Genomic DNA, 57,671 nt, shown 5'->3' on the forward strand with positions numbered 1-57,671 from the left:
GGGTATCAACTTCTGGCGTTGATTTTTGGCACGCTGTTGAGTTCTCAAGGAACGGACGCTTCCTTTGTACTCACCCGCAGTAACACTTACTGGGGATTTCCTCCGGGCTTTCGTTCTTCGTTTTTTCTTTCTTCGATTCAGACTCTATCAGAGTCTTTCTCGCTCCGCCCTCCGGGCTTTCGCTTTCGCGTTTTCCCTTTCGGCGGTTCCAACCTTACCAGACTCTTTTCCGTGCCGTTTCCGGATCGGATTCGAATTCGGTGGCCGTTGGAGGGCCTTTCCCTTTCGGGCGGAGCAGACTTTATCAGGTTTCCCGAGGTCTGATTGCCACCCGCTCGCAGACCCGCCAGGGCACACGTGTGTGCCCGCGTTTCGTACGAGGTGGAGCCGTAAACGTACTGGAGCGGGGCCCGTGATGCAAATCCGGTTGCCCCGCTCCAGTGACGTCGCTATGCGACGGGTCAGACCTCGACCACGACCGGCAGGATCATCGGGCGGCGGCGGTAGCCGTCCGAGACCCACTTGCCCATCGTGCGGCGGATGAGCTGCTGGATCTGGTGCGGCTCGGCGACGCCGTCGGCCGCCGCGCGGGCGATGGCCTCCTCGATCTTCGTCGCGACCTGGGTGAAGGCCCCGTCCTCGATGCCGGAGCCGCGGGCCTGGATGTTCGGGCCGGTGACGACCTTGCCCGTGGTGCTGTCCACGACCACGTAGACCGAGATGATGCCCTCTTCGCCGAGGATGCGGCGGTCCTTGAGGGAGGTCTCGGTGACGTCGCCGACCGACAGGCCGTCCACGTACACGTAGCCGGCCTGGACCTTGCCGGAGATGCGCGCCTTGCCGTCGACGAGGTCGACGACGACGCCGTCCTCGGCGATCACGATGCGGTCCTTCGGGACGCCCGTCATCGCGCCGAGCTCCGCGTTGGCACGCAGGTGGCGCCACTCGCCGTGGACCGGCATCAGGTTCCGCGGCTTGCAGATGTTGTAGAAGTACAGCAGCTCGCCGGCGGAGGCGTGGCCGGAGACGTGGACCTTGGCGTTGCCCTTGTGCACCACGTTGGCGCCCCAGCGGGTCAGGCCGTTGATCACGCGGTAGACCGCGTTCTCGTTGCCCGGGATCAGGGACGACGCCAGGATCACCGTGTCGCCGGGGACGATCCGGATCTGGTGGTCGCGGTTGGCCATGCGGGACAGGGCCGCCATCGGCTCGCCCTGGGAGCCCGTGCAGACCAGCACGACCTCGTGGTCCGGCAGGTCGTCGAGGGTCTTCACGTCGACGACGAGGCCGGCGGGGACCCGCAGGTAGCCCAGGTCACGGGCGATGCCCATGTTGCGGACCATCGAGCGGCCCACGAAGGCGACCCGGCGGCCGTACTCGTGCGCGGCGTCGAGGATCTGCTGGATGCGGTGGACGTGGCTCGCGAACGAGGCCACGATGATCCGCTTCTGGGCGCCCGCGAAGACGCCGCGGATGACGCCCGAGATGTCGCGCTCCGGCGGGACGAAGCCCGGGACCTCGGCGTTCGTGGAGTCCGAGAGGAGGAGGTCGATGCCCTCCTCGCTCAGACGCGCGAAGGCGTGCAGGTCGGTGAGGCGGTTGTCCATCGGGAGCTGGTCCATCTTGAAGTCGCCGGTGGCGACGACCAGGCCCGCGGGGGTGCGGATGGCGACGGCCAGCGCGTCCGGGATGGAGTGGTTGACCGCGATGAACTCGCAGTCGAAGACCCCGAGGGCCTCGCGGTCGCCTTCCTTCACCTCGAGGGTGTAGGGGCGGATGCGGTGCTCCTGGAGCTTCGCCTCGATGAGGGCCAGCGTCAGCTTCGAGCCGATCAGCGGGATGTCCGGCTTCTCCCGCAGGAGGTACGGGACGGCGCCGATGTGGTCCTCGTGGCCGTGCGTGAGGACGATGCCCTCGACGTCGTCGAGGCGGTCCCGGATCGACGAGAAGTCCGGCAGGATCAGGTCGATGCCCGGCTGCTCCTCCTCGGGGAAGAGGACGCCGCAGTCGACGATCAGCAGGCGGCCGTCGAACTCGAAGACGGTCATGTTGCGGCCGATCTCGCCCAGGCCGCCCAGCGGGGTGACGCGCAGGCCGCCCTGGGGGAGCTTCGGCGGCGGGCCGAGCTCAGGGTGCGGATGGCTCAAAAGTCTCTCCTTCACCACACGCGCCACGTACCTCGTTCGGCACGTGGCGCGCATGTCATTCGTTCGTGCACTTGCGTGGGTGTAACCGGTCTTGCTTGTTCAGTTGTCTTGTTCAGTTGTGAAGTCCGTTGTCAGAGCTGTACCCCGCCGGCCGCAAGATCGATCTTGAGCTGGGCGGTCTCCTCGGCGGTCAGCTCGACGAGCGGGAGCCGCAGCGGGCCCGCGGGCAGGCCCTGGAGGTTCAGGGCGCCCTTGGTGGTGATCACGCCCTGGGTGCGGAACATGCCGGTGAAGACCGGCAGCAGCTTCTGGTGGATCTCGGTGGCCTTCTGGACGTCGCCGTTCAGGTGGGCGTCGAGCATCGCGCGCAGCTCGGGGGCGACCACGTGGCCGACGACGGAGACGAAGCCGACCGCGCCGACGGACAGCAGCGGCAGGTTCAGCATGTCGTCGCCGGAGTACCAGGCGAGGCCGCTCTGGGCGATGGCCCAGCTGGCGCGGCCGAGGTCGCCCTTGGCGTCCTTGTTGGCGACGATGCGGGGGTGCTCGGCCAGGCGCACCAGGGTCTCGGTGTTGATCGGGACGCCGCTGCGGCCCGGGATGTCGTAGAGCATCACCGGGAGCTCGGTGGCGTCGGCGATGGCCGTGAAGTGCCGGTAGAGGCCCTCCTGCGGCGGCTTGTTGTAGTACGGGGTCACCGCGAGCAGGCCGTGCGCGCCGGTGCGCTCGGCCTGGCGGGCGAGCTCGAGGGTGTGGCGGGTGTCGTTCGTGCCGATGCCGGCGACGACGTGGGCACGGTCGCCGACTGCTTCGAGGACGGCTCGTACGAGGTCGTTTTTCTCCGCGTCGGTGGTGGTCGGGGACTCGCCGGTGGTCCCGTTGACGATCAGGCCGTCGTTGCCTGCGTCCACCAGGTGGACGGCGAGCTGCTGCGCGCCGTCGAGGTCGAGAGCGCCATCCGCCGTGAACGGCGTGATCATGGCGGTGAGGACCCGCCCGAAGGGGGTCTGCGGAGTCGAGATCGGAGCCATGGGTAACACGCTACTCGCTGCCACGCTCGCGGTGTCCCCTCGGGGGACGTCAATGGGTCGCGCCTCCCGTCGGCGGCCGGGAGGTGCGTGGAGCCCGGCACTGCCTGCTCGGGGGTTCAAGCAGTGCCGGGTCCGTTTGATCAGCCTAGATGAACTTTCCGAAACGCCGCAATACGGACACTTCGGACTGAGTGGGGCACATCCGTGCGGCAGGGGCTGATCTGCCTGTTCGGGGCCTTCCGGACCTACGGGGCGACGCGTCCGTTCGCGTTGAAGGCGGCGTACGTGAGCGGCATCAGCCGGGCCCAGTGCTGCTCCATCTTCTCGCCGACCATCTCGATCTCCCGCTGCGGGAAGGACGGCACCGTGGCGAGCTCGTGCTGCGTGCGCAGGCCCAGGAAGTGCATGAGCGAGCGGGCGTTGCAGGTGGCGTACATCGAGGAGAACAGCCCGACGGGCAGGACCGAACGGGCCACCTCGCGGGCCACGCCCGCCTCCAGCATCTCCCGGTAGGCCTCGTACGCCTGACGGTACGAGTCCTCCATCACCCGGCCCGTCAGCTCCAGCTGGGCCTCGGTGCCCTCGACGAAGACGTACTTGCCCGGGCGGCCCTCCTGGACGAGCTTGCGCTCGGCGTCCGGGACGTAGAAGACCGGCTCCAGCTCCCGGTAGCGGCCCGACTCCTCGTTGTAGGACCAGCCGACGCGGTGCCGCATGAACTCGCGGAACACGAAGATCGGGGCGCTGATGAAGAAGGTCATCGAGTTGTGCTCGAAGGGACTGCCGTGGCGGTCCCGCATCAGGTAGTTGATGAGGCCCTTGGAGCGCTCCGGGTCCTTCTGGAGCTCGTCGAGCGACTGCTCGCCGGCCGTCGAGACGCGGGCGGCCCACAGCACGTCCGAGTCGGCGGCGGAGTGCTTGACCAGCTCCACCGTCACATCGCTGCGGAAGCTGGGTTTCAGGGCTGGGGCGGCGGTCTCGCTCACCGGGGATCCTTCCGGACGACTCACAGGGGGGCGCGCCCACTCTACGGCGCCCGCGAGGGCTGTCCGTGCACGCACCCGGGAGGGCCGCGATCGCCCGTACGGCTGACGCACCGCCATGAAATCTGCCGGATGTCCCGAATTCCGGGCACCAATCGGTCGGTTCGCACGTCTTACCCGTAGAGCCCGTATCCCGCCCTGACCGTGAGGAGAGTCGCCCCATGCTCCGCCGGCGCGAACCCGTCCCGTTCGCCTTCGTCGCCGAGGCCGACCGTTTCCGCAGCAACGTCGCTCCGCCGCCGCGCGAGAGCCTGAGCAAGACGCAGCTGGCCGCCCGCAGCCTGGTCGGGCTGACCGTGGTGGCGGGGCTCGCCGGCTCCCTGCTCTTCGGTGTTCCCGCACTCCAACCGCACCGCGCGCCCGCCACGTCGCAGCAGTCGGAGGCCGTCCAGGGGCGGTAGCCTCACGGGCACAGCCCTAGAACGTGCATATGAGTGAGGTCCAGCCGTGCCCCTGCCCTTCCTGACGGCCGACGGCGCGTTCGACGCGCAAGACGACGACGCTCCCCTCGACCACGACGACCGGGACCGCTGGCGCCGGCCGTACCGCCCCGGTCCCTGGCGGGTGGCCGGCTCGGCCCTGCTGCTCCTGCTGTCCGCGTTCATGCTGCTCGCCACGATGATCATCGCGTTCACGGGCGCCTGGGCGGGGGCGGCCGTCTGCCTGGTCGCGGCCCTGGGCGTGATCGGGACCGCGCTGCGGATCCTGATGGCGGGCGTCTGGGTGAGCCGTACGGGGCTGCGCCGGGTCGGGCTGCTGCGGACGCGCTCGATCGCGTGGAGCGAGGTCGGCGAGGTGCGCACCGTACAGCAGCCGGTGCGCTGGCTCGGCCTGCCGCGGACGGTGCAGGGCCAGGCCCTCACCGCAGCCGGGCGGGACGGCGCCGAGCTGCCGGTGCTGCTGACCGACCACAACGCCGACTTCCTGTCCCGGGCCGAGGCCTTCGACCGGGCGGTCGACATGGTCGCGGCCTGGGCGGACGAGCACCGGGCCGTGCCCGTCTGAGCTCTACGGCGCAAGACGGGAAGCCCGTACGGGGGATCAGACCCGTACGGGCACTAGCGGTCGTGCAGGGCGATGGCCCTCTGCATGGCCTTGCGCGCCCGCGGGGTGTCGCGGGCGTCGTGGTAGGCGACGGCGAGGCGGAACCAGTTGCGCCAGTCCCCCGGTGCATCCTCCGTCTCGGCCTTGCGGCGCGCGAAGACCTCGTCGGCGGAGTCCCGCAGGATCCGCCCGTGCTCATCCCGCTCCAGCTCGTCCACGGGCAGTCCGCCCTCGGCCTCCAGTACGGCGGCGAGTTCGTTGGCCCGCGTGACGAAGCGGGTGTTCTTCCACAGGAACCAGATGCCGATGACCGGCAGGACGAGCACGGCCGTGCCGAAGGTGACGGTCAGCCAGGTGCCCTGCTGGATCAGCAGGACGCCGCGGCTGCCGACGAGGACGAAGTACACGACCAGGACAGCGGCCGTGAGGAAGTAAGTGATCTTCGCGCGCATGGTGTACTGCCCGATGTCAGCCGAGGTCGAGGAAGTGTTCCAGGCCGAAGGTGAGGCCCGGGGTGGACACCACGCGGCGCGCGCCGAGCAGAATGCCCGGCATGAAGCTGCTGTGGTGCAGGGAGTCGTGGCGGATGGTCAGGGTTTCGCCCTCGCCGCCGAGCAGGACCTCCTGGTGGGCCAGCAGGCCGCGCAGGCGGATGGCGTGCACCGGGACGCCGTCGACGCTCGCGCCGCGGGCACCGTCCAGGGCGGTGGCGGTGGCGTCGGGCTGCGGGGCGCAGCCGGCCTCGGCGCGGGCGGCCGCGATGAGCTGGGCCGTACGGGTCGCCGTGCCGGAGGGGGCGTCGACCTTGTTGGGGTGGTGCAGCTCGACGACCTCGACGGACTCGAAGTAGCGGGCGGCCTGGGCGGCGAACTTCATGGTGAGGACGGCGCCGATGGAGAAGTTCGGGGCGATGAGCACGCCCGTCTCGGGCGAGCCGGCGAGCCAGCCGTTCAGCTGGGCCAGGCGCTCCTCGGTCCAGCCGGTGGTGCCGACGACGGCGTGGATGCCGTGGCGGATGCAGAAGTCGAGGTTGCCCATGACCGAGGCGGGGGTGGTCAGCTCGACGGCGACCTGGGCGCCGGTCTCGGCGAGCGTCTCCAGCTTGTCCCCGCGGCTGAGTGCGGCGACCAGTTCCATGTCCTCGGCGGCCTCGACGGCCCGGACCGCCTCGGACCCGATGCGCCCCTGGGCGCCGAGTACCGCGACCCGCAGCTTGCTGCTCATGCGTGCTTCCTTCGCTTCCACTGGTCGTGGCGGCCAGGCCGCCGTTCCTGCGCCGGGGGCGCCGGCCGGCCGTCCCGGGCGGGGCGGCGGCCGGCGTCCCCGCCGCGCATGCCTCAGGCCACCGCTTCGTCGAGGCGGGCGGCCTGCTTCTCCTTCAGCGGGCCGATCACCGCGAGCGACGGCCGCTGGGCCAGTACATCCTGTGCGACCGAGCGGACGTCGTCCGGGGTCACGGCCCCGATCCGGGCCAGCATCTCGTCGACCGACATCTGGTCGCCCCAGCACAGCTCGCTCTTGCCGATGCGGTTCATGATGGCGCCGGTGTCCTCCAGGCCGAGGACGGTGGAGCCGGACAGCTGGCCGATGGCCCGCTTGATCTCCTCGTCCGTGAGCCCGTCCGTGACGACCTTGTCGAGCTCGTCGCGGCAGATCTGCAGGACGTCGTGGATCTGGCTGGGGCGGCAGCCCGCGTACACGCCGAAGAGTCCGGTGTCGGCGAAGCCCGAGGTGTACGAGTACACGCTGTAGGCCAGGCCGCGCTTCTCGCGGACCTCCTGGAAGAGCCGGGAGGACATGCCGCCGCCGAGGGCCGTGTTCAGCACGCCGAGCGCCCAGCGGCGCTCGTCGGTGCGGGCGAGGCCCGGCATGCCGAGGACGACGTGGGACTGCTCGGTCTTGCGGTTGACCAGGTCGACCCGGCCCGAGGTGCGGATCCGCTTGGTGCCGCTGCGCGGGCCGATGGGCTCGGCGTCGGTGCGGCCGAGGGCGCCGGCCTTCTCGAAGGCGGCGCGGACCTGGCGGACGACCTTGTTGTGGTCGACGTTGCCGGCGGCGGCGACCACGAGGTGGCGGGGGTCGTAGTGCTTCTTGTAGAAGCGGCGGATCCGGTCGGCGCCGAGGGCGTTGATCGTGTCGACAGTGCCGAGCACGGGGCGGCCCAGGGGGGTGTCGCCGTACATGGTGTGCGCGAACAGGTCGTGCACGCAGTCGCCCGGGTCGTCCTCGGTCATCGCGATCTCTTCGAGGATGACGCCGCGCTCGGCGTCGACGTCCTCCTCGCGGATCAGCGAGCCGGTGAGCATGTCGCAGACGATGTCGATCGCCAGCGGCAGGTCGGTGTCGAGGACCCGCGCGTAGTAGCAGGTGTACTCCTTCGCCGTGAAGGCGTTCATCTCGCCGCCGACCGCGTCGATCGCCGAGGAGATGTCGAGGGCGCTGCGCTTGCCGGTGCCCTTGAAGAGGAGGTGCTCGAGGTAGTGCGTGGCGCCGTTGAGCGAGGGGGTCTCGTCGCGGGAGCCGACGTGCGCCCAGATGCCGAAGGTGGCGGAGCGGACGGAGGGCAGCGTCTCGGTGACGATGCGCAGTCCGCCGGGCAGGACGGTGCGCCGGACGGTGCCGATGCCGTTCTCGCCCTTGAGGAGGGTTTGGGTACGGGCGACGGCCCGCCCCTCCGAAGAGGGGCGGGCCGTCACACGGGAACTACGCGACGTCACTTGTCGGAGTCGTCCTTGTCGGCGTCGGCGTCGGCGTCCTCGCCCTCGACCACGGGGATCAGGGAGAGCTTGCCGCGCTGGTCGATCTCGGCGATCTCGACCTGGACCTTGGTGCCGACCGCGAGCACGTCCTCGACGTTCTCCACGCGCTTGCCGCCGGCGAGCTTGCGGATCTGCGAGATGTGCAGCAGGCCGTCCTTGCCCGGGAGCAGGGAGACGAAGGCACCGAAGGTGGTGGTCTTGACGACCGTGCCCAGGTAGCGCTCGCCGACCTCCGGCATGGTCGGGTTGGCGATGCCGTTGATCGTGGCGCGGGCGGCCTCGGCGGCCGGGCCGTCGGCGGCACCGATGTAGATGGTGCCGTCGTCCTCGATCGTGATCTCGGCGCCGGTGTCCTCCTGGATCTGGTTGATCATCTTGCCCTTGGGGCCGATGACCTCGCCGATCTTGTCCACGGGGATCTTGACGGTGATGATCCGCGGGGCGTTGGGGGACATCTCGTCCGGGGTGTCGATCGCTTCCATCATCACGTCGAGGATGTGGAGGCGGGCGTCGCGGGCCTGCTTGAGGGCCGCGGCCAGGACGGAGGCCGGGATGCCGTCCAGCTTGGTGTCGAGCTGGAGGGCGGTGACGAACTCCTTGGTGCCGGCGACCTTGAAGTCCATGTCGCCGAAGGCGTCCTCCGCACCGAGGATGTCGGTGAGGGCGACGTAGTGGGTCTTGCCGTCGATCTCCTGGGAGATCAGGCCCATGGCGATACCGGCGACGGGGGCCTTCAGCGGCACACCGGCGTTCAGCAGCGACATGGTGGAGGCGCAGACCGAGCCCATGGACGTCGAACCGTTGGAGCCGAGGGCCTCGGACACCTGGCGGATCGCGTAGGGGAACTCCTCGCGGGTCGGGAGGACCGGCACGATCGCGCGCTCGGCGAGCGCGCCGTGGCCGATCTCGCGGCGCTTCGGCGAACCGACGCGGCCGGTCTCGCCGACGGAGTACGGCGGGAAGTTGTAGTTGTGCATGTAGCGCTTGCGGGTCACCGGGGAGAGGGTGTCCAGCTGCTGCTCCATGCGGAGCATGTTGAGGGTGGTGACGCCCAGGATCTGGGTCTCGCCACGCTCGAACAGCGCCGAGCCGTGCACGCGCGGGATGGCCTCGACCTCGGCGGCGAGGGTACGGATGTCCGTGATCCCGCGGCCGTCGATGCGGACCTTGTCCTTGATCACGCGCTCGCGCACCAGGGCCTTGGTCAGGCTGCGGTAGGCGGCGGAGATCTCCTTCTCGCGGCCCTCGAAGGCCGGCAGGAGCTTCTCGGCGGCGAGCTCCTTGACGCGGTCCAGCTCGGCCTCGCGCTCCTGCTTGCCCGCGATGGTCAGCGCCTGGGAGAGCTCGCCGCGCACGGCCTGCTCCAGGGCGGCGAAGACGTCGTCCTCGTAGTCGAGGAAGACCGGGAACTCGCCCTCGGGCTTGGCGGCCTTGGCGGCGAGGTCCGACTGGGCCTTGCAGAGGACCTTGATGAAGGGCTTCGCGGCCTCGAGACCGGCGGCGACGACCTCCTCGGTCGGCGCCTCGGCGCCACCCTTGACCAGGGCGATGGTCTGCTCGGTGGCTTCGGCCTCGACCATCATGATCGCGACGTCGCCGTCCTCCAGGGTGCGGCCGGCGACGACCATGTCGAAGACGGCGTCCTCGAGCTCGGAGTGCGTCGGGAACGCGACCCACTGGCCCTTGATCAGCGCGACGCGGACGCCGCCGATGGGGCCGGAGAAGGGCAGGCCGGCCAGCTGCGTGGACGCGGACGCGGCGTTGATCGCGATGACGTCGTACAGGTGGTCCGGGTTCAGCGCCATGACGGTGGCGACGACCTGGATCTCGTTGCGCAGGCCCTTCTTGAAGGACGGGCGCAGCGGGCGGTCGATCAGGCGGCAGGTGAGGACCGCGTCCTCGGAGGGGCGGCCCTCACGGCGGAAGAAGGAGCCGGGGATCTTGCCCGCGGCGTACTGCCGCTCCTCGACGTCCACCGTCAGGGGGAAGAAGTCGAGCTGGTCCTTGGGCTTCTTCGACGCGGTGGTGGCGGAAAGCACCATCGTGTCGTCGTCCAGGTAGGCAACGGCGGAGCCGGCGGCCTGGCGGGCCAGGCGGCCCGTCTCGAAGCGGATGGTGCGGGTGCCGAAGGAGCCGTTGTCAATGACGGCCTCGGCGTAGTGGGTCTCGTTCTCCACTAGCGTTTCTCCATTTTCGTCGTCTCCGTCCGCGGCCCGTGTGGCGGCGGACGGTGCGGAGAAGCGCTCCTTGCGTGTGGGCCGGTCTTCGATCGAAGTACCCGGTTCTCGGCCCGTGGGGCTTTCCGGGTACCACTACCGAGGACCGGCGGCGTAGGAGTGCGCTCCTCCTTCTTCAGTTGTGCACCGGTGCGTCGCGCGGTTGTGTCCAGACTACAAAGCGTCCGGTACGTCCCGCACGCGTACAGCGGCGCGTACAGCAAAGGGAGCGGCCCCCCGCGAGGTGGGAACCGCTCCCTTCACAGCGTCTTACTTGGCGCCGGCCGCACCACGGCGGATGCCGAGGCGGTCGACCAGCGTACGGAAGCGCTGGATGTCCTTCTTGGCCAGGTACTGCAGCAGGCGGCGGCGCTGGCCGACCAGGATCAGCAGACCACGGCGGGAGTGGTGGTCGTGCTTGTGGGACTTCAGGTGCTCGGTGAGGTCCGAGATCCGCTTCGAGAGCATCGCGACCTGGACCTCGGGGGAGCCGGTGTCGCCCTCCTTGGTACCAAACTCAGCGATGATCTGCTTCTTCGTAGCGGCGTCGAGCGGCACGCGTACTCCTCTTGGGTGTCATGGCCACCGAGTGCCCCAGGTCGTATTCGCTGGGGATCTTCCGTAACTCGGGAGGCGGGTCCGCTGGGCGCAGCCTCCAGAGGTCTCGCCTCCGGGGGTGCGTACACAAACGGCCGTCACACAGCGTACCAGGCGCCGTGCGGGCACGTCTCAGCTGGTGAGCGAGCGGGCCCGGGCGTACACGTCCAGCACGGCCAGGGCCAACGGGACCAGGGCGAGCAGCACGGCCGCCTCGGTGAGGTCGAGCAGCCGCCCCCAGAAGGGTGACAGACCCTTGCGGGGTATGACCAGCGCAATTCCGGCGAGGAGGGCGGCGCCGGCGGCGACGGCGGCGGACAGCCAGATCGTACGGAGGTCCAGGCCGCCGCGGTCGTGGTAGCGGGTGAGCTCCAGGACCAGGTCGGCCGGCGGGTGCAGGGCCAGGCCCAGGACGAGCAGGGCGACGGCGGCGAGGCCTGCGGCCAGGGTGCACACGACCTGGGAGGTGTAGCGGAAGAGGCGGGCGCGCAGCAGCATGGCCAGGCCGGTGGCCAGGGCCAGGAGGCGGCCCCAGGTGTTGTCGGAGAAGCCGAGGACGGCGGCGGAGGCGACGACGACCGCGGCGCAGCCGCCGACGAGGCCGAGCAGCATCTCGTGGCCGCGGCGGGCCTGGGCGGCGATGGCGTCGGCGTCGAGCGGGGTGCCCGCCTCGACGGGGTCGGGGCCGGCGGCGGGGTCGCCGTACGGCTCGGTCTCGTAGCGGTCCGGGGTCTCGTAGACCTCGACGGCGCTCTGCGGGGCGGAGTAGCCGATGGGCAGCCGGGCGAAGCGGGCGGACAGGCCGGGCAGGAAGGCGACGAGGCCGATGGCGGCGGGGGCGCAGACGGCGGCGGTGGCGGTGGCGGAGGCCTCGGTGACGATGGCGACGAAGGTGGCCAGGGTCCCGGTGGCGCCGACGAAGGTGGCCGCGACGAAGGGGGCGTCCCCGTTCGGGGTGAGGGCGACCAGGGCGACGGAGGCGACCAGGACGCAGGCGCAGCCGAGCAGGAACTGCAGCCGGCCCGGGCCCTGGCCGGCGGCCGGGGCGAGGATGCCGGAGCCGGCGATCAGCAGCTGCGGGAGGGCGCCGAGGCCGAGGGCGACGGCAGAGCCGCGGTCGCGGTAGACCCGGGCGCGCACGCCGGCGGCGGCGGTCAGCAGCACGCCGATCGCGCCGGCGATGATGCCGGGCAGGCCGTGCATGTCGTGGCGGACCGGGTCGGCGTACCAGATGACGAAGCCGAGCAGGACGAAGAGCAGGGCGGCGCCGGCGAGGCCCGCGCCGCGCAGCATGTCGTCGCTCCACAGGTGCCGGTCGCGGACGACGGCGGAGGCGACGGCGTCGGAGACGTCGTCGAAGACGGCGGGCGGCAGGGAGTCGGCGAACGGGCGCAGGCTGAGCACCTCGCCGTCGAGGACCTGCTGGGCGGCGAGGGTGCGGGCGCCGTCGAGGACGGTGCCGTCGCGGCGTACGAGGTGGAAGCCGGTCGGGGCGCCGACGGGCTGGGTCTGGCCGGTCAGGCGCAGGATTTCCGGGTAGACGTCGGCGACGGCTATGTCCTCGGGGAGGGCGACGTCGATGCGGCTGTCGGGAGCCACGACGGTGACCCTGCAGAAGCCCGTCGTTGCGGCCGTACTCACCTGTGTGACCCCCTGGTTGGCGAAGCGGGAGCGACCCGCTGCCGTCTCGGATTCGCGGATGCGCATACTGCGCGGGCCACCCTACCGGGAGTATGAGTGACTGTCGGCAAGTAGGATCACCGTCGCGCGGGGGAGAGCCCCTTCGCGCCCGGGACTTGAGGGCGCCGGCAGTTGCGTCCCGTCCGTTTTCGAGGGATTGATGCTCCGGTGAGTCAGATCGTCGTCAAACGCCCGCCGCGGTCCCTGCCGCCCGAAGTTCCCTCGGACGAGCTGAGGCTGGAGGCTCCGCCGGAGCTTCCGCGCGGGCAGCAGGAGAGCACGCTGATGCAGCTCCTGCCGATGCTCGGCATGGGTTCGTCGGTCGTCTTCTTCTTCATGCCGGGTGCGGCGCCGTTCATGCGCATCATGGGCGTGCTGATGCTGGTGTCCACGGTGTCCATGATCATTGCCCAGTTGGTGCGCCACCGGCGCGGTACGCAGGGGCAAATGGCCGATGTGCGCCGGGACTACCTGAAATACCTCGCACAGACCCGCCGTCAGGTGCGGCGGACCGCGCGGGCGCAGCGCGACGCGCAACTGTATCTGCACCCGGCGCCCGAGCAGTTGTGGTCGGTGGTGGCCGAGGGCTCGCGGCTGTGGGAGCGGCGCGTGGGCGACGAGGACTTCGGCCAGGCCCGGCTGGGGCTGGGCGCGCAGCGGCTGGCCACTCCCCTGGTGGCGCCGGACACGGCTCCTGTGGACGAGCTGGAGCCGCTGACGGCGGGCGCGATGCAGCGCTTCCTGAAGGTGCACTCCTCGCTGGACGGGCTGCCGGTGGCGGTGTCGCTGCGGGCGTTCTACCACGTGGCGGTGTCCGGGGAGCCGGAGGCGGCGCGCGGGGTGGCGCGGGCGATGGTGGCCCAGCTGGCGACGCTGCACTCCCCCGACGACATGGTGGTGGCCGTCGTGGCGGCGCCGGGTGCGGTGGCCTCGTGGGACTGGGTGAAGTGGCTGCCGCACACCCAGGTGCCCGGGCAGGTCGACGGGGCCGGCAGCAAGCGGCTGTTCGGCGACGACCTGACCGAGGTGGAGGCGCTGCTCGCGCCGCGTCTGGAGGGGCGGCCGCGCTTCAGCCGGGACGTTTCTCCGGTGCTGGACCAGCCGCACCTGGTCATCGTGCTGGACGCCAACTCGCGCGGCGGACTGGTGCCGCCGGACTCGGTGTTCGCGGCGGCCGAGGGGCTGCAGGGCGTGACCATCGTCGAGGTGGTCGCGGGTGAGCTGGACGAGCCGCGCGGCGGGCTGTCGGTGGTGGCGCGGCCGGGCCGGCTGCGCCTGGAGTCGGGCGGCGGGATCGCGTACGAGGGCGTGCCCGACAGCCTGTCGCTGCCGGCGGCCGAGGCCCTCGCGCGGCAGCTGGCGCCGCTGCGCACGGGCGGCGGGGACGACGACGAACCGCTGCTCGCCAACCTGGACTTCACCGATCTGCTGAACCTGGGCGACGCGGCCTCCATCGACGTGGCCCGGACCTGGCGGCCGCGCTCGGCCGGCGAGCGGCTGCGCGTGCCGATCGGTGTCGGGGAGAACGGCGCGCCGGTCATGCTGGACCTGAAGGAGGCCGCGCAGGAGGGCATGGGCCCGCACGGCCTGTGCGTCGGCGCGACCGGTTCGGGCAAGTCGGAGCTGCTGCGCACGCTGGTCCTGGGCCTGGCGGTCACGCACACCTCGGAGACGCTGAACTTCGTCCTCGCGGACTTCAAGGGCGGTGCGACGTTCACCGGCATGGGGCAGATGCCGCACGTCGCCGCCGTCATCACCAACCTGGCGGACGACCTGACGCTCGTGGACCGCATGGGCGACTCGATCCGCGGCGAGCTGCAGCGCCGCCAGGAGCTGCTGCGCGCGGCGGGCAACTACGCCAACATCCACGACTACGAGAAGGCGCGCGCGGCGGGTGCCCCGCTGGAGCCGCTGGCCTCGCTGGTGCTGGTCATCGACGAGTTCAGCGAGCTGCTGACCGCCAAGCCCGACTTCATCGACATGTTCATCCAGATCGGCCGCATCGGCCGTTCGCTGGGCGTGCACCTGCTGCTGGCCTCGCAGCGCCTGGAGGAGGGCAAGCTGCGCGGCCTCGACACGTACCTGTCGTACCGCATCGGCCTGCGCACCTTCTCGGCGGCGGAGTCGCGCACCGCGATCGGCGTGCCGGACGCCTACCACCTGCCGTCGGTGCCGGGTTCGGGCTACCTGAAGTTCGGTACCGACGAGATGACGCGGTTCAAGGCGGCGTACGTTTCCGGGGTGTACCGCTCGGGCGGGCCGGACCTGTCGGTGGGCCAGTTCCCGGTGGAGCGGCGCCCCGCGCTGTTCACGGCGGCCCCGGTGCCGGTGGTGTACGCGGCGCCGGACCCGGCGTACCTGGCGGCGCAGACGAAGCGCGAGGACGACGCGCTGGCGGACACGGTGCTGGACGTGATCGTGGGCCGGCTCGAGGGGCAGGGCGTGCCGGCGCACCAGGTGTGGCTGCCGCCGCTGGACCAGGCCCCGCCGCTGGACCAGCTGCTGCCGGCGCTGGCGGCGTCGGCGGAGCGCGGGCTGCATGCGGAGGGCTACACGCGGCCGGGCGGGCTGGTCGTGCCGCTGGGCCTGATCGACAAGCCGTTCGAGCAGCGGCGCGAGGTGCTGTACCGGGACTTCTCCGGTGCGGCGGGCCACATGATGGTGGTGGGCGGCCCGCAGTCGGGCAAGTCCACGCTGATGCGGACCCTGATCTCCGCGTTCGCGCTGACGCACACCCCGCGGGAGGTGCAGTTCTACGGGCTGGACTTCGGCGGTGGCGGTATGTCGGCGGTGGCGGAGCTGCCGCACGTGGGCGGGATCGCCTCGCGTCTGGACCCGGAGCGGGTGCGGCGCACCGTCGCGGAGGTGGGGGGCATCCTCAACCGCCGCGAGGAGTTCTTCCGCGCGAACGGCATCGACTCCATCGCCACGTACCGGCGCAAGCGCGCGGCCGGCGAGCTGCCGGGCGAGCCGTGGGGCGACGTGTTCCTGGTCATCGACGGCTGGGGCGGCTTCAAGGGCGAGTACGAGGGCCTGGAGTCGGTGGTCACCGAGATCGCGTCGCGCGGTCTGGGCTACGGCATCCACGTGGTGATCACGGCGGCGCGCTACATGGAGGTGCGGGCCGCGCTGAAGGACCAGATGCTGAACCGGCTGGAGCTGCGGCTCGGCGACGTCATGGACTCCGAGTTCGACCGCAAGGTCGCGGCGAACGTGCCGACCGGGATGCCGGGCCGCGGCCAGGTGCCGGAGAAGCTGCACTTCCTGGGTGCGCTCCCGCGGATCGACGGCTCGCACGAGGCGGAGGACCTGTCCGAGGGCACGGCCGCGTTCGTGTCGATGGTGAAGCAGAACTGGGCGGGGGCCGCGGCTCCGGGCGTCCGGCTGCTGCCGCGGCTGCTGCACGCGGACCAGCTGCCCGGCGGCGGGGAGTTCCCCGGCCGCGGGATCGCGATCGGCATCGACGAGACCGACCTGGAGCCGGTGTTCGTCGACTTCGAGACCGACCCGTTCTTCCTGGTCTTCGGCGAGAGCGAGTCGGGCAAGACCAACCTGCTGCGGCTCATCGCCCAGCAGATCGCGCAGCGCTACACCCCCGACCAGGCCCGGCTGGTGGTCGGCGACTACCGGCGCAGCCTGCTGGGGGCGCTGCCGGAGGAGCACCTGCTGGAGTACGCGCCGATGGCGAGCTCGCTGCAGACGCACATGGAGGCGCTGGGCGGGGTGTTCTCCCGGCGCCAGCCGCCGACCGACGTCACCCCGCAGCAGCTGCGCGACCGCAGCTGGTGGACGGGCCCGGACGTGTACATCATCATCGACGACTACGACCTGGTGGCCACGAGCCAGGGCAACCCGCTGGCCCCGCTGGTGGAGTACCTGCCGTTCGCCCGGGACACCGGTGTCCGCTTCATCATCGCCCGCAACTCGGCGGGTGCCTCGCGGTCGCTGTACGAGCCGTTCATGCAGCGGATCAAGGAGCTGGGCGCGCAGGGCGTGGTGCTGTCGGGCGACCCGTCCGAGGGCGACCTCGTCGGCAACGTCCGCCCGCGTCCGATGCCGCCGGGCCGCGGCTACTTCTCCTCCCGCAAGCGCGGGAACTCCCTGGTCCAGCTGGGCCGCATGCCGGGCGCCTGAGCCGCCGGCCGGCCGCGCGCCGGATGCGGATGCGGATGCGGATGCGTGAGCAGGATGCCGGGGCTCCCGCCGTGCGGGGCCCCGGCATCCTGACGGTCAGCGACGACCCCGCCCCGGCCCAGGGCGTCCGCCGCGACACACGGGCCACGGCCGACAGCGGGCGCACCGTGGTCGCCTGCTCCTCCGGGGACCTGTACGTCGGCATGAGCCTTGACGACTCCTGCCGGAACCTGCTCCTGGGCCAGTGGGGCGAGGCGTACGAGAAGGCGCCCAAGGCACTCTTCGACTCCTTCCACCAGGCCGTGGTCAAGGAGCGCGGCTGCCGGCCCAAGGGGGAATGACCGGAGGTTTCCGGTACCGGCTCGGCCGCTGATCAGGAGGATGATCCGGGGAAAGGCTCCCCCGGGCCGGGGCGCAGCACCGATAATCGGCAGCGAAGACCGCGGAGCACCACCGCACCGCCGAGGGAAAGGCCGCACATGGGCACCCAGCAGGAGAAGGACGAGCTGTACGCGCTCGACATCAGCGGCGTGGAGTGGGAGGGCCCGCCCGGGACCAGCCCGGACGAGGAGCGCGTCGAGATCGCCCGGCTGCCCGAGGGCGCGGTGGCCATGCGGTCCTCGCTCGACCGGGACACCGTGCTGCGCTACACCGCCGCCGAGTGGGAGGCGTTCGTGCTCGGGGCCCGCGACGGCGAGTTCGACCTGGACCGCGGCCCGCACTGAGAGACCCGTACGCGGGCCGGGCGCACGGTTTGCGTACGCGCGGAAGGGGCGCGCCCGCGGTGGGCGCGCCCCTTCCGTGCGATCCGGGCCGGACGGACCGGCCCGCGGGCTCAGTAGGCCTCGGTGAACAGGCGCGAGGCCTTCACGTCGGTGGCGCGGTAGTCGCCCTTGCCGCGCTCGATGAGCTGGGCGACGGTCTCGAGCTGGTTCTTCATGTGCTCGGCCTTGCCCTTGTACTTGCCCTGGAGGGTGACGTACGCCTGGTGCGCCTCACCGTCCCAGGTGTCGGTGACGACCTTCAGGGCCTGGTCCATGTCCTCCAGGTCCTTGATGATCTTCCGCGAGACGGCGCGGATGCGGTTCGCCATCTCCTGGACGCTCTCGTACCGTACCCGGGTGTGCCCGTCGGTGGCGGCCATGTTGTTCTCCTTCGCGCTGAGCTGGGCTGAGGTGGGCTGAGATCGACGCCGTACGTCGGTCAGATGCCGTTGAGGCCGGAGCCGTTGCCGCCACCGCCGCCGGCGGGCTGCACGGCCTTGAAGGCGGCGCGCACGTCGTCGTCCTGGGCGTTGCTCAGGTTCTTGGTCTGGGCGACCGCGTTGTGCAGGACGCCGAGCAGGCGGCGGATCTCGTCGTGGTCCTCGTTGACCATGGTCTGGGCGTCGATGAAGCCCTGGGCACCCACACCGGTCCAGCCGGCGCTCACGGTGGCGAGGATGTCGGCCAGCTCTCGGGACTGGGTGGTGACGGCGTTGGCCGTGGTCTCGATGTTGTTCTTGGCCTTGACGATCGGATCGTCTGCAAGTCCGAAATTGTTGCTCATCCGAAGCTCCTCACTTCTCAATTCGCCGGCAGAACCGGCGGATTGCGCAGCGGAGCGGAGGTTCCGGGCGCGAATCAGCGCCGCGCAGCCGGGAATTCCCCCTCCGCCTCACGCGATCCCCCGATCACACTCGTGAAGCCTGGTGTCACTCTAGCCAGTTCATAGCACTGCCCCAACACCGACGGGCTGCTTCTGTCGATGAACTGTGACCGTTCACTGCAAACGGCGGCGGCGCCGGCGGGCGTCCCTGACGACCACCGCCGTCCCTGCGATGGTGCAGATCAGCACGGCGGCGATGCCCAGAGCGTACGTGCCGAGGCGCTCCTCGCGCTCCTGCGCCGTCTCGGCGAGGTGCAGCGCCGCCGCCCGGGGGGCCGCCGCCGGGGGCGGGCCCGGGTCCGGTACGGGGGCCTTCGGCCGGTCGTGGTCCTGGGTGAGCGCGCGGACCGGGTCGACGACACCCCAACCGACGTAGTCGTCACGGCCGTTGACCGAGCGCTCCGCGGTGCCCTGGATCTGCCAGATCACCTCCTGCGGCGTCCAGTCTGGGTGCTTGGCCCGCAGCAGGGCGGCGACGCCCGCGACGTACGGGGCGGAGAAGCTGGTGCCGTTGTCGATGCACTGGCCGAAGCCGGGGACGGTGGAGACCATGTCGACGCCGGGCGCGGCGACGCCGATGAAGTCGCCCGGCTGGGAGAACGCGGCGCGCTCGTTGTTGCGGTCGGAGGCGGCCACGGCGAGGACACCGGGGAAGGCCGCGGGGTAGGTCTTGCGCTTCTCGCCGGTCAGGCCGTCGTTGCCGGCCGAGGCGACGATCAGGACCTTGGCGTCGACGGCCCGCTGGACCGCCTTGCCGAGCTCCGAGTCGTTGCTCAGGGCGGCGTCGGTGTCCTGGGAGATGTTGATGACCTGGGCGCCCTTGGAGACCGCGTGGTCGATGGCCTGGCCCAGGGAGAGCGCGTTGCCCTTGCCCTGCCCGTCGTTCTGCCGGATCGGGATGATCACGGACTCCGGGGCGAGGCCGACGAAACCGGTGCCCTGCTGCTCGCGGGCCGCGATCAGGCCGGCCACCTTGGTGCCGTGACCGATCGTGTCGACGGTGCCGTCACCGCCCTTGGGGTCGACGAAGTCCTTGCCCGCCCCCACGTCGACGGCGCCGCTGAGCTGCGGGTTCACCCGGTCCACGCCGGTGTCGATGACGGCGACGCGGACGGGCTTGTTGTCCTTGTCCTTGCCCTTGGTCTGCGCCCACAGGGCGTCCAGCAGGACGCGCTGGAGGGCCCAGGGGCGGTCGGCTATCTGCTTCTTCATCGGGAAGGTGCACTCGCCGCCGCCCGCGAGGCGCAGCGCGGGTGCGGATGCGAATGCGGATGCGGGAGTCCCGGCCGGGGCCGCCGTCGCCGGCGTGGTGCCGCAGACCGCCGCGGCCAGGGCGAGGGACGCGGACGCGGCCAGCAGGCCGCCGCGCCGGTACGCAGAGGTGGTCATCGGCGGCGTCCTCACGAACCCTGGGGCTGGCGGGCGGAGTTGGTGTCCAGGCGGGGCCCCTTGGAGAGGAACTCCGACCACGCGATCGGCACAACGGCCGGCGTCACGCCCCCGTATCCGAGGCGGATCTGCGCCTGGCTGGCCTCGGGCCGGCCGTCGGTGGCGCCCTGGCCCGGCTGCTGCTCGGCGGCCCCGATCTTCGACTTCTCCGAGTCGCTGTCGCCGTTGGCCTGGACCGCGTACCGCAGGCCGGTGTCGGTGACCAGGAAGAGGGCGCCGTTCGCGGCGGCCTGCTTGCCCTGGACCTGCGTGTAGAGCAGGCCCGAGCCGGGCGTGACGTACGCGCTGGTGCCGCTGGCGGTGATGTCGATGGGGAAGCCGGTGCCGGCCCAGGTGCTCAGGACCTGGTTGCCCTGGCCGTCGACCGAGCGCAGCACGTTGCAGACCGTGTCGCGGGCCCCGGCGCCCTGGGCGGAGGCGCCGCCAGCCGCGTCTGCGGGGCCGGTCTGGTTGATGCGGTCGGACTTCTTGCGCGGCCAGCGGGCCTCGGCCTTGAAGGCGGTGGCGTCCGGGTTGAGGGACTGCATGTCCACCTCGCGCGGCTTGCCGTGCATGTTGAGGCCGTCGGTGGCGGGCGCCGAGATCAGCAGCCACGCCACGAAGTCCGAGACCGGGGCCACCTTTCCGGGCAGGACCACGTAGTGCTGCGCGCCGGAGCCGGTCTGTGCCCGCAGCACCATGCCGACCTTGTTGTCGGCGGTGCTCAGGCCCGGTACGTCGGCCTTGGTGCCGGCCGCGGCGGGCAGCTGCGGGAAGGCCAGGTCGTCACCGGAGTTGAGGGTGGCCAGCCACTGCTCGGTGACCTGCTGCGGGTTGGCGCCGGTGGTGCCGACCAGGGCGTTGGTCATCTTGCCCGCGTCGGCGCCGCCCTCGGGGAACTTGTACTTGGTCCCCGAGGCGTCGACCAGGTAGCGCTCCTTGCCGTTGCCAGTGCTCTGCACGTACAGCATCTGGCCGTCGGTGAGCTTGCGCTGGTCGTCCAGCAGGCCCGCCTCGCGGTCGGCCAGGACGAAGGTGGCGGTCTGCACCGTCTTCCCGTTGCCGCCCGGCGCCTGGCAGACCGCCCACCGCTTGGCCTTGCCGGCGTCCTGCGGGGCGGGCAGCCGGTCGGGCGCGTACGCGATGCCGATGATGGGGCCGCGGGGCGCCTTGCCGCCGTCCAGGATCTTGTCGTCGATCTGGAGGACCTGGAACTTCTGCGGGTCCAGCAGGAGTCGGGCGGAGGCGAGGTTGAGCACCGGGTGCAGGCGGGTCTGGTCCTTGCCGTTCACCTTGGTCTTCAGCACCACGTACCGGGTCGTCGACTGCTTGCCGACGAGGACCTTGGTGCCGGGCTCGTCCCAGCCCTTGGGGGCCTGCGGCTTGAACATGCCCCAGGCGCCGAAGCCGGCGAGGACGACGGCTCCCGCGACCAGTCCCGGCACGATCGCGCGCAGGGGCCTGGGGGCACCTTCCTCGGAGCCCGTCGCGGAGGGCTGGAGGAACGCGGCGACCGTCCGCCGCTTCGCAAAGGTGTACGCGTTGAGTTCATCACGTCGTGATGCCATGACCGTCTGCTTCTCCCCGCACGGCCCGGTCGGAGACTGCGGTCCCCGGGCCTCGATTGATCGGACCGGGGACCTACTATGCCTCTTGACGGCGGGTATCCACGGGCCGGGTAGGGTGTGGCTGCCGCTCGGCGCCCTCCACACCGGGGCAACCAGGGCCTGTTGGGGCGGATTGAGGATCTTCCGGGGAGATGCGGCGGACCGGCGGACATCGCGCTGCTCCGGCACTCACGGGTCTGGCCCTCGGGGCACCTCCCAGCGGTTGCTGGGGGAGAAAGGGGAGGTGGGCGACTGATGGCCACCGCGACGACGCAGCCGACGGCGCAGCCGCAGACGGGCGCTCCCGCACCCGTACGCAGCGGGGTGACACCGAATCCGAAGTCGAGCCCCGGCCGCTTCGGCCCGTTCCGACTGCAACAGCTCGTCCTGCTCCAGCTCGCCCTGGCGGCACTGCTGGTGGCCTGGGTCGTGGAGCCGCTGCTGCTGGTTCCGGCGGGTGTGCTCGCGGTCGTCCTGGTCGTCCTCGCCGTCGTACGCCGCCACCAGCGCTCCCTGCCCGAGTGGATCGGCGGCGCGCTCGCGCTGCGCTCCCGGCGCCGGCGGGCCGCCTCGTTCACGGTGCCCGCGGGTACGGAGCCGGGGCTGGCCCCGCTCGTCGAGGCGGAACCGGCGCTGCGGACCCTGACGTTCAGCGACCGCGAGCGGCGGCCGGTCGGCATGGTCGGCGACGGCACGTTCCTGACCGTCGTGGTGCAGGTCGACACCGACGCCACCGCACTGCGGCCCGACCGCAGCGCCCGGCCGCTGCCGCTGGCGCTGGTACGGGACGTGCTCGAAGTGGACGGGATCCGGCTGGAGTCGGCGCAGCTGGTGCTGCACACCCAGCCCGCCCCCGCCCCGCACCTGCCGGCCCAGTCGATGGCCACCCGCAACTACGCCCCGCTCCAGGCCCAGACGGGCACCCCGGCCGTGCGGCTGACCTGGATCGCGCTCAAGCTGGACCCCGAACTCTGCCCCGAGGCCGTCACCGCGCGCGGCGGCGGGCTCGCGGGCGCGCAGCGGTGCGTGGTGCGGGCGGCCGACCAGTTGGCGAGCCGGCTGGCCGGGGCCGGGTTCCGGGCCACCGTGCTGACCGAGCAGGAGCTGACCGCGGCCCTGGCCACCTCCTCGTGCGCGAACCCGATGGCCATCACCCAGGCGGGCCGCTCCGCCAGCACGGGCCGGCGCACCGAGGAGACCGCGCGGATCTGGCGCTGCGACGACCGGCGCCACACCACGTACTGGATAGGCCGCTGGCCGCATCTCGGCGGCTCTGGGGCCGGGTCCCTGCCGCAGTTCGTGGCGCTGCTGACCTCGCTGCCGGCGCTGGCGACGAACTTCAGCCTGACGATGGCCCCCGACGAACGGCAGGGCATCACGCTCGCCGGCCACGTCCGGGTCACCGGGCGCAGCGACGAGGAACTGGTGGCGGCCCGCCGCGAACTGGAGCGGGCGGCCCGCGGAGTGCGGACCGGGCTGGTCCGGCTCGACCGCGAACAGGTGCCGGGGCTGCTGGCCTCGCTGCCGCTGGGAGGGGCGCGATGAAGAAGGCGGTCAGGGGCGGCTTCGGGCTGATCGGCCCGCGCCGGGAACGGCACACGGTCCCCGCGGTGGACCTGGGCCTGCTGGCGCTGCCCGTCGCCGACGACGGGGTCGTCATCGGCGTGGACGCGCACGGGCGGCCCGCCGTGCTCGGCATCAACCGGCCCACCCCGTACGAGGTCACGCTCATCGGCGGCCTGTGGACCGCCCAGGTGCTGGCGCTGCGCGCCGCGGCCACCGGGGCCCGGGTCGCGGTGGAGACCGGGCGCGGGCAGGTGTGGGCCGCCCTGGCCCAGGCCGCCGGCGGCGGGCAGCAGTGCGTGACGCTGCACGAGGTCGGCCGGGTGCCGCCGCAGGGCGCGTCGGCGGGCAGCCCGGTGCTGGTGATCCGGGACTGCGGGATGCGGCCGCCGCGCGGGCGCGTGGTGGCCGGGCCGTGGCAGTCGGTGGTGACGCTGCTGCCGTATCTGAGCCCGACGGCGCCGCGGCTGCTGCAGAACTCCGCGCTGGTGGGCGTCCAGCGGGTGTCCCCCGACGAGGCCGAGCAGATCGGCCGGCTGATGAACCTGCCGCAGCAGACCGTGGATTCGCTGCCGACGCTCGGCGACGGGGTCACCCTGTGGTGCACGCCGCGGGATCGGCAGTTCGTGATGACGCAGGGCACGGAGTCCGAAACCAACCTCCTGGGCCAAAGCCGCCGCATCGACTGACCACCCCCGCTCGGTCCCGCGCCCCCGGCCGACTCCCCCGGCCCAGGTCCCCGCCGGCCCAGGTCCCGGCGCCCCCGCCCGGCCCCGGTCCCGGCGCCGCCCCCGCCCGGCCCGGCCCGCTCTCGCGGCCGGCCCGGCCCGCTCCCCCGGCCCGGAGACCGGCCGCCTGCCCCGGCCCTTGGGCCCAACCCGCTCCTCCGGCCCGACTCCCCGACGCGGGGCCCGGCCTGCTCCCCCCTGCCCGGTACCGGGCCCCTCCCGCGGACCGGCTCCCCGCCCGTACCCGGGGTCGCGCCGGCCCTGCGCGGGGGATCCGGCCGCAGACCCGCTGCGGAGGCCCCGGCCTGGATGGCCGCTGCCCGGCTCGGGTCGGTCCGCGCGTACCGTTCACGGGAGGCGCGGCGTTTCGGCCTCGTCGGCGTTTCCCCTCCCCGCCCCTTCTCCCCCAGCTACCGCTGGGAGGTGCCCCCAGAAACCGTGGGCTCCGCCCCGGACCCCGCTCGCCTCAAACGCCGGCGGGGCTGGGACGGACCGGGCGGGGCTGAAAGACCCGGACGCTCCGCGCCCGGTGCGCTCAAACGCCGCGCGGGCTGGATCGCGCCGCTGCGGGGGGTGGATTGCGCCGCTGCAGGTGGATTGCGCCGCCGTAGGTGGATTGCGCCGCTGCGCGGCGATTCCAGCGCGCCGGCGCTATCCAGCGCCGCCGGCACCATCCAGCCCCGCTCGGCGGGAAATCCAGCCTCGCCGGCGATTGAGGCGCGGGGTCCGGGGCGGAGCCCCGAATCTTTGAGCCGCGCCGGCGATTGAGGCGTTTCGGGAAGGGGCGGGGAGGGGAAACGGCTCCGCGCAGCGGAACGGTGGCGGCCGGGAACCTCCCGAGGTCAAGGCGCGTCCCTGGAAGGGGCCTCGCAGGGCCCCAGCCCAGGCCGCGCGGCGGGGCACGGGGGTCGCCGGGCAGGGCAGCCGTCAACGGCACGTACGCCTGACGGCGGGTGAGTCGGGGGCGGCACCGCCGGCGAGCGGCACCCCCCACGATCGGGGACCACGGCGCCCCGTGCGGACCGGTTTGGGCCGGGCAGCCGGCACGGCGCCGAGGCCCACCGCCCCACCCGGGCAACGGAGTTGCCCCCGAAGGGCTACGGCGGAACCACCGCCGCGTCACAGGCCGGGGCGGACACCGGTGTCGGCACGCGATTAGGCTGAGCGTGGGCGCGGCGTGAGGGGCGCCGGACCAGCGTTCGACAGACCAGGAGGACCAGTGAGCGGCGATCGGAACGAGAGGCGCGGCGGGACGTGGGACGTCCCGACGGACGATCAGTCCGACGCGGAGCCCGAGATGACGGGCGAGTTCACCATCGACTACACCCCGCCGGCCTGGTACACGCAGAGCGCGGCGCCCGCCACGCCGGTACCGGACCTGCCCGAGGGCAGCGGCTTCGAACCCCACAGCCCGTCCGACGTGGCCTCGCCCCCGACGATGCGGATCGCTCCTCCGGCCCCGCGGATCACGCCCGACGCCGCCGCCCCGGCCCCGGCAGCTCCGGCTCCGGCTCCGGCTCCGGCGGACACGGCACCAGCCGCCCTGCCGGCTCCTGCGCCGGCGCCCGCGCTGGAGTCCGCGCCCTCGGCTCCGGCCGACGCCTCGGCCGGGCCGGTACCGCCGGCGCCCGCCCTGGAGGCCGTGCCGGCGCCCGTTCTCCCGGCTCCCGCGCTGCCCGCGCTGTCCACGCCCGCGGAGGCTGCGGCCCCGTCCGGCGGCCCCTTCAGCACGCCGGTCGACGGCTCGCCCGTGCTGCCGCCCGCCCCCGCTGTGGACGGCGCGCCGTCGTCCGGCAAGGGCATCGTGCTGGGCAAGGCTCCGGCCGAGCCGCCCGCCGCGGCCCTGCGGCACGACACCCCGCCCGACGGAACGGCGCTCCCCTTCGCGGGCGAGCCCTCGGCGCCGCCGGCGCCCGAGGCCGCCGAGGCCGTCAGTCCCGCGCCTGTGCCTCACCCTCCCGTGGCGACCCCCTTCGAGGGACCCGCCGGCGAACTCCCGCCGCTGCCGCCGGCGTTCGCCGCCCCGCCGGTCCCGCAGGCCGACGCGAACGACTACGCGTTCCCGCCCGCCCAGCAGGCCCCCGTACCGGCCCCGCAGGACGGATACGGCTTCCCGCCCGTCCCCCCGGCCCCCGCGCAGCCCCAGGTACAGCCGCCCGCCGACGCCGGCGGCTACGCGTTCCCGCCCGGGCAGCAGACACCCGCACCCGCACCACACGACGGATACGGCTTCCCACCCGTCCCCCCGAGCCCCGCGCAGCCGCAGGTACAGCCGCCCGCCGACGCCGGCGGCTACGCGTTCCCGCCCGGGCAGCAGACACCCGCACCCGCACCGCAGGACGGATACGGCTTCCCGCCCGTCCCCCCGGCCCCCGCGCAGCCCCAGGCCGGCGCGAACGCCCCCGGATTCCCGGCGCCCGCGCCCGCCCCGCAGGACGGGTACGCCTTCCCGCACGTCCCGACGGGCCCGGCGCAGCCGCAGGTACAGCCGCCCGCCGACGCCGGCGGCTACGCGTTCCCGCCCGGGCAGCAGGCACCCGTACCCGCGCCGCAGGACGGATACGGCTTCCCGCCCGTCGCCCCCGCACCCGCGCAGCCCCAGCCCCAGGCCCCCCAGCCGCAGCCACACCCGCAGGCCGACCCCCGCGCCGCCGGCGCCCCGTGGGGCGGTCCCCAGGCGGGGCCGCAGCCGGGCCCGCAGCCGCACGACCCCCGCTACCAGGCCGGCCCCGTCTCCGGCGGCGGCGCGCCGCTCGGCTACACGGCCGCGGTCGAGCTGTCCTCCGACCGGCTGCTGCGCGGCAAGCAGAAGCCCCGCCCCCAGCGCTCGGGCTTCCGCTTCGGCGGGAAGGCCGCGGAGGCCGACCGCCTGCGCAAGCTCGAGCTGATCCGCACCCCGGTGATGTCCTGCTACCGGATCGCCGTGATCAGCCTCAAGGGCGGCGTCGGCAAGACCACGACCACCACCGCCCTCGGCGCGACCCTCGCGAGCGAGCGCCAGGACAAGATCCTGGCCATCGACGCGAACCCCGACGCCGGCACCCTCGGCCGCCGCGTGCGCCGCGAGACCGGCGCGACGATCCGGGACCTGGTCCAGGCGATCCCGTACCTGAACTCGTACATGGACATCCGGCGGTTCACCTCCCAGGCCCCCTCGGGCCTGGAGATCATCGCCAACGACGTGGACCCGGCCGTCTCCACGACCTTCAACGACGAGGACTACCGCCGCGTCATCGAGACCCTCGGCCGCCAGTACCCGATCATCCTCACCGACTCCGGCACCGGGCTGCTCTACTCCGCCATGCGCGGCGTCCTGGACCTGGCCGATCAGCTGATCATCATCTCGACCCCGTCGGTGGACGGCGCGAGCAGCGCCAGCACCACCCTCGACTGGCTCTCCGCACACGGCTACGGCGACCTCGTCTCCCGCTCGCTCACCGTCATCTCGGGGGTTCGCGAGACCAGCAAGATGATCAAGATCGAGGACATCGTCCAGCACTTCGAGACCCGCTGCCGCGGCGTGGTCGTGGTCCCGTTCGACGAACACCTCGCGGCCGGCGCCGAGGTGGACCTCGACCTGATGCGGCCGAAGACCCGCGAGGCGTACTTCAACCTCTCCGCGCTGGTGGCCGAGGACTTCCTGCGGGCCGCCCAGCAGGCCCCGCAGAACAGCCAGTGGGGAGCCCCGCAGCAGCACCAGCAGCAGCCGCTGCCCCACCCCCAGCAGCAGGTCCAGCCGGGCCAGCCGTATCCGCAGCAGCCCCAGCCGCAGCCCGGCCAGCCCCCGTACCAGCAGCCCCCGCAGCCGTACCCCGGCGGCCAGCCCCAACCCCAGCCCTACCCGCAGCAGCCCGGCCAGCCCTGGCCTGGCCAGCCCCAGCAGCCCCAGCCCGGCCAGCCCCAGCCCCCGCGGGACCCGCGCCTCGGCTGAGCCGGATCCGATCCCCTGCACACGCAGAAGGGCCCGTACCGTCCTCGGACGGTACGGGCCCTTCCCGCAGCAGCAGCTCGGCAGCGCTCGGCTCAGTGCTCGGCGTCGTACTCCTCGGTCAGCGTCCGCGCGCGCTTCACGTCGTCCGCGATCGCCTCCAGCAGCCCCTCCAGCGAATCGAACTTCGCCATGCCGCGGACGTACGCGAGGAAGTCCACGGTGACGTGCAGCCCGTACAGGTCGAGGCCGACCCGGTCGATCGCGTACGCCTCCACGGTCCGCTCGGTGGCGTCGAACTGGAGGTTGGTCCCGACCGAGATCGCGGCCGGCATCCGCTCGCCGTTCGCCGTCAGCCAGCCCGCGTACACGCCGTCGGCCGGGATGGCGGTGTGCGGCGGGGTCTCGACGTTGGCGGTGGGGAAGCCGAGCTCCCGGCCGCGCTGCGCGCCGCGCACGACGATGCCCTCGACGCGGTGCGGCCGCCCCAGGATCTCGGCCGCGCCCTCCATGTCGCCCTCGGCCACCAGCTTGCGGGCGAGGGTCGAGGAGAACGGCACGCCGCCGCCGGCCGCGCCCCGCTCCACCAGGTCCACGACCTCGACCTCGTAGTCGTACGTGGCGCCCAGCTCGCGCAGGAAGTCGACGTTGCCGGCGGCCCGGTGGCCGAAGCGGAAGTTGGGGCCCTCGATGACGGCGCACGCGTGCAGCTTGTCGACGAGGACCTTGACGATGAAGTCGGCCGGGGAAAGCTGCGAGAACTCCGCCGTGAACGGCAGGACCAGCAGCGCGTCCACCCCGAGCTCGGCCATCAGTTCGGCACGGCGGTCGTACGTGGCGAGGATCGGCGGATGGCTGCCGGGGCGGACGACCTCGCTCGGGTGCGGGTCGAAGGTGACGACGACGGACGGGACGCCGAGCGCGCGCGCCTTGGCCACGGCCCGCCCGATGATCAGCTGGTGGCCCCGGTGCACACCGTCGTACGAGCCGATGGTGACGACGCTGCGCCCCCAGTCCTGGGGGATGTCCTCCAAGCCACGCCAGCGCTGCACTGTGACCGCTCCTCGCCCGAACCGTGTAGGCCCTGTACTGATTGCCGATTGCAGGTCTAAGACTGCCATGTCCCCGCCCGGTGGCCCGCATCGGTATCGGGCAGTGTCACCTCGGCCGGGCGGGGCCGGAAGGTGGCCGCCGTCGGGAGCCGGGGGCACGCGGCGCAAAAGCGCCCCCTTGTGCCCCCTCCAGTCACTCCGCGCGCCTGCTCGGTCGGGTGAATACCGGGCTCCGGCTGGATAGAGACCTACCCGAGGGGGGTCGTGGAGCGGTGAGCAGCGACCGGATGTGCGCTCACCGCTCCACGTCGACACACGTCGACACACCTCGACACACGTCAACACCGGAAGGACCGGACCGGACCGGGCAGGAGCCGGAGCCCTGCGCGGCTCAGGCGAAGACCGCCAGCGACTTCGCCTTGCCGCCCTTGCTCTCCACAAGTCCGAGCAGCTGCCCCTCGGGTCCGAAGACCGCCACGGTCCGGCCGGTCTCGTAGACCTCCGGCATCTCGATCCGCACGCCGTTGGCGAGCAGCGAGGCCCGCCGGGCGTCCAGGTCCCAGCGCGGGAACGCCGCGGACGCCGCCTCGCCGATCGGCATGACGGTCAGCTCCTCCTGGAGCTGGTCCAGTGTGCGCGCCCGGTCGAGCTTGTACGGGCCCACGCGCGTGCGCCGCAGGGCGGTGAGGTGGCCGCCGACGCCGAGGTCGGCGCCCAGGTCGCGGGCCAGGGCACGGATGTACGTACCGCTGGAGCAGACGACGGAGACGACGAGGTCGACGACCTTGGTGCCGTCCTCGGCCTCCGCGTCCCGCATGTCGTAGACCTGGAACGAGGAGACCGTCACCGGGCGGGCCGGGATGTCGAAGTCCTCGCCGTCCCGGGCGCGCTTGTAGGAGCGCACGCCCTTGATCTTGATGGCGCTGACCTTGGACGGGACCTGCATGATCTCGCCGGTCAGCTTGGCGATGCCCGCGTCGACAGCCTCGCGCGTGACGCCGGAGGCGTCCGCGCTGGAGGTGATGTCGCCCTCCGCGTCGTCGGTCAGGGTGTTCTGGCCGAGGCGGATCGTCCCGAGGTATTCCTTCTCGGTGAGCGCGAGGTGGCCGAGGAGCTTGGTGGCCTTCTCGACGCCCAGGACGAGGACGCCCGTCGCCATCGGGTCGAGCGTGCCCGCGTGGCCGACGCGGCGCGTCTTGGCGATCCCGCGCATCTTGGCGACCACATCGTGCGAAGTGAAGCCGGACGGCTTGTCGACAATGACAAGGCCTCCCCCAGCCTCCGGCCGGGAGGTGCCCCCAGGCGTCTTCCCTGCGTTGCTGCTCATTCGGCGGCTGCGTCCTCGTCGTCCTCGCCCGGCTTCTTGTACGGGTCGGCCCCGCCGGCGTACTCGGCGCCCGAGGAGGCCTCGCGCACCGCGGCGTCGGAGAGCCGCGCCTTGTCGAGGAGGTCCTCGATCGTCCGGGCGGTGTCCGGGAGGGCGTCCGCCACGAAGGTCAGGGTCGGCGTGAACTTGGTGCCCGCCACCCGGCCGACCGCGGAGCGCAGCATGCCCTTGGCGCTCTCGAGGCCGGCGGCCGCGCTGGCCCGGTCCTCGTCGTCGCCGTACACCGTGTAGAAGACCGTGGCCTCCCGCAGGTCACCGGTGACCCGGGTGTCCGTGATCGTCACGTGCGTACCGAGGCGCGGGTCCTTGATGCCTCGCTGCAGCTTCTGGGCGACCACCTCCCGGATGAGGTCCGCCAGCTTCTTCGCCCGCGCATTGTCGGCCACTGGTCCGTCTCCTTCTTCGTCTTGCAATCAGTCTTCATCACCGTGGAGCCGCCGGCGTACCGACAGCAGCTCCACTTCCGGACGGGCCGCGACCAGCCGCTCGCAGCGGTCGAGTACGTCCGAGAGGAACCCCGTGTCCCCACTCACCAGGGCGACCCCGATGCGGGCCCTGCGGTGGAGGTCCTGGTCGCCCACTTCTGCCGCGCTCACCGAGAACTTCCGTTGGAGCTCGGCGACGATGGGTCGGACTACGGAGCGTTTCTCCTTCAGCGAGTGAACGTCGCCGAGGAGCAGGTCGAAGGACAGAGTCCCCACGTACATGCAGTTCCGGATGTCCCGCCGGTCCGGGTTCGGTGGCCTGCCGGCCGACGCGCGGCAGGGTCACCAGGAACCGTACACGCAACGGCCGGGGCCGATCGACGGATATTCCGCCGACCGGCCCCGGTGTTACGACACGGTGCGATGTGTGCGATGTGGCTCGCGCTTACGCGCGGGGCTTCTCGCGCATCTCGTACGTCGCGATGACGTCGTCGATCTTGATGTCGTTGAAGTTTCCGAGGTTGATACCGCCCTCGAAGCCTTCGCGGATCTCGGTGACGTCGTCCTTGAAGCGGCGCAGACCGGTGATCGTGAGGTTCTCTGCGACGACCTTGCCGTCGCGGAGCAGGCGCGCCTTGGTGTTGCGCTTGACCTCGCCGGAGCGGATGAGGACACCCGCGATGTTGCCCAGCTTGGACGAGCGGAAGACCTCGCGGACCTCCGCCGTACCGAGCTCGACCTCTTCGTACTCCGGCTTGAGCAGACCCTTCAGGGCCGCCTCGATCTCCTCGATGGCCTGGTAGATCACCGAGTAGTACCGGACGTCGACGCCCTCGCGCTCCGCCATCTGCGCGGCACGGCCCGCCGCACGGACGTTGTAGCCGATGACGATGGCGTCGGAGCCCATCGCCAGGTCGATGTCGGACTCGGTGACCGCACCCACACCGCGGTGCAGGACGCGGATGTCGACCTCTTCGCCGACGTCGAGCTGGAGCAGCGAGGACTCCAGGGCCTCGACCGCACCGGACGCGTCGCCCTTGATGATGAGGTTGAGTTCCTGGACCAGACCGGCCTTGAGCACGGAGTCGAGGTCCTCGAGGGACACGCGACGGACGCGCTTGGCGAAGTTGGCGTTGCGCTCGCGCGCAGCACGCTTCTCGGCGATCTGGCGGGCGGTGCGGTCCTCGTCGACGACGAGGAAGTTGTCGCCGGCGCCGGGGACGTTGGTGAGACCCAGGACCAGGACGGGGGTCGACGGACCCGCTTCCTCGACGTTGTTGCCCTTGTCGTCGAGCATCGCGCGGACACGGCCGTACGCGTCGCCCACGACCATCGTGTCGCCGACGCGGAGGGTACCGCGCTGGACGAGGACGGTCGCGACGGCACCGCGGCCGCGGTCGAGGTGGGACTCGATCGCAATACCCTGGGCGTCCTGCTCGGGGTTGGCGCGCAGGTCGAGGGCGGCGTCCGCGGTCAGGACCACGGCCTCCAGCAGCTTGTCGATGTTCAGACCCTGCTTGGCGGAGATGTCGACGAACATCGTGTCGCCGCCGTACTCCTCGGCCACCAGGCCGTACTCGGTCAGCTGACCGCGCACCTTGGTCGGGTCCGCACCCTCGACGTCGATCTTGTTGACCGCGACCACGATCGGCACGTCGGCCGCCTTGGCGTGGTTCAGGGCCTCGATCGTCTGCGGCATGACACCGTCGTTGGCCGCCACCACGAGGATCGCGATGTCGGTCGACTTCGCACCGCGGGCACGCATGGCGGTGAACGCCTCGTGACCCGGGGTGTCGATGAAGGTGATGCGGCGGTCCTCGTCGTTGACGTTGGCCGCGACCTGGTAGGCACCGATGTGCTGGGTGATGCCGCCGGCCTCGCCCGCGACCACGTTGGTCTTGCGGATCGCGTCGAGGAGGCGGGTCTTGCCGTGGTCGACGTGACCCATGACGGTCACGACCGGCGGACGCGGCAGCAGGTACTCGTCGCCGCCCTCGTCCTCGCCGAACTCGATGTCGAAGGACTCGAGCAGCTCGCGGTCCTCCTCCTCCGGGCTGACGATCTGAACGGTGTAGTTCATCTCGCCGGCGAGGAGCTGGAGGGTCTCGTCGGAGACGGACTGCGTGGCAGTGACCATCTCGCCGAGGTTCATCATGACCGCGACCAGCGACGCCGGGTTGGCGTTGATCTTCTCCGCGAAGTCGGTGAGGGACGCACCGCGCGACAGGCGAACGGTCTCGCCGTTGCCGCGGGGCAGCATCACGCCGCCCACGGACGGGGCCTGCATGGCCTCGTACTCCTGGCGCCTCTGACGCTTCGACTTGCGACCGCGACGGGCCGGACCGCCGGGACGGCCGAACGCACCCTGCGTGCCACCACGGGCACCGGGACCACCGGGACGCCCGCCGAAGCCGGGACGACCGCCGCCGCCACCGGCCGGGCCGCCGCCGAAGCCGCCGCCACCCGGACGCGGGCCGCCGAAGCCGCCGCCGGCCGGACGCGAGCCCGGACCGGCCGGACGGCCGGCGAAGCCGCCGCCGCCGGGACGCCCGGCACCGCCGGGACGCGGACCGCCGGCACCGGGACGGCCGGGGCCGCCACCGGGACGCGGGCCGGGACCGCCGGCAGCGGGACGCTGCGGCATCATGCCCGGGTTCGGACGGTTGCCACCGGGAGCCGGACGCGGGGCGCCCTGCGGACGGGGCATGCCGCCCGGGGTCGGACGCGGGCCGCCGGGGCCCTGCGGACGCGGAGCGCCGCCGGGACCGGCCTGCGGACGGGGAGCACCCTGGGCACCGGCGCCGGGGGCGCCGGGGCGCGGCGCGCCGCCCGGACGGGGCGCCTGCGGGCGCGCCATGCCGGTGGAGCCGCCGGAGGTGAAGGGGTTGTTGCCCGGACGCGGACCGGCCGGACGGGCACCCGGACGCGGCGCGCCGGCGCCACCGGGACGCGGTGCCTGGGCACCGGGGGCCTGACCACCCGGACGCGGGGCGCCGGGACGGCCACCGCCCTGGCCGGGGGCCGCGGGACGCTGCTGCGTCGGACGCGGGCCCGGGGTCGCGCCGGGACGCGCCGCCGGGGCCGCCGGAGCGGACGGGGGCGCGGTGAACTCGGTCGCCACGGGCGCCGCCGGAGCGGGCTTGGGGGCGGCCGGGGCCTTCGGGCCGGGACGCGGGCCGGAGGAGGCCGGGGTCACCGGGGCGGCCGCCGCGGGAGCCTCGGCTGCGGCCGGCTTGGGGGCCGGGGCGCCGGGCTTGGGGGCGGCGGGACGTGCAATGGCACCCGGGGTGGGCACCCCGGGCTTGGCGGGGGCGGCCTTGCGGGGCGCTCCCGGCTTCGCAGCGGACTTGCCGGCGCTGCCGCCGGGCCCCTGCAGTGCGTCAGTCAACTTGCGCACAACCGGCGCCTCGATCGTCGAGGACGCCGAACGGACGAACTCACCGAGTTCCTGGAGCTTGGCCATGACGACCTTGCTCTCCACACCGAACTCCTTGGCGAGTTCGTATACCCGGACCTTAGCCACTTCGCTCCTTTTAGGTCCGGGTTGCGCCGGACCGTCGCTACTTCATGGGCGTACTCATCGCGTACTCATCGAGTGCTCATCGCAATCTCGACCTACTTCCAACTCGCGAGGTACCTGACCGCACGGGGTGTCCGTGCCGTACTTCTTCTTACGGTGTCGCCTCGGCCCGGTCGGCCACGGCGGCTGCCAGTCCGGCCGTGTCGAGCGCTCCCGCGGACCGTAGGGCCCGGGGGAACGCTCTGCGGCGGACCGCCTTGTCGAGACAGACCGCGGCAGGGTGCACATAGGCACCCCGGCCGGGCAGCGTACCGCGTGGATCGGGGACGCATTCGTCCCCGATCGCCACGATCCGCAGCAGTTCGCTCTTGGCCGCTCGCTCCCGGCACCCCACACAGGTGCGTTCGGGGCATGCGCGGGCTTGCGTCCGGCCAGACACGCCTAAGTCTACCTCCCCGTACCGACCTCACCCCTTCGGGCGAAAAATCGAACGGACGTTGTCGCGATCTGCTGTCTTGAACTTGTCGCTTGAACTTGTCGTCAACCTGTCTACCGGCCGGACAGCGCCGGCCGGTAGCGGTTTTATTCCCCGCCCCGGGCCCGGTCGGCGTCCGGGGACACCTCGGTGTCGGGGCGGATGTCGATGCGCCAGCCGGTCAGGCGGGCGGCGAGGCGGGCGTTCTGCCCCTCCTTGCCGATGGCCAGCGACAGCTGGTAGTCGGGCACGGTCACCCGTGCGGAGCGCGAGTCCCAGTCGACGACCTCGACCTTGCTCACCCGGGCGGGTGACAGCGCGTTCGCGACCATCTCCGCCGGGTCGTCCGACCAGTCGACGATGTCGATCTTCTCGCCGTGCAGCTCGGCCATCACGTTGCGCACGCGGGCGCCCATCGGGCCGATGCACGCGCCCTTGGGGTTGAGGCCCGAGCGGGTGGAACGCACGGCGATCTTGGTGCGGTGACCGGCCTCGCGGGCGATCGCAGCGATCTCGACGCTGCCGTCCGCGATCTCGGGGACCTCCAGCGCGAAGAGCTTCTTCACCAGGTTGGGGTGGGTGCGCGACAGGGTCACGGACGGACCGCGCACGCCCTTCGCCACCCGGACGACGTACGCCTTCAGGCGCAGGCCGTGCGGGTACTCCTCACCGGGGACCTGCTCCTGCACCGGCAGGATGGCCTCCAGCTTGCCGATGTCGACCAGGACGTTCTTGGGGTCCTTGCCCTGCTGCACGACGCCCGTCATGACGTCGCCCTCGCGGCCGGCGAACTCGCCGAAGGTCAGGTCGTCCTCGGCGTCGCGCAGACGCTGGAGGATCACCTGCTTGGCGGTCGTCGCGGCGATCCGGCCGAAGTCCGACGGAGTGTCGTCGAACTCCTTGGCCTCCTGCCCCTCCTCGAGGTCCCGCGGGTCCTCCTTCGCCCACACCACGACGTGGCCGTTGGTGCGGTCCAGCTCCACGCGCGCCCGGCGGAAGCTGCCCTCGGTGCGGTGGTACGCGATGAGGAGGGCCGACTCGATCGCCTCGACGAGCAGGTCGAAGGAGATCTCCTTCTCCCGGACCAGACCCCGCAGGGCACTCATGTCGATGTCCACGGCTACGCCTCCTCTTCCTTCTTGTCCTTGCGGTTGAACTCGATCTCGACACGCGCCTTGGCGATGTCCGCGAACGCGATGCGGCGGGCGGTGGGCTTGCGGCCCTTCACACCGGGAACCTCGAGGTCCATGCCCTCGTCGTCGGCGTCGAGAATGCGCGCGACCAGCTCCCCTCCCTCAGCGAGCTGGAACTTCACGAGGCGGCCGATCGCGCGTACGTAGTGGCGGTGCTCGGTCAGCGGGCGGTCGGCGCCCGGGGAGCTCACCTCGAGGACGTACTCGCCCTCGCCCATCGCGTCGGTCTCGTCGAGCTTGTCGGAGACCTCGCGGCTCAGCTCCGCACACGCGTCCAGTTCCACGCCCTCGTCGGAATCCACGATGATGCGCAGCATCCGGCGCTTGCCGGCCTTGGACAGCTCGATGTCCTCGAGATCCAGGCCCCTGGCGGCGACGAGCGGCTCCAGCAATCCGCGCAGCCTGTCGCTCTGGGTGGTGCTCATCCGGGTGACTCCTCGGCCGCGTGTGCTGTTGTGGTGTACGTCGCGTGTCAGCACAAAGGGTATCCGGTCGCGGAGGGTGTTGCCGTCCGCCCTGTGGACAAGCCCCCGGGTACCGTGATCACACCCTGCCCGCCACCACCCCCGAGGACGTCGCCGTGCCCTGGACCCTGCCTTCGAGGCCTTCGCGAAGGAGCCTGCTCGCCGGTGCAGCCGGCGCGGCCGGCGCCGCGCTGCTCACCGGGTGCTCCGGCGGGCCGGACGCGGCGGACGCGGACCCCGCCGTTTCACTCGAACGGCGGATGCGTGCGTCGTCCGTTCGGGACAGCGAGCGGCTGCTGGAACGTTACGACGCGACCGCCGCGGCCCATCCGGCGCTGGCCGAGCGCCTCGCCCCGCTGCGCGCAGCGGTGGCCGCGCACACCTCCGCGCTCGCCTCCTCGGGGGCCTCGGACGGCTCCGCCGCCTCGGGGGCCCCGGGGCGCGGGAAGGACGGGGCCCCCGGGTCCGCCGCGCCGCCCGCCCCCGCCGCGCCCGCGCCGGGCGCGCCCGCGGCGGGCGGCGAGCCGGTGCCGCCGAAGCCGGAGGAGGCGCTCGCCGCCCTCGCGGACGCCGAGCGCAGCCTCGCCGAGTCCCGGACCGTCGCCCTGGCCGGGGCGCCCGGGGAGCTGGCCCGGCTGCTGGCCTCGGTGGCGGCGTGCGGAGCCGTCCACGCCTACCTGCTGACCCCGACCCCCGGAGCCGCGTCGTGAAGCCCGAACCCTCCCCCGCCAACCGGGCCCTCGAGGCCGCGCAGGCCGCCCTCGCCGCCGAGCACGCGGCCGCGTACGGCTACGGAGTGATCGGCGCCCGCGCCTCGGCCGCCCGGGCGAACGAGGCGCGCGAGGCGTACGGCGGGCACCTGGCGCGGCGCGACGCCCTGGCGCGCTCCGTGCGCGAGATGGGGGGTGCGCCCCGGTCCGCGGAGCCGGCGTACGCGCTGCCGTACGAGGTGCGCACCCCGGCCGATGCCGAGCGGCTGGCCGCCGAGATCGAGGACCGGGTGGCGGGCGCGTACTCCGATCTGGTCCGGGCCGCCGACGGCCGGCTGCGCCGGGAGGCGGCCGACGCGCTGAGCGCCGCAGCCGTCCGCGCGGCGCGCTGGCGCGGTGTCGGCGTAGCCTTCCCTGGGCTCACGGAGCGCGCAGCACCGGCCCGGACCAGCTGAAAGGGATCACGCACGCATGGCTTTCGAACCGCCGCAGCGGCTCGTACGGGCGCTCGGCGAGACGCCGGAATCGGCGCAGGACGCGGACTGGCTGGGGCAGTTGCCCCGGATCCTCGAGGCGGCGCTGGCCCGGCGTGAGGTACGGGCCCTGCGGGTCCAGGCGCCGGGCGGCCGCAGCAGTCTGGTCGTCTTGGTCCAGTACGCCGACGGCACCCCGGCCGCCCTGAAGCTCGCTCCCCCGCAGGCCCGGCCCGAGCGGGAGCTGGCCGCGCTGGCCCACTGGGGCGGCTTCGGGGCCGTCCGGGTCCTGGACACCCGCCACCATGCCGAGGACGGGGCGCTGCTGCTGGAGCGGCTGCACCCGGAGGTGTCGCTGCGGTCGCTGCCGGAGGCGAAGGCGCTGCTGGAGGCCTGCGGGACGCTGCGGCGGCTGTGGGTGAAGCCGCCGCAGGGGCACCCCTTCGAGACGGTGGCCGAGCGGACCGCCCGGGAGGCCGAGGCGCTGCGCAAGGCGCCGCCGGAGGTGGAGGCGCTGGCCGGGGCCGCGCTCGCGGTCCGCGAGGAGCTGACGGCGCTGCCCGGCGAGGAGATGCTGCTGCACGGGAACTTCCGGCAGGGCAAGGTGCTGGCGGGCGACCGGGCGCCGTGGCTGACGGTGGGCCCGGACCCGCTGGTCGGCGAGCGGGCGTACGACCTGGCCCGGCTGGTGCGGGACCGGCTGGAGGACCAGATGGCGTCCTCGGCGGGGGCGGCGGGCGCGCGGCGGCGGGTGAACAAACTGGCCGACAGCCTGGAGGTGGACCGGGAGCGGCTGCGCGGCTGGACCCTGTTCCGGGCGGTGGAGTCGGGCCACCGGGCACTGGTGGCGGGGCGGCGCGGGGACGCGGAACTGCTGCTGGAGTTCGCTTCCTGGCTTTAGGGGCATAAGCGCATACGGGGTACATGTAGGGCATACCGTGGAGTGGAAGGTAGGCCCGGCACCCGGCACCCCGGCAGGAGGCCGTCATGGTCCAGGAAGTGCTGACTGCGGTGCTCGCGGCGGGCGTGGGACTCGCCGTGGTCGCAGGCGCCGCCGCGCGGGTGGTGCGCCAGTACGAGCGGGGCGTCGTCTTCCGCTTCGGCCGGCTTCGGGAGGGCATCAGGACGCCCGGACTCACCATGATCGTCCCGGTGCTCGACCGGCTGCGCAAGGTCAACATGCAGATCGTGACGATGCCGGTGCCGGCCCAGGAGGGCATCACCCGGGACAACGTCACCGTGCGGGTGGACGCGGTCGTGTACTTCAAGGTCGTGGACCCGGCCAGCGCGATCATCGAGGTGGAGGACTACCGCTTCGCGGTCTCGCAGATGGCGCAGACCTCGCTGCGGTCGATCATCGGCAAGTCGGACCTGGACGATCTGCTGTCGAACCGGGAGATGCTCAACCAGGGGCTGGAGCTGATGATCGACAGCCCGGCGGTGGGGTGGGGTGTGCAGATCGACCGGGTCGAGATCAAGGACGTGTCGCTGCCGGAGACGATGAAGCGGTCGATGGCACGGCAGGCGGAGGCGGACCGGGAGCGGCGGGCGCGGGTGATCAACGCGGATGCGGAGCTCCAGGCGTCGAAGAAGCTGGCGGAGGCGGCCGCGGTGATGCAGGACCAGCCGGCGGCGCTCCAGCTCCGGCTCCTGCAGACGGTGGTCGCGGTGGCCGCGGAGAAGAACTCCACCCTGGTCCTCCCGTTCCCGGTGGAGCTCCTCCGCTTCCTGGAGCGCGCCACCCCACCGGACCCCACGGCCCCCGACGCCGCCCCGGAGCCCCCGGCCGCGGTGGCACCGCCGCCCGAGCCCACCACCCCGGAGCCGCCGTCCGACGCCCCGACCACCGTGGACGGCTCCCCGAAGCCGTAGCCGACCCCTCGGGGCCCCGCGCCTCAATCGCCGGCGAGGCTGAAATTGCCGGACCCCGCCCGAAGCAACGGCGGAACCGGCCGACCTCCTGGGGCGCTGCCCCAGACCCCGCGCCTCAATCGCCGGCGAGGCTGGAGTTGCCGGCCCCCCGTCCCCAGTGCGGCGAGCAGCACTTGGCGATCCAACCCGCCCAGCGCTCGAGCGCACCGGGCCATTCCAGCCCGCGCGGCGCTTGAGCGCACCGGGCCATTCCAGCCCGCCCAGCGCTCGAGCGCACCGGGCGCGAAGCGCACGGAACGGGTGTCGGGCGGAGCCCGCACCCAGGCGGGGGCCGGGGCCGCAGGTCCCGGTTTCGGGAAGGGGCGGGGTGGGGGAACGGCTCCGCGCAGCGGACCCAGCCCCGCGGACCCAGCCCCGCGGTGCCGCTGCGGGCGGGCGGAGCCGGACCCGGCCGGGCCCGGGCGAGGGCGGGGCGTGGGCCGGCCGGTGGGGCCGGGGCCGTGGCGGTGGGGTCGGCCCCGGCGGTTAGCGGGGGGTGCGGAGGCGCGTCAGGGCCTCCGCGAGCGGGAGTTCCTCACGGGTGCCCGTGGCGCGGTGCTGGAGCTCGACCACCCCGTCGGCGGCCCGACGCCCGGCCACCAGGATCCACGGCACGCCGATCAGCTCGGCATCGGTGAGCTTGACCCCGGGAGAGAGCCCGGCCCGGTCGTCCAGCAGGACGCGCAGGCCCGCCTCGGCCAGAGCAGAGGCCGCCGACTCCGCAAGGGCCAACGGGACGGCCTTGCCGGCGGCCACGACGTGGACATCGGCCGGAGCCACCTCCGCCGGCCACGCCAACCCCCGCTCGTCGGCGGTCTGCTCGGCCAGCGCCGCCACGGCGCGCGAGACGCCGATCCCGTACGAACCCATCGTCACCCGGACCGGCTTGCCCTCCCGCCCGAGCACGTCGAGCGCGAACGCGTCGGCGTACTTGCGGCCGAGCTGGAAGATGTGGCCGACCTCGATGGCCCGGTCGAGCCGGAGCCCGGCCCCGCAGCGCGGGCAGGGGTCACCGGGCTCGACCACGACCACGTCGAGGTACCGGTCCACCTCGAAGTCCCGCCCGCAGACCACGTTCTTCGCGTGCGTATCGGGCTTGTTGGCGCCGGTCACCCACGAAGTGCCGGGCGCGACACGGGGGTCGGCGAGGTAGGGCACCTTCGCCAGGCCCTGCGGGCCCACGTAGCCGCGCACCAGGTCGGGGCGGTCCACGAAGTCCTCCGCCGTCACCAACTCCACCACCGCCGGGGCGAGGTGCTCGGCGAGCTTGCCGAGGTCGACCTCCCGGTTCCCGGGCACGCCGACGGCGGTGATCTCGCCGTCCACCTTCACCAGGAGGTTCTTCAGGGTCGCGGAGGCGTCGACGCCCAGGTGCGCCGTCAGCGTCTCGATCGTCGGGGTGTCGGGGGTGGGGATCTCCTCCAGCGCGGGGTGTTCCCCGGGGACCTCCGCCAGGGGGAAGGTCACCGCCTCGGTGTTGGCCGCGTACCCGCACGAGGGGCAGTCGGCGAAGGTGTCCTCGCCGGCGGCCGCGGGCGCCAGGAACTCCTCCGAGGCGGAGCCGCCCATCGCCCCGGACACGGCGGAGACGATCCGGTGGTCGAGCCCGAGGCGGGTGAAGATCCGCTGGTAGGCGGCGCGGTGCAGCGCGTAGGACTCGGCGAGTCCCTCGTCGCTGACGTCGAAGGAGTAGGAGTCCTTCATCTGGAACTCGCGGCCGCGCAGCACCCCGGACCGGGGCCTGGCCTCGTCGCGGTACTTGGTCTGGATCTGGTAGAGCATGACCGGCAGGTCCTTGTAGGACGTGCACTGGTCCTTCACGAGCAGGGTGAAGATCTCCTCGTGGGTGGGGCCGAGGAGGTAGTCGGCGCCCTTGCGGTCCTTGAGCCGGAAGAGCAGGTCCCCGTACTCCGACCAGCGGCCGCTGGTCTCGTACGGCTCGCGCGGCAGCAGCGCGGGCAGCAGCACTTCCTGGGCGCCGATCGCGTCCATCTCCTCGCGGACGATGCGCGAGACGTTGTCCAGGACCCGCTTGCCGAGCGGCAGCCAGGTCCACACTCCGGCCGAGCTGCGGCGGACGTATCCGGCGCGGACCAGGAGGCGGTGGCTGAGGGTCTCCGCGTCGGCCGGGTCCTCGCGGAGGGTCCGGGCCATGAGGCGGGACATGCGCTGCACGTGTTGCGTTGACATGTCCGGAGGCTATAGGCCCGGGCCCGGGGTACCGAAACGAATTCAGGGCCGCGGCAGCGGCAGCGGGGCGCCCATGACGGCGTACGGCAGGCTCGCGCTCGGGAAGTGCACCTGTCGGGCGAGGTCGGTGTAGCCGAGGGCGCGGTAGAGGCGGCGGGCCGGGCTCTCGGCGTCGATGGCGGAGAGGATCGACCGTTTCTCCTCGGCGCCGTCGGTGATCCGGGTGATGAGGGTGCGGCCGACGCCGCGGCCCTGGAAGCCGGGGTGGACGTGCAGTTCGGTGATGACGAAGGAGTCGTCGAGCCAGGCGTCCTCCCCCTCGGCCCGCAGGTACGGTTCGACGACCGAGGACCACCAGTACGCGCGGTCGTTCGGCATCCCGTACACGAATCCGGCGAGCGCCCCGTCGTCGGTGAACGCGCCGAGCGCACGGGCCCCGCGGCAGGTCATGTGGCGCTGGACGATGTAGCGCCGGATGCCGACCTCCTCCTCGCTGAGCCCGAAGGCCACGGCCTGCACGCGCAGGGCCTCGTCGACGCGGGCGGCGAGGTCGAGGGGGCCGATGCTCAGTCCGGCGGGCCGGGCGGGGTCGTCGCCCGCGGGGGAAGACAGCATGCCGCGACCTTACTGGTCGGTCGGTGCCGCCGGTATGCCGCAGGGGTTGCCCGTGGCCGGCGGGCACGGGAACAGGACGCGGGGGCGCGGCGGCCGGAACGGCGGGCAGGACAGGAGCGCCGGACAGGAGCGCCGGCCGGCAGGCTAGAAGAGGACGCTCATGAACGCGCCGACCTCGCGGAAGCCCACGCGGCGGTAGGCGGCGCGCGCCGCGGTGTTGTAGTCGTTGACGTACAGGCTGACCACGGGCGCGACATCGCGCAGCGCGAACTCGACGACGGCGGCCATCCCGGTCTCGGAGTGCCCGCGGCCGCGGAACTCGGGGGCGACCCAGACGCCCTGGATCTGGCAGGCGCGGGCGGTGGCGGCGCCGATCTCCGCCTTGAAGACGACCTTGCCGTCCTCGACGCGGGCGAAGGAGCGGCCGGATCCGACGAGCTCGGCGACGCGGGCCTGGTAGAGCAGGCCGCCGTCGCCTGCCAGTGGCGAGACGCCGACCTCCTCGGTGAACATGGCCACGCAGGCGGGCATGATCAGCTCCATCTCGTCCTTGCGGATCCGGCGCACCAGCGGGTCGGGCCGCACCTCGGCGGAGGGCTGCTCGGTGACCATGAGGGGCTGGTGGGAGCGGACCTCGCGGGCGGGGCCCCAGCTGGGCTCCAGGAGCCGCCACAGCAGCCGGGTGGGCTCGGCGGGGCCGACGATGGAGGAGCAGCGGCGGCCGGTGCGGCGGGCCCGGTCGGCGAAGGCGCGTACGGCGTCGGGGCCGGCGCAGACGGGGACGAGGTTGGCGCCCGCGTAGCACAGGGAGCGCAGCTCGCCGTCGGCGTAGTAGCCCCACATCTCGCCGCCCAGGCGCCAGGGGTCGAGGCCGGCGACCTGGACCCGGGAGGTGACGAAGGCGTTCTCGACCGGCTCGCGTCCGAGGACGGCGAGGGCGGCGTCGAGATCGCCGGGCTCAAGGACCCGGGTGGTGGTCTGCGTCAACACGGGGGCCTCACATGCAGGGCTGCTGATCTGTCGAACTGTACCCGCAGGGCGGAGCGGATGCCCGGTTGCCGGGGTCACGAAAAAGCCCCGGCCCCGGCCGCGAACTGCGGGAACGGGGCCGGGGCCGGCGCTGCGGGCTCCGCGGGCGGGCGCCCGGGGCGCCGTGGCGCAGGGGTGCTCAGGCGCCGATGGCGACGGTCGGCTCGCCGGAGGCGACGCCGTCCTTCTCCATCTGCTCGGCGATCTTCAGGGCCTCCTCGATGAGGGTCTCCACGATCTTCGACTCGGGGACGGTCTTGATGACCTCGCCCTTGACGAAGATCTGGCCCTTGCCGTTGCCGGAGGCGACGCCGAGGTCGGCCTCGCGGGCCTCGCCGGGGCCGTTGACGACGCAGCCCATGACGGCGACGCGCAGCGGGACCTCCATGCCGGTCAGGCCCGCCGTGACCTCCTCGGCCAGCTTGTAGACGTCGACCTGGGCGCGGCCGCAGGACGGGCAGGAGACGATCTCCAGGCGGCGCGGCTTGAGGTTCAGCGACTCCAGGATCTGGCGGCCGACCTTGACCTCCTCGACCGGCGGGGCCGAGAGGGAGACGCGGATGGTGTCGCCGATGCCCTCGGAGAGCAGTGCGCCGAAGGCGACGGCGGACTTGATGGTGCCCTGGAAGGCGGGGCCGGCCTCGGTGACGCCGAGGTGCAGCGGGTAGTCGCAGGCCGCGGCGAGCTGGCGGTAGGCGTTGACCATGACGACCGGGTCGTTGTGCTTGACCGAGATCTTGATGTCGCGGAAGCCGTGCTCCTCGAAGAGGGAGGCCTCCCAGAGCGCGGACTCGACGAGCGCCTCGGGGGTTGCCTTGCCGTACTTCTGGAGCAGGCGGCGGTCGAGGGAGCCGGCGTTGACGCCGATGCGGATCGGGGTGCCGGCGTCGCCCGCCGCCTTGGCGATCTCCTTGACCTTGTCGTCGAACTGCTTGATGTTGCCGGGGTTGACGCGGACGGCGGCGCAGCCCGCGTCGATGGCGGCGAAGACGTACTTGGGCTGGAAGTGGATGTCCGCGATGACCGGGATCTGCGACTTCTTCGCGATGACGGCGAGGGCGTCGGCGTCGTCCTGGGTCGGGCAGGCCACCCGGACGATCTCGCAGCCGGAGGCGGTCAGCTCGGCGATTTGCTGGAGCGTGGCGCCGATGTCCGAGGTACGGGTGGTGGTCATCGACTGCACCGAGATGGGCGCGTCGCCACCGACGGCCACCGAGCCGACCTGGATCTTGCGGCTGACCCTGCGGTCGGCAAGCTTCGTCGGCACGGACGGCATTCCGAGAGAGATGGCAGTCATCTGCTGTGCAACCCCAAGGTGTGGATCAAGGTCCCGAGATCGGCGGGCTCCGGGCTTCGAGGTTACGCCAAGCACGGCGCGGGCCCTGCATCCGAGGGGTGCACGACACCCGAACGTAGGGAGCCGGGCACGATCCGTGCCCGGCTCCCCACGCATGGCGAAGCTGCGCGCGCGTCAGGTGATCGTGATGGGGTTCACCACGTCGGCGACGAGCACGAGCAGCGTGAAGCAGACGAACACGCCGGCCACGACGTACGCGGCGGGCATCAGCTTGGCCACGTCGAACGGGCCGGGGTCGGGGCGGCGGAAGATGCGCGCCGCGTTCCGCCGGACCGACTCCCACAGGGCGCCTGCGATGTGCCCGCCGTCCAGCGGCAGCAGCGGGAGCATGTTGAACAGGAACAGGGAGAGGTTGAAGTAGCCGATGACCTGGAGGGCGATCACCAGTCGGTCGGTGGCCGGGATTTCCAGGGCGGCGATCTCCCCGCTGATCCGGGCCGCGCCGACGATCCCCATCGGGGAGTCGGGTTCGCGCTCGGCGCCGTTGAAGGCCGCGTTCCACAGCGCCGGGATCTTGCCGGGCAGCTTGAGCAGCCCGTCGACGCTGCGGTCGATCTCCTCGCCCATGTGGGTGACGGACTGGCCGAACGTGAGGGCGGCGGTCTCGTTCTTCGGGCTGAAGCCGAGCCAGCCCGCGGTCACGTACTGGCCCTTGACGTACCCGCCGTGGCCGTCGGTCTTGGCGACCCGGTTCTCGACGAGGGTGACCGGCACGGTCTGCTTGTGCCCGCCCCGCTCGATGGTCACGGTGGCCGGGCCGATGGTGTCGCGGATGCGCTTTTGCAGGTCGGCCCAGTCGGTCACCGCGCGGCCGTTGAGGGCGACGATCCGGTCGCCCTCGCGCAGTCCGGCGGCCTTGGCGGGGGCGACGGGGTCGCCGTCCTTGCAGACCTCGCGCTTCTCGCTCTGCCAGATCACGCAGGGCGAGACGCCGGCGATCTCGGTGGTCGTTCGGTTCACCCCGAAGGTCATCCAGACGCCGAAGAAGACCGCCAGTGCCAGCACCAGGTTCATGAACGGCCCGGCGAACATCACGATCACGCGCTTCCACGGCTTGCGCGTGTAGAACAGCCGGGTCTCGTCGCCGGGCTGGAGCTCCTCGTACGCCGCCGAGCGGGCGTCCTCGATCATCGACCGGAACGGCGAGGTCGACCGGGCGGTGACCTTGCCGTCCTCTCCGGGCGGGAACATCCCGATCATGCGGATGTAGCCGCCCATCGGGATGGCCTTGATGCCGTACTCGGTCTCGCCCTTGTGCCGCGACCAGATCGTCGGGCCGAAGCCGACCATGTACTGGGGCACGCGGATGCCGAAGAGCTTGGCCGTGGAGAGGTGGCCGAGCTCGTGCCAGGCGATGGAGACGAGCAGCCCGAATACGAAGATGAGTATGCCGAGCACCGTCATGAGTGCTGTCATGCGCGCGCCTCCAGGGCGGCCTCGGCCGCCATCTCCCGTGCCCGGGCCCTGGCCCAGGTCTCCGCCTCGAGGACGTCGGCGACCGTCAGGGAAGTTCCCGCGTCCGGCGTCCCGTGTTCATCGACCACGGCAGAGACCGTATCCATGATTGCTGTGAACGGCAGCCGACCGGCCAGGAAGGCGTCCACGCACTCCTCGTTCGCCGCATTGAAAACGGCCGGGGCGGTGGAGCCGAGGGTGCCCACGTGCCGGGCGAGGCCGACGGAGGGGAAGGCCTCGGTGTCGAGCGGGAAGAACTCCCAGGTGGAGGCCTTGGTCCAGTCGAAGGCGGGGGCCGCGTCCGGGACGCGCTGGGGCCAGCCGAGGCCGATGGCGATGGGGCCGCGCATGTCCGGCGGGGTGGCCTGGGCGAGGGTGGAGCCGTCGGAGAACTCCACCATCGAGTGCACGTAGGACTGCGGGTGGACCACGACCTCGATGCGGTCGAAGGGGATGTCGTACAGCAGGTGCGCCTCGATGACCTCCAGCCCCTTGTTGACCAGGGTCGCCGAGTTGACGGTGATGACCGGGCCCATGGCCCAGGTGGGGTGCGCGAGGGCGTCCTCGACGGTGACGTGCGCCAGCTCGGCGCGGGTACGGCCGCGGAAGGGCCCGCCGGAGGCGGTGACCACCAGCTTGCGCACGTCGGCCCGGGTCCCGGCGGCCAGGGCCTGGAAGAGGGCGGCGTGCTCGGAGTCGACCGGGATGATCTGCCCGGGCTGCGCGAGGGCCTTGACCAGCGGGCCGCCGACGATCAGCGACTCCTTGTTGGCCAGGGCCAGGGTCCTGCCCGCCCGCAGCGCGGCGAGGGTGGGCGCGAGGCCGATGGAGCCGGTGATGCCGTTGAGCACGGTGTGGCACTCGGAGGCGGCGAGCTCGGCCGCCGCGTCGGGACCGGCCAGGATCTCGGGCAGCGGCTCCGACGCCCCGTAACGGGCGCTCAGCGCCTCCTTCAGGGCCGGTACGGCGTCCTCCCGGGCCACGGCCACGGCGCCGACCCGCAAGAGCCGGGCCTGCTCGGCCAGCAGCTCCACGCGCCCGCCGGCGGCGGACAGCGCGGTGACGCGGAACCGGTCCGGGTTGCGCAGGGCCAGGTCGATGGCCTGGGTCCCGATGGACCCGGTGGAGCCGAGGATGACGATGTCCCGGCGGCCGGCCGCGGCGTCGAAGAGGAGGTGCGGATCGGCGAGGGGGGCTGGACTGTCGCTCATGCCCCCATTGTTGCCGCTCAGCCGGAGCGGTCGGACACCCAGTCCCCGTGGACGGCCCCGGCGAGGAGCTCGGGCAGGGTCCCGGCGAAGTCGGGGAGCGCGCGGGCCGCGGCCCACCAGGCCTCGGGGTCGGTACCGAGGGCCGCGTCGAGCAGCCGGTCTGCCTCGGCGCGGGCGGCGAGGACGGCCTCGGGGCGGTCGTGCCGGTCGGGGTGGTCGATGTCGCCGAGCCAGTGGTCCTCGTCCAGGGCCCAGGCGGCCGGGGCCTTGTGCCTGATGACGTCGGCGCCGGTGAGGACGGAGCGGTCCAGGCAGGCGCGGACCCAGCGGATGTCCTCGTACAGGCTGCCCATGGCGTTGGGGACGGAGAGGCTGGCGAGGGCGAGCTCGCGGTCGATGCTGTCCTCCGGCTGCCCCGGGGAGCCGGGTTCGAGGGACCGGACCGCCCGGTCGAGGCCGGGTATCGGCTCGCCCGGGTGGGGCTGCGGCGCCTGCCCGGCGGCCACGGCGGCCGCGAGCTCGGGCAGGGTGCCGGTGGAGCCGGGGGCGTGCCGGGCGAGCTCGGCCCACAGCCGGGGGTCGTCGCCGAGGGCCGGGCGCAGGACGCGCATCAGGGCGGAGCGCATCGCGGCCCGTTCGGCGAGGTTCCAGCCGAGCCGGCCGGCGCCGTGCACCTGCCCGAGCAGCAGGGTGCGGTGGGCGGGGGCGACGGCCGCGGCGAGCTCGTCGAAGGTCAGGATGCCGGCGCGGACGGCGCGGACGGCGGGCCGGTGCCAGTCGGGGCCGTACGGGCCCTGCGTGCGGGTGTCGAGCAGGGCGAGGCAGGTGCTCCGGTCCAGGCCGCCGACCAGCAGCAGGGCCTCCACCGAGCCGGGCGGCAGCGGGGCGCGGGCGTGCTCGCGCAGCAGCGTGCCGGGGTCGAGGACGTGCTCCAGGGACAGCACGTCGAGCGGGATCCGCGGGCGGCGCCGGCCGTGGCGGCGCAGCAGGGCGAGGGTCTCGGCGGCGGTCAGCGGCGGCTCGGGGGCGCGGCCGAGTTCGGCGCCCAGGGTGGCGAGCAGTTCGGGCGCGGGGCCGGGGCGGCGGGCGTAGCGGGCGGGACCCGGCAGCCCGGGCAGCGGGCGGCCGAGGACGTGCGGGTTGCGGGCGACGGTGCGGCGGTCCTCGTCGGTGCCGTGGCGCAGCAGCAGCGTGACGGCGTGGGCCGGCAGGTGCTCGTCGCGGCACAGGAACCGGCGGGCCGGGGCGTCGAGCCGTCCGAGGAGGGCGGCGGCGACGGCGTCCGGTGCGTGGCGCAGCAGGAGCGCCACGCACCAGGCGAGCCGCCGGCTCTCCCTGTCCGCGTTCACATGCATCCGATTCCCCGTCGCCGGCTCCGTACGCCTCCCCCGGCGCCCGGCGATCATCGCAGGTCAGCGGAGTGGGCGGTGAACGTTTTCGCGGGTGGACGGGCCGGGGGCGGCGTCGGCGATCCAGGGGCCGTCGCCGGAGGGGTCGAGGACGCCTTCCTCGAGCCAGGTGTAGGTGCCGGAGAGCACGCCGGCGACGACCTTGCGGTCCAGGTCGTCGGTGTTGCTCCACAGCCGGCCGAAGAGCTCCTCGACGCGGATGCGGGACTGCCGGCAGAAGGCGTCGGCGAGCTGGTAGGCCTCGCGGCCGTGCTCGCCCGTGGCGCGCAGGTGCTCGGCGCGGACACAGGCCGCGCTCATCGCGAAGAGTTCGGCGCCGATGTCGACGATCCGGCCGAGGAAGCCCTGCTTGGTCTCCATGCGGCCCTGCCAGCGGGACATGGCGTAGAAGGTCGAGCGGGCGAGTTTGCGGGCGCTGCGCTCGACGTAGCGCAGGTGGGTGGCGAGGTCGGGGTGGCCGGCGGGGTGGAACTCGCGGTAGGTGCCGGGGACCTGGCCGGCGCCGGCGGCCAGCTTGGGCAACCAGCGGGCGTAGAACCCGGCGGCGCGGGCGCCCGCCCTGGCCTTGTCGCCGAGGTCCTTCTCGGGGTCGATGAGGTCGCCGGCGACCGACAGGTGGGCGTCGACGGCCTCGCGGGCGATGAGCAGGTGCATGATCTCGGTGGAGCCCTCGAAGATCCGGTTGATGCGCAGGTCGCGCAGCATCTGCTCGGCGGGGACGGCCCGCTCGCCGCGGGCGGCCAGCGAATCGGCGGTCTCGAAGCCGCGCCCGCCGCGGATCTGGACGAGTTCGTCGGCCATCAGGCAGGCCATCTCGGAGCCGTAGAGCTTGGCGAGGGCGGCTTCGATGCGGATGTCGTTGCGGTCCTCGTCGGCCATCTGGGAGGCGAGGTCGACGACGGCCTCCAGGGCGAAGGTGGTCGCGGCGATGAAGGAGATCTTGGAGCCGACGGCCTCGTGCCGGGCGACGGGGCGGCCCCACTGCTCGCGGACGCCGGACCACTCGCGGGCGATCTTCAGGCACCATTTGCCGGCGCCGACGCACATGGCGGGCAGGGACAGCCGGCCGGTGTTGAGGGTGGTCAGCGCGATCTTCAGGCCGGCGCCCTCGGCGCCGATGCGCTGCGAGGCGGGGACCCGGACCCGGTGGAAGCGGGTGACGCCGTTCTCCAGACCGCGCAGGCCCATGAAGGCGTTGCGGTGCTCGACGGTGATGCCCGGCGAGTCGGCCTCGACGACGAAGGCGGTGATGCCGCCGCGGTGGTTCTCCGACTTCGGCACCCGGGCCATGACGACGAGGAGGTCCGCGACGACCCCGTTGGTGGTCCACAGCTTGACCCCGTCGAGGACGTAGGCGTCGTCGCCGTCGGGGACCGCGGTGGTGGCCAGGCGGGCGGGGTCGGAGCCGACGTCGGGCTCGGTGAGGAGGAAGGCGCTGATGGCGGTGGTCGCGCAGCGCGGCAGGAAGGCTTCCTTCTGCTCCTGCGTGCCGAACATCTTCAGCGGCTGCGGCACGCCGATCGACTGGTGCGCGGAGAGCAGGGCGCCGATGGCGGGGCTGGCGGTGCCGACGAGGGCCAGCGCCTTGTTGTAGTACACCTGGGTCAGGCCCAGGCCCCCGTACTTGGGGTCGATCTTCATGCCGAGGGCGCCGAGCTCCTTGAGGCCGCGGATGGTCTCGTCGGGGATCCGCGCCTCGCGCTCGATGCGGGCGCCGTCGATCTCGGTCTCGCAGAACGCGCGCAGCCGGGCCAGGAAGGCCTCGCCGCGCCGGACGTCCTCGTCGGCGGGCAGCGGGTGCGGGTGGATCAGGTCGAGTCGGAACCGCCCGAGGAAGAGTTCCTTGGCGAAGCTGGGCTTGCGCCAGTCCTGCTCCCGGGCCGCTTCCGCGACCTGCCGTGCCTCGCGCTCGGTCACCTTGGGCTGTGCGGGCTGTGTTGCGGACATGAGGGGGCTCACCTCGCCGCCGGAGTCGGTGGTACCGGCCTACCGGCCGGTGCTACCTGTGAGTCGTACCCGCTGCGCCGTCCCGGGAAAAGCGGGGTTGGGCAGGGCGGGCGAATCCGCGGGGCAAAAGAGGGACGGCCGGAGCCCCCGCACAGTAGGCTCCGGCCGTCGGTCCGTGACCGTACGAGTCGGTCAGATGTCGAGGCCCGTGAGGACCAGGACGCGCTCGTACGTGTAGTCGTCCATCGCGTAGCGGACGCCCTCGCGGCCCACGCCGGACTGCTTGACGCCGCCGTACGGCATCTGGTCGGCGCGGTAGGACGGCGCGTCGCCGATGATCACGCCGCCGACCTCGAGCTCGCGGTGCGCGCGGAACGCGGTCTGGACGTCGCGGGTGAAGACGCCGGTCTGCAGGCCGAACTTCGAGTCGTTGACGGCGGCGAAGGCCTCGTCGGTGTTCTCGACCTTGGTGATCGTCAGGACCGGGCCGAAGACCTCCTCGGTGGCGAGCTTGACGCCGGCCGGGACCTCCGCGAGGACGGTCGGCTCGACCGAGGCGCCGTCGCGCTTGCCGCCCGTGAGGAGCTTGGCGCCCGCGGAGACGGCCTCGTCGACCCAGGCCTCCACCCGCTTGGCGGCGTCCTCGGAGACGAGCGGGCCGACGTCGGTGGCGTCGTCGGACGGGTCGCCGGTGACCTGGGCCTGGACCTTCGCGACGACCTTCTCGACGAGGCGGTCGTAGACGGAGGCGTCGGCGATCACGCGCTGCACGGAGATGCAGGACTGGCCGGCCTGGTAGTTCGAGAAGGTCGCGATACGGGTCGCGGCCCAGTCGAGGTCGGCCTCGGAGGACCAGTCGTCCAGGACGACGGCGGCGGCGTTGCCGCCGAGCTCCAGGGTGCAGTGCTTGTGGGGCACCGACTGCTGGATGGCGTAGCCGACGGTGTCGGAGCCGGTGAAGGAGATGACCGGGAGGCGGTCGTCCTTGACCAGGGCCGGCATCTTGTCGTTGGCGACCGGCAGGACCGACCAGGAGCCGGCCGGCAGGTCGGTCTCGGCGAGCAGCTCGCCGAGGATCAGGCCGGACAGCGGGGTGGCCGGGGCCGGCTTGAGGATGATCGGCGCGCCGACGGCGATGGCCGGGGCCACCTTGTGGGCGCACAGGTTCAGCGGGAAGTTGAACGGCGCGATGCCGAGGACCGGGCCCTTGACGAAGCGGCGGGTCAGGGCCAGGCGGCCGACGCCGCCGGCGTCGGTGTCCAGGCGCTGGGCCTCTCCGCCGTTGAAGCGGCGGGCTTCCTCCGCGGCGAAGCGGAACACGGAGACCGCACGGCCGACCTCACCGCGCGCCCACTTGATGGGCTTGCCGTTCTCGGCGGAGATCAGCTGGGCGATCTCCTCGGTGCGCTCGGCGAGCCGCTTGGACACGTGGTCCAGGGCGGCGGCACGGACGTGGGCGGGGGTGGCGGAGAACTCCGCCGTCACGGCGTACGCCGCGGCCACGGCCTCTTCGACCTGGGCGTCGGTGGGCACGCTGACGGTGCCGACGAGACGGCCGTCCCACGGGTTGTGGACGTCGAAGCTGTCCTCGCCGGTGGCCTGGCGGCCGGCGAGCCAGAAGGCGTGGGTGGAAGTCATGCGAATCCCGGCCCTTCGGATGTGTGCGGGTCCTTGTCTCCACCAAGGTAGGTCTCCGGGCCGCTTTCGCGGCTTGTCCGCGATGGAGTACCCGGCGGCCGCCCCACGCCGGTTTGTCGCTTTTCCCGCCGCCGGACCGCGGGAAAGGCCGCGCCGGGGACGGGCGGGCCCGGCACGGGCGGGCCCGGCACGGGCGGGCCCGGCACGGACCCGTACGGTCACGAGGGCGTGGCGGCGGCCTTCAGGGCGAGCCAGAGCTCCATGCGGACGTCCGGATCGTCCAGGGAGCGCCCGAGGATCTCCTCGACGCGCCGCATCCGGTAGCGCAGGGTGTGCCGGTGCACCCCGAGGTCGGCCGCGGCGGCGTCCCACTGGCCGTGCCGCGAGAGCCAGGCCTGCAGCGAGGCCACGAGGTCGCCGCGGCCCTTCTCGTCGTGCTCGCGCAGTGCGCGCAGCGTGCCGTCCGCGAAGGCGCGCACGGCCTCGTCGGCGAGCAACGGGAGCACCGATCCGGCGGCCAGGTCCTCGTGCTCGACCAGCGGGCGGCCGCGCCGCCGGGCCACGGCCAGGGCCTGGTCGGCCTGCTTGTACGCGGTCGCGACGCCCGGCGGCCCGGTGGGCGCGGAGAGCCCGATGACCAGCTCGTCCGGCTCGGGCCCGGAGGAGTCCCGGCCGCGCCGCGACTCCAGTGCCTCCGCGTGGTCGGCGCAGGCCTGTACGGCGGCGCCCCCGTCCACGGCGAGGATCACCAGCCGCTCCGGCTCCGGCACCACGAGCAGCGCCTCACCGCTGCGGCCGGCCGCGGACTCCGCGGTGTCGGCGAGCAGCGCGAGCCCTTCCGGCTGGGCGGTCCCCGGCAATGCCGGCTCGGCCACGACCAGCCGGAACGGCGTGTCCAGCAGGGTCCCGTAGAGGTCGCCGGCGACGGTGCGCGCGTGCTCGGCCTCCCCGGCCAGCAGCATCCGCAGCACCGCCGCCCCCAGCCGGGATTCGGCGTCGTGCAGCGACCGCGAGCGCTCGGTGGTGAGGGTCAGCAGGGCCACGGCGGAGTGGACGGCGTACCGCTCGGCGGTGCCGAGCGGGGCCGCGGTGCCCACGGCCAGCGCCCCGCGGGCCCGCCGGCCCGTGCCCAGGGACTGCAGTTCGACGCGGTCCTCGGCGCCGCCGACCACGGCGCTGGCCGGGGCGGGCCGCTCGCGCAGCCGCTCCACGTCGGGGGTGAGCCGGGCGGCGCGGCGCGCGGCCCACTCCGGGGCGGCGGCGACCACCGCGCCGGAGGTGTCGTACAGGGCGGCCCAGCCCTGGACGTGCGCGGCGAGCCGGGCCAGCAGCTCGGCGGGGCCGTCGGCAGAGAGCGCGGCGCGGGTGAGCTCGCGCTGCGCCTCGAAGCCGGCGGTCACGGCGCGGTACTGGTCCGCCGCGAGCGCCGCGGAGACGGCCTTGCTGATGGCGAGGAACGGGGTCCTGCGCGGCACTTCCAGCAGCGGGAGGTCCTCGGTGCGGGCGGCGTCGACCAGGGCCTCGGGGATCTGCTCGTAGTTGACGCCGACGGCGAAGCCGATGCCGACGACGCCGGCCGCGGCGAGGCGGCGTACGTAGCGGCGCATCTCCTGCGGGTCCTCGGCGTCCAGCTTCATCGCGGTGATCAGCAGGAGCTCCCCGCCCTCCATGTAGGGGACGGGGTCGGCGAGCTCGCTGACGTGGGCCCAGCGCACGGGGGTGTCGAGGCGGCCCTCCCCCGCCCGGACGCTGAGCTTGAGCGCCGAATGCTGGACGAGTGAGGCGAGGGTGAGCGGCATCGGTACCAGGGGCCTTAAGGGGGGAGAGGCGGTGGAAGTGGCGGGAGTGCCAGGAGTGGCGATGACAGCAGGAGAGGCGACGGAGAATTTCGCCTTGTCGTATGAACGGCTCCCCTCGATTCTGCCACCCCGTACGGTTCGGCTCAGCCCGTCCGGCCGGCGTCGCCGAGGCCGACCAGCACCGGAGCCGCCCGCTCCCCCGTGACGGTGGTCAGCGAGACCACGGCGTGGCCGGGCGGCACGGTGTTGGCCAGGGCCGAGGCGGACCAGCGCTCCCGCTCGACCTGGCGCACGGTGACCGCGTCCGTGGTCACGTCCTTGCCGCTGATGAGCTTGCGCACGCCGTGCATCAGCCGGGTCATGGGCCGTTCGGCGTAGACCTGGCGGCTGGTGACGTCCCGGGTCTCGATCAGCTCGGTGCCCCAGGCGTCGGCGAACTGCCGGCCGTCCCAGGTGGTGATCCCGGAGAACGCGATCCGGCAGCCGACCGCCCCGAGCAGCTGGGTGCGCAGCTGCTCGGGTACGTCGTCCAGCGTGCGCAGGGTCAGCAGGACGCCCGCGTGGGCGGAGCGCAGCCGCTGCAGGCCGCGGACGGTCTGCGGGGTCAGGGTGTGCGAGGCGTCGTCGAAGGCCAGGAACGCGAACAGCGAGCGGTCCGCACGGGCGGTGGCGGAGGCGGTGAACTGCGCCAGCAGCAGCCGGGCCAGCAGCCGCGAGGCGTCCGGGTGGGCCCGCTCGGGCAGGTCGATGCGGACCCGCACGGGGTGTTCGAGGGAGCGCAGGGAGAAGGGGCGGCTGCCGCCGGCGGTGTCGAAGAAGCCGTGGAAGGCGGGCCGGTCCAGGAGCCCGACCCGGTCGGCGAGGACGGGTCCGGGGTCGCCGTGGGTTCCGTGCTGCCGCTCCCGGGCGTCGAGTTCGCGCAGCATGGCCGGCTGTCCGGCGTCCTCCAGGACGCGGCGCAGCGCGTCGAGCGGGCCGGGGGCCCGGTCGAGGAGCTCGCGCAGTTCGGCCACGGCGGGGAAGCGGCCGTACGCGGTCCGGAACGGCCCGAGGAGCTGGGCGAGGGCGGTCGCTGCCCGGCGGGCGTCGGTGCCGGGGAGGTCGCCGACGAAGGCCTCGGCGAGCAGGGAGGCGGCTTCGTCGGGGTCTGCGGTGCCGCCGTAGAGGTCGAGGTCGTGGACGGACGCGGGATCGCCGGGGCGGACCACGACGTCGTAGCCGTCGTCGGGGCCGAGGCCGGCTCCGGCGGCGCCGACGGCGATCACGGCCGCCTGGCCGGCGAGGGCCTGGAGCGCCAGCGACTCCACGACCGGCCGGACCAGAAGGTGCGTCTTGCCGGCGCCGGAGGGCCCGACGGCGAGCACCGAGGTGCCCAGCACGGCGGGCTCCAGGGCGAGGCCGGTCCCGCGCCGCTCGTACGGGTTGGACCCGGCGCCGGTGACGCGGCCGATCCGGACCTGGGAGACGGCCAGGTCGTGGGCGGCGGTGCGCACGGGCAGGTCGCGCGCCTTCGAGGGGTGCGCGCAGGCCGCCGCGCCGTGGTCCCGGACGGACTGCACGAAGGCGGCCCGGCGGGAGGGGTCGGCCTGCACCGAGGCGAAGGCCCGCCGGATCCGGGCGTGGTCGACGTCGTTCATGCGCCCGGAGTCGGCCTCGGCGGCGAGCCGGTCGGCGGACTCCTCGAGCCCGGCGGCGCGCAGCTGCGGCCAGGCGGCCGGATCGTCCGGGCCGCCCGGGACCACGGCCTCGGCCGCGGCGGGGCTCCCCCCGGCGGCGGTCCGGGCCGCGCCGAGGAGGCCGGCCCAGCCGCCGAGGCGGGCGAAGACGTAGAGGACGGGGAGGTAGATGACGGCGTAGAGGGCGTAGGTGATCACCGAGCCGGCGAAGCCGCCGAGCTCCTGGTAGGGCAGGTGGCCGAAGGCCAGCGGGTAGACCGGCAGCACCTCGTTCTCGATCAGCGCCACGACCACCAGGGCCCCGGCCGCGGCGGCCAGCGCCCGGGGCCAGGGGCCGCGGGCGGCGATGTGCTCGTCGAAGGCGGCCCGCCAGCGGCCGAGCCGGGCGAAGAAGAGGAACATGCCGACCGAGATCAGCAGTTCGTAGAGCTCCAGGGCGGCCTGGCCGCGGTGGTCCACCGGCAGGGGCTGGTAGTCCCCGGTCCACCAGCTCTGCGGGGTGAAGAAGTGCAGGGGCGCGCCGACGAACGGCAGGCCGCCCTCCAGGAACAGCCGCCAGCAGACGAAGCCGACGAGGAAGGCGATCACGACCCGGAGCAGCACGGACCGGCCGGTGCCCTCGGGCTTCCTCGCGGCCGGGACGTAGCCGTGGCGCCAGATCCCGGGCTCGGCCTCCGGCCGCGGGACGCGCAGCCAGGCGGTGAGCGCGGAGCCGGCCGCACCCTTGCCCGGGTCCCGGCCCGCAGCGGCGGCCGCAGGCGCGCCGGGTGCACGGTCGGGCGGCGGCGGGGCCGCGGCCGGGCGCGGCGGGTGCGGCGGCAGCGCCGGGGGCGGCCCGGCGGGGCGGGGCACCTGTGCCCCGGCGGCGTCCGCGCCGGGCGGTGCCCCCTGCCCGCCCTGGCTGTGCCCGTACGTGCCCTCGCGCTCCATGAAACCCCTGCCCCCTGCCCGTGCCTGTCCTGCGTCGCTCAATGTAGTTGTCCGGACGCGGCTGCGGGTGGGTACCGGCCCGTACCCGTGTGCGGCGTCGCAGGGCCAACGAGACAGGCGCGGTGTCCTTCCTATGGCCGTCGCGGACAAGGACACGCGCAGATCACTCCCGAACGGAGCATGCCGTACCCCCTCCCCCGGGCCTAGCCTGCGGACAAAGACACAAGTGCGTCCGAAAACACCCCCCAGGAGCCCTCCATGACTGCTGTACCGCAGGAGCGCAAGCTCGTCACCGCGATCCCCGGCCCCAAGTCGCAGGAGCTGCAGGCCCGCCGCCTCGACGCGGTCGCCGGTGGCGTGGGCTCCGTCCTCCCCGTCTTCACGCAGCGCCTCGACGGCGGCATCCTCGAGGACGTCGACGGCAACCGCCTGATCGACTTCGGCTCCGGCATCGCCGTGACCTCGGTCGGCGGCTCCGCCGAGGCCGTCGTGCGCCGCGCCACCGCGCAGCTCGCCGACTTCACCCACACCTGTTTCATGGTCACCCCGTACGAGGGCTACGTGGAGGTCTGCGAGGCGCTGGCCGAGCTGACCCCGGGCGACCACGCCAAGAAGTCGGCCCTGTTCAACTCCGGCGCCGAGGCCGTCGAGAACGCCGTCAAGATCGCGCGTGCGTACACCAAGCGCCAGGCCGTCGTCGTCTTCGACCACGGCTACCACGGCCGCACCAACCTGACGATGGCGCTGACCGCCAAGAACATGCCGTACAAGCACGGCTTCGGCCCGTTCGCCCCCGAGGTCTACCGCGTCCCGGTCGCGTACGGCTACCGCTGGCCCACCGGCGCCGAGAACTGCGGCCCCGAGGCCGCCGCCCAGGCGATCGACCAGATCACCAAGCAGATCGGCGCCGAGAACGTCGCCGCGATCATCATCGAGCCGGTCCTCGGCGAGGGCGGCTTCATCGAGCCGGCCAAGGGCTTCCTGCCGGCGATCGTGAAGTTCGCCAACGACAACGGCATCGTCTTCGTCGCGGACGAGATCCAGTCCGGCTTCTGCCGCACCGGCCAGTGGTTCGCCTGCGAGGACGAGGGCATCGTCCCGGACCTGATCACCACCGCCAAGGGCATCGCCGGCGGTCTGCCGCTGGCCGCCGTGACCGGCCGCGCCGAGATCATGGACGCCCCGCACGCGGGCGGCCTGGGCGGCACCTACGGCGGCAACCCGGTGGCCTGCGCCGGTGCGCTCGGCTCCAT

Annotated in this window: 46 protein-coding genes (1 of these 46 running past the window's edge); 14 read left to right on the top strand and 32 right to left on the bottom strand. The window is 72.9% G+C overall.

Annotated elements, in window-relative coordinates; all coding sequences use genetic code 11:
- The coding region (locus ABZ924_RS07235; RefSeq protein ID WP_361905410.1) for a hypothetical protein at nt 1–324 on the top strand (324 nt) is incomplete at its 5' end.
- A gap of 137 nt (nt 325–461) precedes the next feature.
- Here ABZ924_RS07235 and ABZ924_RS07240 read toward each other — a convergent pair.
- From ABZ924_RS07240 to thyX, 3 genes are all read right to left on the bottom strand, one after another.
- Nucleotides 462–2,147: a ribonuclease J gene (locus tag ABZ924_RS07240; RefSeq protein WP_361905412.1), complete on the bottom strand. Its 1,686-nt coding sequence runs from the start codon at nt 2,145–2,147 to the stop codon at nt 462–464.
- 131 nt (nt 2,148–2,278) lie between these two features.
- Nucleotides 2,279–3,178: a 4-hydroxy-tetrahydrodipicolinate synthase gene (gene dapA, locus ABZ924_RS07245; protein ID WP_361905415.1), complete on the bottom strand. Its 900-nt coding sequence runs from the start codon at nt 3,176–3,178 to the stop codon at nt 2,279–2,281.
- A 245-nt stretch (nt 3,179–3,423) separates the two neighbouring features.
- The gene (thyX, locus tag ABZ924_RS07250) at nt 3,424–4,164 is read right to left on the bottom strand and encodes an FAD-dependent thymidylate synthase (RefSeq protein WP_361905418.1); all 741 of its coding nucleotides are present in this window, start codon (nt 4,162–4,164) and stop codon (nt 3,424–3,426) included.
- A gap of 218 nt (nt 4,165–4,382) precedes the next feature.
- Here thyX and ABZ924_RS07255 point away from each other — a divergent pair, with 218 nt between their 5' ends.
- A complete protein-coding gene (locus ABZ924_RS07255; protein ID WP_361905421.1) occupies nt 4,383–4,622 on the top strand; it encodes a hypothetical protein in 240 nt (79 codons plus the stop codon).
- Between the two features lie 46 nt (nt 4,623–4,668).
- Nucleotides 4,669–5,226, top strand: coding sequence for a PH domain-containing protein (locus tag ABZ924_RS07260; RefSeq protein WP_361905423.1), 558 nt, complete (start codon nt 4,669–4,671; stop codon nt 5,224–5,226).
- Nucleotides 5,227–5,279: 53 nt separating this feature from the next.
- Here the strand turns inward: ABZ924_RS07260 and ABZ924_RS07265 are convergent, their stop codons facing one another.
- From ABZ924_RS07265 to eccD, 6 genes are all read right to left on the bottom strand, one after another.
- Nucleotides 5,280–5,717, bottom strand: coding sequence for a hypothetical protein (locus ABZ924_RS07265; RefSeq protein ID WP_361905430.1), 438 nt, complete (start codon nt 5,715–5,717; stop codon nt 5,280–5,282).
- Nucleotides 5,718–5,733: 16 nt separating this feature from the next.
- Nucleotides 5,734–6,489: a 4-hydroxy-tetrahydrodipicolinate reductase gene (gene dapB / locus ABZ924_RS07270; protein WP_361905433.1), complete on the bottom strand. Its 756-nt coding sequence runs from the start codon at nt 6,487–6,489 to the stop codon at nt 5,734–5,736.
- Between the two features lie 113 nt (nt 6,490–6,602).
- The gene (locus tag ABZ924_RS07275) at nt 6,603–7,982 is read right to left on the bottom strand and encodes a pitrilysin family protein (RefSeq protein WP_361905436.1); all 1,380 of its coding nucleotides are present in this window, start codon (nt 7,980–7,982) and stop codon (nt 6,603–6,605) included.
- Nucleotides 7,979–10,201 (bottom strand): polyribonucleotide nucleotidyltransferase, encoded by a 2,223-nt coding sequence (locus ABZ924_RS07280; protein ID WP_361905439.1) that lies wholly within the window; start codon nt 10,199–10,201, stop codon nt 7,979–7,981. The genes ABZ924_RS07275 and ABZ924_RS07280 overlap by 4 nt, the downstream gene beginning before the upstream one ends.
- A 309-nt stretch (nt 10,202–10,510) precedes the next feature.
- On the bottom strand, nt 10,511–10,798 hold the full coding sequence (rpsO, locus tag ABZ924_RS07285; protein WP_114054450.1) for a 30S ribosomal protein S15: 288 nt from the start codon (nt 10,796–10,798) through the stop codon (nt 10,511–10,513).
- 171 nt (nt 10,799–10,969) lie between these two features.
- A complete protein-coding gene (eccD, locus tag ABZ924_RS07290; RefSeq protein ID WP_361905442.1) occupies nt 10,970–12,478 on the bottom strand; it encodes a type VII secretion integral membrane protein EccD in 1,509 nt (502 codons plus the stop codon).
- 207 nt (nt 12,479–12,685) lie between these two features.
- Here eccD and eccCa point away from each other — a divergent pair, with 207 nt between their 5' ends.
- From eccCa to ABZ924_RS07305, 3 genes are all read left to right on the top strand, one after another.
- Nucleotides 12,686–16,651, top strand: coding sequence for a type VII secretion protein EccCa (eccCa, locus tag ABZ924_RS07295; protein WP_361905445.1), 3,966 nt, complete (start codon nt 12,686–12,688; stop codon nt 16,649–16,651).
- 41 nt (nt 16,652–16,692) lie between these two features.
- Nucleotides 16,693–16,992 (top strand): hypothetical protein, encoded by a 300-nt coding sequence (locus tag ABZ924_RS07300; protein ID WP_361905449.1) that lies wholly within the window; start codon nt 16,693–16,695, stop codon nt 16,990–16,992.
- Between the two features lie 138 nt (nt 16,993–17,130).
- Nucleotides 17,131–17,376, top strand: a complete 246-nt coding sequence (locus ABZ924_RS07305) for a DUF397 domain-containing protein (protein ID WP_125544560.1) — start codon at nt 17,131–17,133, stop codon at nt 17,374–17,376.
- Between the two features lie 110 nt (nt 17,377–17,486).
- Here ABZ924_RS07305 and ABZ924_RS07310 read toward each other — a convergent pair whose 3' ends face one another.
- The 4 genes from ABZ924_RS07310 to eccB all read right to left on the bottom strand — a co-directional run bounded on the left by ABZ924_RS07310 (nt 17,487) and on the right by eccB (nt 21,294).
- Nucleotides 17,487–17,795 carry a WXG100 family type VII secretion target gene (locus tag ABZ924_RS07310; protein WP_361905452.1) on the bottom strand — a complete coding sequence of 103 codons (309 nt, stop codon included), beginning with the start codon at nt 17,793–17,795 and terminating at the stop codon, nt 17,487–17,489.
- 59 nt (nt 17,796–17,854) lie between these two features.
- Nucleotides 17,855–18,199, bottom strand: coding sequence for a hypothetical protein (locus ABZ924_RS07315; protein ID WP_361905454.1), 345 nt, complete (start codon nt 18,197–18,199; stop codon nt 17,855–17,857).
- A 213-nt stretch (nt 18,200–18,412) separates the two neighbouring features.
- Nucleotides 18,413–19,687 carry a type VII secretion-associated serine protease mycosin gene (mycP, locus tag ABZ924_RS07320; protein WP_361905457.1) on the bottom strand — a complete coding sequence of 425 codons (1,275 nt, stop codon included), beginning with the start codon at nt 19,685–19,687 and terminating at the stop codon, nt 18,413–18,415.
- Nucleotides 19,688–19,698: 11 nt separating this feature from the next.
- Nucleotides 19,699–21,294: a type VII secretion protein EccB gene (gene eccB / locus ABZ924_RS07325; protein WP_361905460.1), complete on the bottom strand. Its 1,596-nt coding sequence runs from the start codon at nt 21,292–21,294 to the stop codon at nt 19,699–19,701.
- Between the two features lie 294 nt (nt 21,295–21,588).
- Between eccB and eccE the strand changes: the two genes are divergently transcribed.
- The 3 genes from eccE (at nt 21,589) to ABZ924_RS07340 (ending at nt 27,555) form a co-directional block, all read left to right on the top strand.
- Nucleotides 21,589–22,878 carry a type VII secretion protein EccE gene (gene eccE, locus ABZ924_RS07330; RefSeq protein ID WP_361905463.1) on the top strand — a complete coding sequence of 430 codons (1,290 nt, stop codon included), beginning with the start codon at nt 21,589–21,591 and terminating at the stop codon, nt 22,876–22,878.
- Nucleotides 22,875–23,585: a hypothetical protein gene (locus tag ABZ924_RS07335; protein WP_361905466.1), complete on the top strand. Its 711-nt coding sequence runs from the start codon at nt 22,875–22,877 to the stop codon at nt 23,583–23,585. Before eccE ends, ABZ924_RS07335 begins: the two co-directional genes overlap by 4 nt.
- 1,258 nt (nt 23,586–24,843) lie before the next feature.
- Nucleotides 24,844–27,555, top strand: a complete 2,712-nt coding sequence (locus tag ABZ924_RS07340; protein WP_361905469.1) for an SCO5717 family growth-regulating ATPase — start codon at nt 24,844–24,846, stop codon at nt 27,553–27,555.
- A gap of 92 nt (nt 27,556–27,647) precedes the next feature.
- Here the strand turns inward: ABZ924_RS07340 and ABZ924_RS07345 are convergent, their stop codons facing one another.
- The 8 genes from ABZ924_RS07345 to rimP form a co-directional block, all read right to left on the bottom strand.
- The gene (locus ABZ924_RS07345; protein ID WP_361905471.1) at nt 27,648–28,604 is read right to left on the bottom strand and encodes a bifunctional riboflavin kinase/FAD synthetase; all 957 of its coding nucleotides are present in this window, start codon (nt 28,602–28,604) and stop codon (nt 27,648–27,650) included.
- A gap of 391 nt (nt 28,605–28,995) precedes the next feature.
- Nucleotides 28,996–29,931, bottom strand: coding sequence for a tRNA pseudouridine(55) synthase TruB (gene truB, locus ABZ924_RS07350; protein WP_361905474.1), 936 nt, complete (start codon nt 29,929–29,931; stop codon nt 28,996–28,998).
- Nucleotides 29,928–30,377, bottom strand: a complete 450-nt coding sequence (rbfA, locus tag ABZ924_RS07355; protein ID WP_361905477.1) for a 30S ribosome-binding factor RbfA — start codon at nt 30,375–30,377, stop codon at nt 29,928–29,930. Before rbfA ends, truB begins: the two co-directional genes overlap by 4 nt.
- 27 nt (nt 30,378–30,404) lie before the next feature.
- Nucleotides 30,405–30,698, bottom strand: coding sequence for a DUF503 domain-containing protein (locus ABZ924_RS07360; protein WP_030161467.1), 294 nt, complete (start codon nt 30,696–30,698; stop codon nt 30,405–30,407).
- Nucleotides 30,699–30,861: 163 nt separating this feature from the next.
- Nucleotides 30,862–33,939 carry a translation initiation factor IF-2 gene (infB, locus tag ABZ924_RS07365; RefSeq protein WP_361905481.1) on the bottom strand — a complete coding sequence of 1,026 codons (3,078 nt, stop codon included), beginning with the start codon at nt 33,937–33,939 and terminating at the stop codon, nt 30,862–30,864.
- A 148-nt stretch (nt 33,940–34,087) separates the two neighbouring features.
- Nucleotides 34,088–34,375 carry a YlxR family protein gene (locus ABZ924_RS07370; protein ID WP_361905485.1) on the bottom strand — a complete coding sequence of 96 codons (288 nt, stop codon included), beginning with the start codon at nt 34,373–34,375 and terminating at the stop codon, nt 34,088–34,090.
- Nucleotides 34,376–34,518: 143 nt separating this feature from the next.
- On the bottom strand, nt 34,519–35,529 hold the full coding sequence (gene nusA / locus ABZ924_RS07375; RefSeq protein WP_361905487.1) for a transcription termination factor NusA: 1,011 nt from the start codon (nt 35,527–35,529) through the stop codon (nt 34,519–34,521).
- 2 nt (nt 35,530–35,531) lie between these two features.
- Nucleotides 35,532–36,029, bottom strand: a complete 498-nt coding sequence (gene rimP, locus ABZ924_RS07380) for a ribosome maturation factor RimP (RefSeq protein ID WP_361905490.1) — start codon at nt 36,027–36,029, stop codon at nt 35,532–35,534.
- A 155-nt stretch (nt 36,030–36,184) separates the two neighbouring features.
- Here rimP and ABZ924_RS07385 point away from each other — a divergent pair, with 155 nt between their 5' ends.
- From ABZ924_RS07385 to ABZ924_RS07400, 4 genes are all read left to right on the top strand, one after another.
- Complete coding sequence (locus ABZ924_RS07385; protein WP_361905493.1) at nt 36,185–36,778, top strand: hypothetical protein; 594 nt, start codon at nt 36,185–36,187, stop codon at nt 36,776–36,778.
- Entirely contained in the window at nt 36,775–37,233 is a 459-nt protein-coding gene (locus ABZ924_RS07390; protein ID WP_361905495.1) for a ferritin-like domain-containing protein, read from the top strand. The genes ABZ924_RS07385 and ABZ924_RS07390 overlap by 4 nt, the downstream gene beginning before the upstream one ends.
- 16 nt (nt 37,234–37,249) lie before the next feature.
- Nucleotides 37,250–38,152 carry an aminoglycoside phosphotransferase family protein gene (locus tag ABZ924_RS07395; protein ID WP_361905498.1) on the top strand — a complete coding sequence of 301 codons (903 nt, stop codon included), beginning with the start codon at nt 37,250–37,252 and terminating at the stop codon, nt 38,150–38,152.
- An 86-nt stretch (nt 38,153–38,238) separates the two neighbouring features.
- A complete protein-coding gene (locus ABZ924_RS07400) occupies nt 38,239–39,123 on the top strand; it encodes a slipin family protein (protein ID WP_361905501.1) in 885 nt (294 codons plus the stop codon).
- 525 nt (nt 39,124–39,648) lie between these two features.
- Here ABZ924_RS07400 and ABZ924_RS07405 read toward each other — a convergent pair.
- From ABZ924_RS07405 to ABZ924_RS07455, 11 genes are all read right to left on the bottom strand, one after another.
- Nucleotides 39,649–41,352 (bottom strand): proline--tRNA ligase, encoded by a 1,704-nt coding sequence (locus ABZ924_RS07405; RefSeq protein ID WP_361905504.1) that lies wholly within the window; start codon nt 41,350–41,352, stop codon nt 39,649–39,651.
- Between the two features lie 42 nt (nt 41,353–41,394).
- A complete protein-coding gene (locus ABZ924_RS07410) occupies nt 41,395–41,967 on the bottom strand; it encodes a GNAT family N-acetyltransferase (RefSeq protein WP_361905506.1) in 573 nt (190 codons plus the stop codon).
- A 144-nt stretch (nt 41,968–42,111) separates the two neighbouring features.
- Entirely contained in the window at nt 42,112–42,957 is an 846-nt protein-coding gene (locus ABZ924_RS07415) for a GNAT family N-acetyltransferase (protein WP_361905508.1), read from the bottom strand.
- A 178-nt stretch (nt 42,958–43,135) separates the two neighbouring features.
- Nucleotides 43,136–44,293 carry a flavodoxin-dependent (E)-4-hydroxy-3-methylbut-2-enyl-diphosphate synthase gene (gene ispG / locus ABZ924_RS07420; RefSeq protein ID WP_361905511.1) on the bottom strand — a complete coding sequence of 386 codons (1,158 nt, stop codon included), beginning with the start codon at nt 44,291–44,293 and terminating at the stop codon, nt 43,136–43,138.
- 174 nt (nt 44,294–44,467) lie between these two features.
- Nucleotides 44,468–45,769: a site-2 protease family protein gene (locus ABZ924_RS07425; protein ID WP_361905513.1), complete on the bottom strand. Its 1,302-nt coding sequence runs from the start codon at nt 45,767–45,769 to the stop codon at nt 44,468–44,470.
- The gene (gene dxr, locus ABZ924_RS07430; protein WP_361905516.1) at nt 45,766–47,019 is read right to left on the bottom strand and encodes a 1-deoxy-D-xylulose-5-phosphate reductoisomerase; all 1,254 of its coding nucleotides are present in this window, start codon (nt 47,017–47,019) and stop codon (nt 45,766–45,768) included. Before dxr ends, ABZ924_RS07425 begins: the two co-directional genes overlap by 4 nt.
- 17 nt (nt 47,020–47,036) lie before the next feature.
- Nucleotides 47,037–48,368: a hypothetical protein gene (locus ABZ924_RS07435; protein WP_361905518.1), complete on the bottom strand. Its 1,332-nt coding sequence runs from the start codon at nt 48,366–48,368 to the stop codon at nt 47,037–47,039.
- A 63-nt stretch (nt 48,369–48,431) separates the two neighbouring features.
- Nucleotides 48,432–50,375, bottom strand: coding sequence for an acyl-CoA dehydrogenase family protein (locus tag ABZ924_RS07440; protein ID WP_361905521.1), 1,944 nt, complete (start codon nt 50,373–50,375; stop codon nt 48,432–48,434).
- A gap of 192 nt (nt 50,376–50,567) precedes the next feature.
- On the bottom strand, nt 50,568–52,013 hold the full coding sequence (locus ABZ924_RS07445) for an aldehyde dehydrogenase family protein (protein ID WP_361905524.1): 1,446 nt from the start codon (nt 52,011–52,013) through the stop codon (nt 50,568–50,570).
- A 218-nt stretch (nt 52,014–52,231) separates the two neighbouring features.
- Nucleotides 52,232–53,812, bottom strand: coding sequence for a PucR family transcriptional regulator (locus tag ABZ924_RS07450; RefSeq protein ID WP_361905527.1), 1,581 nt, complete (start codon nt 53,810–53,812; stop codon nt 52,232–52,234).
- 143 nt (nt 53,813–53,955) lie between these two features.
- Nucleotides 53,956–56,418, bottom strand: a complete 2,463-nt coding sequence (locus tag ABZ924_RS07455; protein WP_361905529.1) for an ATP/GTP-binding protein — start codon at nt 56,416–56,418, stop codon at nt 53,956–53,958.
- A 258-nt stretch (nt 56,419–56,676) separates the two neighbouring features.
- Here ABZ924_RS07455 and gabT point away from each other — a divergent pair, with 258 nt between their 5' ends.
- Nucleotides 56,677–57,671 carry the 5' portion of a 4-aminobutyrate--2-oxoglutarate transaminase gene (gene gabT / locus ABZ924_RS07460; RefSeq protein WP_361905532.1) on the top strand. 340 nt of this gene lie beyond the right edge of the window, so only the first 995 of its 1,335 coding nucleotides appear in the window; its start codon is at nt 56,677–56,679; its stop codon lies beyond the right edge, outside the window.

The organism is Streptomyces sp. NPDC046876, assembly GCF_040645035.1.
Taxonomy (GTDB): domain Bacteria; phylum Actinomycetota; class Actinomycetes; order Streptomycetales; family Streptomycetaceae; genus Streptomyces.

Coding starts and splice junctions, on each gene's coding strand:
- dapA (WP_361905415.1), bottom strand. CDS start 3,178: ATGGCTCCGATCTCGACTCCGCAGACCCCCTTCGGGCGGGTCCTCACC.
- ABZ924_RS07255 (WP_361905421.1), top strand. CDS start 4,383: ATGCTCCGCCGGCGCGAACCCGTCCCGTTCGCCTTCGTCGCCGAGGCC.
- ABZ924_RS07265 (WP_361905430.1), bottom strand. CDS start 5,717: ATGCGCGCGAAGATCACTTACTTCCTCACGGCCGCTGTCCTGGTCGTG.
- dapB (WP_361905433.1), bottom strand. CDS start 6,489: ATGAGCAGCAAGCTGCGGGTCGCGGTACTCGGCGCCCAGGGGCGCATC.
- ABZ924_RS07300 (WP_361905449.1), top strand. CDS start 16,693: ATGCGTGAGCAGGATGCCGGGGCTCCCGCCGTGCGGGGCCCCGGCATC.
- ABZ924_RS07305 (WP_125544560.1), top strand. CDS start 17,131: ATGGGCACCCAGCAGGAGAAGGACGAGCTGTACGCGCTCGACATCAGC.
- ABZ924_RS07310 (WP_361905452.1), bottom strand. CDS start 17,795: ATGGCCGCCACCGACGGGCACACCCGGGTACGGTACGAGAGCGTCCAG.
- ABZ924_RS07315 (WP_361905454.1), bottom strand. CDS start 18,199: ATGAGCAACAATTTCGGACTTGCAGACGATCCGATCGTCAAGGCCAAG.
- mycP (WP_361905457.1), bottom strand. CDS start 19,687: ATGACCACCTCTGCGTACCGGCGCGGCGGCCTGCTGGCCGCGTCCGCG.
- eccB (WP_361905460.1), bottom strand. CDS start 21,294: ATGGCATCACGACGTGATGAACTCAACGCGTACACCTTTGCGAAGCGG.
- eccE (WP_361905463.1), top strand. CDS start 21,589: ATGGCCACCGCGACGACGCAGCCGACGGCGCAGCCGCAGACGGGCGCT.
- ABZ924_RS07335 (WP_361905466.1), top strand. CDS start 22,875: ATGAAGAAGGCGGTCAGGGGCGGCTTCGGGCTGATCGGCCCGCGCCGG.
- truB (WP_361905474.1), bottom strand. CDS start 29,931: ATGAGCAGCAACGCAGGGAAGACGCCTGGGGGCACCTCCCGGCCGGAG.
- ABZ924_RS07360 (WP_030161467.1), bottom strand. CDS start 30,698: ATGTACGTGGGGACTCTGTCCTTCGACCTGCTCCTCGGCGACGTTCAC.
- rimP (WP_361905490.1), bottom strand. CDS start 36,029: ATGAGCACCACCCAGAGCGACAGGCTGCGCGGATTGCTGGAGCCGCTC.
- ABZ924_RS07395 (WP_361905498.1), top strand. CDS start 37,250: ATGGCTTTCGAACCGCCGCAGCGGCTCGTACGGGCGCTCGGCGAGACG.
- ABZ924_RS07400 (WP_361905501.1), top strand. CDS start 38,239: ATGGTCCAGGAAGTGCTGACTGCGGTGCTCGCGGCGGGCGTGGGACTC.
- ABZ924_RS07405 (WP_361905504.1), bottom strand. CDS start 41,352: ATGTCAACGCAACACGTGCAGCGCATGTCCCGCCTCATGGCCCGGACC.
- ABZ924_RS07410 (WP_361905506.1), bottom strand. CDS start 41,967: ATGCTGTCTTCCCCCGCGGGCGACGACCCCGCCCGGCCCGCCGGACTG.
- ispG (WP_361905511.1), bottom strand. CDS start 44,293: ATGACTGCCATCTCTCTCGGAATGCCGTCCGTGCCGACGAAGCTTGCC.
- ABZ924_RS07425 (WP_361905513.1), bottom strand. CDS start 45,769: ATGACAGCACTCATGACGGTGCTCGGCATACTCATCTTCGTATTCGGG.
- dxr (WP_361905516.1), bottom strand. CDS start 47,019: ATGAGCGACAGTCCAGCCCCCCTCGCCGATCCGCACCTCCTCTTCGAC.
- ABZ924_RS07440 (WP_361905521.1), bottom strand. CDS start 50,375: ATGTCCGCAACACAGCCCGCACAGCCCAAGGTGACCGAGCGCGAGGCA.
- ABZ924_RS07445 (WP_361905524.1), bottom strand. CDS start 52,013: ATGACTTCCACCCACGCCTTCTGGCTCGCCGGCCGCCAGGCCACCGGC.
- ABZ924_RS07450 (WP_361905527.1), bottom strand. CDS start 53,812: ATGCCGCTCACCCTCGCCTCACTCGTCCAGCATTCGGCGCTCAAGCTC.
- ABZ924_RS07455 (WP_361905529.1), bottom strand. CDS start 56,418: ATGGAGCGCGAGGGCACGTACGGGCACAGCCAGGGCGGGCAGGGGGCA.